Origin of the sequence: Nitrosomonas supralitoralis (genome assembly GCF_003011925.2) — a bacterium.
In the GTDB taxonomy this organism is placed as follows: domain Bacteria; phylum Pseudomonadota; class Gammaproteobacteria; order Burkholderiales; family Nitrosomonadaceae; genus Nitrosomonas; species Nitrosomonas supralitoralis.
Genome location: NZ_PXXU01000029.1, coordinates 1 through 43113 on the forward strand (window position 1 = coordinate 1; position 43113 = coordinate 43113).

40 protein-coding genes and 3 pseudogenes are annotated in these 43113 nt (G+C 43.9%); 25 read left to right on the forward strand and 18 right to left on the reverse strand.

What is annotated here, in order from left to right; all coding sequences use genetic code 11:
• Nucleotides 1-192 precede the first annotated feature (192 nt).
• Both C7H79_RS10245 and C7H79_RS10250 read left to right on the forward strand, forming a co-directional pair.
• Nucleotides 193-795 (forward strand): peroxiredoxin, encoded by a 603-nt coding sequence (locus C7H79_RS10245; RefSeq protein ID WP_106707178.1) that lies wholly within the window; start codon nt 193-195, stop codon nt 793-795.
• A gap of 53 nt (nt 796-848) precedes the next feature.
• Nucleotides 849-1315 (forward strand): annotated as a pseudogene (locus tag C7H79_RS10250) (ferritin-like domain-containing protein).
• Nucleotides 1316-1352: 37 nt separating this feature from the next.
• Here the strand turns inward: C7H79_RS10250 and C7H79_RS10255 are convergent.
• The 5 genes from C7H79_RS10255 to C7H79_RS18885 all read right to left on the reverse strand — a co-directional run bounded on the left by C7H79_RS10255 (nt 1353) and on the right by C7H79_RS18885 (nt 4911).
• The gene (locus C7H79_RS10255) at nt 1353-3464 is read right to left on the reverse strand and encodes an NAD(+) synthase (RefSeq protein WP_242447239.1); all 2112 of its coding nucleotides are present in this window, start codon (nt 3462-3464) and stop codon (nt 1353-1355) included.
• A 23-nt stretch (nt 3465-3487) separates the two neighbouring features.
• Entirely contained in the window at nt 3488-3862 is a 375-nt protein-coding gene (folK, locus tag C7H79_RS10260; protein ID WP_106707180.1) for a 2-amino-4-hydroxy-6-hydroxymethyldihydropteridine diphosphokinase, read from the reverse strand.
• The gene (locus C7H79_RS10265) at nt 3849-4211 is read right to left on the reverse strand and encodes a FolB domain-containing protein (RefSeq protein ID WP_106707181.1); all 363 of its coding nucleotides are present in this window, start codon (nt 4209-4211) and stop codon (nt 3849-3851) included. Before C7H79_RS10265 ends, folK begins: the two co-directional genes overlap by 14 nt.
• A gap of 2 nt (nt 4212-4213) precedes the next feature.
• The gene (locus C7H79_RS18880) at nt 4214-4696 is read right to left on the reverse strand and encodes a type 2 periplasmic-binding domain-containing protein (RefSeq protein WP_242447240.1); all 483 of its coding nucleotides are present in this window, start codon (nt 4694-4696) and stop codon (nt 4214-4216) included.
• Between the two features lie 74 nt (nt 4697-4770).
• Nucleotides 4771-4911 carry a LysR family transcriptional regulator gene (locus tag C7H79_RS18885; RefSeq protein ID WP_242447241.1) on the reverse strand — a complete coding sequence of 47 codons (141 nt, stop codon included), beginning with the start codon at nt 4909-4911 and terminating at the stop codon, nt 4771-4773.
• A gap of 332 nt (nt 4912-5243) precedes the next feature.
• Between C7H79_RS18885 and C7H79_RS10275 the strand changes: the two genes are divergently transcribed.
• Complete coding sequence (locus C7H79_RS10275) at nt 5244-5444, forward strand: hypothetical protein (protein WP_106707182.1); 201 nt, start codon at nt 5244-5246, stop codon at nt 5442-5444.
• A gap of 944 nt (nt 5445-6388) precedes the next feature.
• Here the strand turns inward: C7H79_RS10275 and C7H79_RS10280 are convergent.
• Nucleotides 6389-6919 carry a CBS domain-containing protein gene (locus C7H79_RS10280; protein ID WP_309477325.1) on the reverse strand — a complete coding sequence of 177 codons (531 nt, stop codon included), beginning with the start codon at nt 6917-6919 and terminating at the stop codon, nt 6389-6391.
• 198 nt (nt 6920-7117) lie between these two features.
• Here C7H79_RS10280 and C7H79_RS10285 point away from each other — a divergent pair, with 198 nt between their 5' ends.
• The 13 genes from C7H79_RS10285 (at nt 7118) to C7H79_RS10345 (ending at nt 21047) form a co-directional block, all read left to right on the forward strand.
• Entirely contained in the window at nt 7118-7504 is a 387-nt protein-coding gene (locus C7H79_RS10285; RefSeq protein WP_106707183.1) for an NADH-quinone oxidoreductase subunit A, read from the forward strand.
• Entirely contained in the window at nt 7471-7968 is a 498-nt protein-coding gene (locus C7H79_RS10290) for an NADH-quinone oxidoreductase subunit B (RefSeq protein ID WP_258577633.1), read from the forward strand. Before C7H79_RS10285 ends, C7H79_RS10290 begins: the two co-directional genes overlap by 34 nt.
• Nucleotides 7969-7971: 3 nt before the next feature.
• Nucleotides 7972-9684 (forward strand): NADH dehydrogenase (quinone) subunit D, encoded by a 1713-nt coding sequence (gene nuoD / locus C7H79_RS10295; RefSeq protein WP_106707185.1) that lies wholly within the window; start codon nt 7972-7974, stop codon nt 9682-9684.
• Between the two features lie 13 nt (nt 9685-9697).
• Nucleotides 9698-10177, forward strand: coding sequence for an NAD(P)H-dependent oxidoreductase subunit E (locus tag C7H79_RS10300; RefSeq protein WP_172592409.1), 480 nt, complete (start codon nt 9698-9700; stop codon nt 10175-10177).
• Between the two features lie 6 nt (nt 10178-10183).
• Entirely contained in the window at nt 10184-11464 is a 1281-nt protein-coding gene (locus tag C7H79_RS10305) for a complex I 51 kDa subunit family protein (protein WP_106707186.1), read from the forward strand.
• 2 nt (nt 11465-11466) lie between these two features.
• The gene (gene nuoG / locus C7H79_RS10310) at nt 11467-13776 is read left to right on the forward strand and encodes an NADH-quinone oxidoreductase subunit NuoG (RefSeq protein WP_106707187.1); all 2310 of its coding nucleotides are present in this window, start codon (nt 11467-11469) and stop codon (nt 13774-13776) included.
• A complete protein-coding gene (gene nuoH, locus C7H79_RS10315) occupies nt 13773-14735 on the forward strand; it encodes an NADH-quinone oxidoreductase subunit NuoH (protein WP_106707188.1) in 963 nt (320 codons plus the stop codon). The genes nuoG and nuoH overlap by 4 nt, the downstream gene beginning before the upstream one ends.
• Nucleotides 14736-14740: 5 nt before the next feature.
• The gene (gene nuoI, locus C7H79_RS10320) at nt 14741-15295 is read left to right on the forward strand and encodes an NADH-quinone oxidoreductase subunit NuoI (RefSeq protein ID WP_197714621.1); all 555 of its coding nucleotides are present in this window, start codon (nt 14741-14743) and stop codon (nt 15293-15295) included.
• Nucleotides 15296-15404: 109 nt separating this feature from the next.
• The gene (locus C7H79_RS10325; protein WP_106707189.1) at nt 15405-15896 is read left to right on the forward strand and encodes an NADH-quinone oxidoreductase subunit J family protein; all 492 of its coding nucleotides are present in this window, start codon (nt 15405-15407) and stop codon (nt 15894-15896) included.
• Nucleotides 15893-16216 carry an NADH-quinone oxidoreductase subunit NuoK gene (gene nuoK, locus C7H79_RS10330; protein ID WP_106707190.1) on the forward strand — a complete coding sequence of 108 codons (324 nt, stop codon included), beginning with the start codon at nt 15893-15895 and terminating at the stop codon, nt 16214-16216. The genes C7H79_RS10325 and nuoK overlap by 4 nt, the downstream gene beginning before the upstream one ends.
• Nucleotides 16213-18150 carry an NADH-quinone oxidoreductase subunit L gene (gene nuoL / locus C7H79_RS10335; protein WP_106707191.1) on the forward strand — a complete coding sequence of 646 codons (1938 nt, stop codon included), beginning with the start codon at nt 16213-16215 and terminating at the stop codon, nt 18148-18150. Before nuoK ends, nuoL begins: the two co-directional genes overlap by 4 nt.
• A 7-nt stretch (nt 18151-18157) precedes the next feature.
• Nucleotides 18158-19666, forward strand: coding sequence for a complex I subunit 4 family protein (locus tag C7H79_RS10340; protein ID WP_106707192.1), 1509 nt, complete (start codon nt 18158-18160; stop codon nt 19664-19666).
• A complete protein-coding gene (locus tag C7H79_RS10345; RefSeq protein ID WP_106707211.1) occupies nt 19644-21047 on the forward strand; it encodes an NADH-quinone oxidoreductase subunit N in 1404 nt (467 codons plus the stop codon). Before C7H79_RS10340 ends, C7H79_RS10345 begins: the two co-directional genes overlap by 23 nt.
• 16 nt (nt 21048-21063) lie before the next feature.
• Here C7H79_RS10345 and C7H79_RS10350 read toward each other — a convergent pair whose 3' ends face one another.
• Both C7H79_RS10350 and C7H79_RS18440 read right to left on the reverse strand, forming a co-directional pair.
• Nucleotides 21064-21441, reverse strand: a complete 378-nt coding sequence (locus C7H79_RS10350; RefSeq protein WP_106707193.1) for a hypothetical protein — start codon at nt 21439-21441, stop codon at nt 21064-21066.
• A 447-nt stretch (nt 21442-21888) separates the two neighbouring features.
• Nucleotides 21889-23238, reverse strand: coding sequence for a hypothetical protein (locus tag C7H79_RS18440; RefSeq protein WP_106707194.1), 1350 nt, complete (start codon nt 23236-23238; stop codon nt 21889-21891).
• Nucleotides 23239-23493: 255 nt separating this feature from the next.
• On the opposite strand from C7H79_RS18440, the gene sucC reads away from it, so the two are divergent.
• The 5 genes from sucC (at nt 23494) to C7H79_RS10380 (ending at nt 28101) form a co-directional block, all read left to right on the forward strand.
• Nucleotides 23494-24654, forward strand: coding sequence for an ADP-forming succinate--CoA ligase subunit beta (gene sucC, locus C7H79_RS10360; protein ID WP_106707195.1), 1161 nt, complete (start codon nt 23494-23496; stop codon nt 24652-24654).
• A gap of 47 nt (nt 24655-24701) precedes the next feature.
• The gene (gene sucD, locus C7H79_RS10365; protein ID WP_106707196.1) at nt 24702-25577 is read left to right on the forward strand and encodes a succinate--CoA ligase subunit alpha; all 876 of its coding nucleotides are present in this window, start codon (nt 24702-24704) and stop codon (nt 25575-25577) included.
• Nucleotides 25578-25606: 29 nt separating this feature from the next.
• On the forward strand, nt 25607-25915 hold the full coding sequence (locus C7H79_RS10370; RefSeq protein WP_106707197.1) for a hypothetical protein: 309 nt from the start codon (nt 25607-25609) through the stop codon (nt 25913-25915).
• Nucleotides 25916-25938: 23 nt separating this feature from the next.
• On the forward strand, nt 25939-27381 hold the full coding sequence (gene dacB / locus C7H79_RS10375) for a D-alanyl-D-alanine carboxypeptidase/D-alanyl-D-alanine endopeptidase (protein WP_106707198.1): 1443 nt from the start codon (nt 25939-25941) through the stop codon (nt 27379-27381).
• Between the two features lie 129 nt (nt 27382-27510).
• Nucleotides 27511-28101, forward strand: coding sequence for a CBS domain-containing protein (locus tag C7H79_RS10380; protein WP_106707199.1), 591 nt, complete (start codon nt 27511-27513; stop codon nt 28099-28101).
• A 57-nt stretch (nt 28102-28158) separates the two neighbouring features.
• On the opposite strand, the gene C7H79_RS10385 is transcribed toward C7H79_RS10380, so the two are convergent.
• The 10 genes from C7H79_RS10385 to C7H79_RS10425 all read right to left on the reverse strand — a co-directional run bounded on the left by C7H79_RS10385 (nt 28159) and on the right by C7H79_RS10425 (nt 39105).
• Nucleotides 28159-29070, reverse strand: coding sequence for a sulfotransferase domain-containing protein (locus C7H79_RS10385; protein WP_172592410.1), 912 nt, complete (start codon nt 29068-29070; stop codon nt 28159-28161).
• Between the two features lie 46 nt (nt 29071-29116).
• The gene (locus tag C7H79_RS10390; RefSeq protein WP_106707201.1) at nt 29117-29920 is read right to left on the reverse strand and encodes a WecB/TagA/CpsF family glycosyltransferase; all 804 of its coding nucleotides are present in this window, start codon (nt 29918-29920) and stop codon (nt 29117-29119) included.
• Nucleotides 29921-29969: 49 nt separating this feature from the next.
• On the reverse strand, nt 29970-31085 hold the full coding sequence (locus tag C7H79_RS10395) for a glycosyltransferase (RefSeq protein ID WP_242447242.1): 1116 nt from the start codon (nt 31083-31085) through the stop codon (nt 29970-29972).
• A gap of 159 nt (nt 31086-31244) precedes the next feature.
• Nucleotides 31245-32768, reverse strand: coding sequence for a lipopolysaccharide biosynthesis protein (locus C7H79_RS10400; protein WP_106707202.1), 1524 nt, complete (start codon nt 32766-32768; stop codon nt 31245-31247).
• Nucleotides 32765-33016: a glycosyltransferase gene (locus C7H79_RS18895; RefSeq protein WP_242447243.1), complete on the reverse strand. Its 252-nt coding sequence runs from the start codon at nt 33014-33016 to the stop codon at nt 32765-32767. The genes C7H79_RS10400 and C7H79_RS18895 overlap by 4 nt, the downstream gene beginning before the upstream one ends.
• A gap of 10 nt (nt 33017-33026) precedes the next feature.
• Complete coding sequence (locus C7H79_RS10405; protein ID WP_242447244.1) at nt 33027-33977, reverse strand: glycosyltransferase; 951 nt, start codon at nt 33975-33977, stop codon at nt 33027-33029.
• Nucleotides 33978-34553: 576 nt separating this feature from the next.
• On the reverse strand, nt 34554-35429 hold the full coding sequence (locus tag C7H79_RS10410) for a sulfotransferase (RefSeq protein WP_106707203.1): 876 nt from the start codon (nt 35427-35429) through the stop codon (nt 34554-34556).
• A 212-nt stretch (nt 35430-35641) separates the two neighbouring features.
• The gene (locus C7H79_RS10415; RefSeq protein WP_242447245.1) at nt 35642-36829 is read right to left on the reverse strand and encodes a glycoside hydrolase; all 1188 of its coding nucleotides are present in this window, start codon (nt 36827-36829) and stop codon (nt 35642-35644) included.
• Nucleotides 36830-37348: 519 nt separating this feature from the next.
• Complete coding sequence (locus C7H79_RS10420; RefSeq protein ID WP_106707204.1) at nt 37349-38218, reverse strand: sulfotransferase family protein; 870 nt, start codon at nt 38216-38218, stop codon at nt 37349-37351.
• Between the two features lie 167 nt (nt 38219-38385).
• Nucleotides 38386-39105 (reverse strand): sulfotransferase family 2 domain-containing protein, encoded by a 720-nt coding sequence (locus C7H79_RS10425; RefSeq protein ID WP_106707205.1) that lies wholly within the window; start codon nt 39103-39105, stop codon nt 38386-38388.
• 687 nt (nt 39106-39792) lie between these two features.
• On the opposite strand from C7H79_RS10425, the gene C7H79_RS10430 reads away from it, so the two are divergent.
• The 4 genes and pseudogenes from C7H79_RS10430 to C7H79_RS10445 all read left to right on the forward strand — a co-directional run bounded on the left by C7H79_RS10430 (nt 39793) and on the right by C7H79_RS10445 (nt 43001).
• The gene (locus C7H79_RS10430; protein ID WP_106707206.1) at nt 39793-40560 is read left to right on the forward strand and encodes a polysaccharide deacetylase family protein; all 768 of its coding nucleotides are present in this window, start codon (nt 39793-39795) and stop codon (nt 40558-40560) included.
• A 37-nt stretch (nt 40561-40597) separates the two neighbouring features.
• Nucleotides 40598-41329, forward strand: a pseudogene (locus C7H79_RS10435) (IS1595 family transposase); the annotation flags it as partial.
• A gap of 268 nt (nt 41330-41597) precedes the next feature.
• A pseudogene (locus tag C7H79_RS19450) lies at nt 41598-41750 on the forward strand (IS3 family transposase); the annotation flags it as partial.
• A 36-nt stretch (nt 41751-41786) separates the two neighbouring features.
• Nucleotides 41787-43001, forward strand: coding sequence for a glycosyltransferase (locus C7H79_RS10445; RefSeq protein WP_106707207.1), 1215 nt, complete (start codon nt 41787-41789; stop codon nt 42999-43001).
• Nucleotides 43002-43113 lie beyond the last annotated feature (112 nt).

The window sequence follows — 43113 nt, forward strand, 5'->3', positions numbered from 1 at the left end:
TAAATTAATTCGACGTTGACGGTTATGTGCAGCAATCTGTAGGCACCTCACAAATACAGACTTGAATAGGATCTATGCATGAGAAATCTGTTTTAAATTGTTATAGATCCTTTATACAAAAAGATTGTCAAATTTTTTATGTTGCTGTCGGACTGATTCAACGATACCTTAACTAACTAGAAAGGAGAAACAATGACTACCCTCGTCACTCAACTAGCTCCCGATTTTACTAAGCCTGCTGTTCTACCAGATGGTAGCTTTGATGACAATTTTAATTTACATGCGCATATTCGAGACAAATATGCAGTGTTGTTTTTTTACCCCCTGGACTTCACTTTCGTCTGTCCATCGGAAATCATCGCACATTCTCATCGTGCCAAAGATTTTCAAAAACGTAATGTTGAAGTTATCGGCGTATCTGTAGATTCTCATTTCACACATTATGCTTGGCGTAATACGCCAATAACTCAAGGTGGCATCGGTCCGATTGATATTACATTGGTATCGGATCTGGGCGGCGAAGTGATGAATGCTTATGGGGTAAATCACCCAAATCATGTTGCCTTGAGAGGTTCGTTCTTGATCGACAGGAAAGGTATGGTGCGTCATCAAGTGGTTAATGATCTGCCCCTTGGGCGTGATGTCGATGAAATGTTACGGATGGTTGATGCGCTGCAGTTCTTTGAAGAAAACGGCGAGCTATGTCCGGCGGGCTGGAAAAGCGGCGAGCCCGGCATGAAAGCAAGTCCTGAAGGGGTGGCGGAGTATCTCAGCAGTCACGCAGAAAAGTTGTAGATGCAAAACAATTACTTCATGGATGCCTATCAACAAAGCAAAAGGAGAAAATCATGGACTTGGATAAAAGTAAAGCAGTTGTATTGCTGAATCAAATCATGGAGCTTGAGCTTGCCGGCGTGGTTCGTTATACACACTACGCCTTGATGGTGTACGGTTATAGTCGCATTCCTATTGTCGAATGGTTGAACCAGCAAGCCGAGGAAGGATATTGCATGCTCGCAGAGCAGGGGAACTGGTTACACTGCTGAAAGGACATCCATCGCTTGCCATTGGTCCTTTACTTGAAACGCATCAGCATGATGACAACTCGGTCTGCGCGGTTCCTGTTGGCGATATTCTTCGAGAATCCCTTGCCCATGAAAACGAAGCATTAAAAGCCTATTATCAATTATTGGAATTGGCCCCAGGGAAATCGGTAGTATTGGAAGAATATGCACGCGGTTTGATAATGGAAGAGGAACTGCATGCCGATGTAATCAGAAAGATGCTGAAACAGCCCTGCACAACGGGAAAATAGCGCACGATTCAAAAGTTTTCTCGTTACACCAATTATCCTAACGGATTTGATCTGGAATGCGCTTAATGTTATCAAGCCACACTGTGGCTTCACTGTCGCTTGGTGCGCGATAATCTCCGCGCGGTGAAAGTGAGCCACCAGAGCCCACTTTGGGTGAGTTAGAAATACAGCTACGTTTGAATTGACTGATCTGGAAAAATCGGTAGACAAAAACTTGCAGCCAGTGCTTGATTTCACCAATTGTATATTGGTGTCTCCTGCTTTCTATGATGTTGGGCCAGCAACCTTGCATCCGATCATGCCAGCTGCAATAGGCAAGAAAAGCTATTTTAGTCGGTAAGTAGCCAAATCGAGTTGTGTAATACAAATTAAAGTCCTGTAATTCATAAGGACCGATAATTGCCTCTGTTCGTTGAGCAGGGTAATTACTGTCCATTTTTCCGGGAATCAACTCGGGGCTGATTTCCGTATTTAGGATTGCATAAAGCACACTCCTTGCATCTTGACAGAGCTGCTGTGTATCAGCTACCCAGCGAATGAGAAATTGGATCAGTGTTTTTGGTATACTGGCATTGATGGCATAGTGTGACATATGATCTCCAACGCCATAGGTACACCAGCCCAAAGCTAATTCGCTTAGGTCACCGGTGCCCAGCACCAAGGCATTATGATAGTTCGCGAAGCGGAAAAGATGATTGGTCCGTTCACCTGCCTGTACATTCTCAAATGTAACGTCATAAACCGCCTTGCCATGAATGAATGGGTGGTTGAGATCTCGAAGCATTTGTTCACAGCTTGGTCGGATATCAACTTCATGTGCAGCACATCCTATGACTTGCATCAGAACTCTGGCGTTGGCCAAAGTATAATCGCTGGTGGCAAACCCTGGCATAGTATAAGCAAGAATTTGCTTGCGTGGCAGCTGAAGCACATCCATCGCCCGAGCAGCCACGATCAGCGCGTGAGTCGAATCCAATCCTCCTGAAATACCGATAACGATCTTTTTGATGTTTGCATGTTTGAGGCGCTTGACTAAGCCCTGGGTCTGAATTTTCAAGATTTCGTCGCAATGAATATCACGTAAAGCAGGATCAGAGGGAACATAAGGAAAGCGATCATATTGTCGCTGACAGAGTATTCGTTCAGTATTAGGGAAGTTGATATCGAAGGGAATTTCACGAAATTGACGTATTTCTTCCTGGAAGTGCTGCACACTCTGACTAAAGCTATTTTGTCGCATACGTTCCTGGGTCAAGCGATCCAGATCAAGATCAGCAAATAATAACTGCGAACCATAAGGAAATCGAGTGGATTCTGATACTAACGTACCATTCTCATAGATCATGGCATGTCCATCCCAGGCAAGATCGGTAGTCGATTCACCGGTGCCGGCAGCAGTATAGAGATAAGCTGCAAGACAGCGTGCTGATTGATTGGCTATCAAGCTATGGCGGTATTCATGTTTTCCAATCGTGATATTAGAAGCGGAAAGATTCAGAAGTAGCGTAGCACCAGCCAGGGCACCATGACATGATGGCGGTATGGGCACCCAAAGATCCTCGCAGATTTCTACAAAGAAACTGAATTGCGGCTTGTTTTGTGCTCGAAACAATAACTTTCCGCCAAATGGAATTCCACTTTGACCACATAATGTGATGCTGCTTTTATTGGCTACAACGGCTGGCGAAAACTGCCGCAACTCGTAGTATTCCCGATAATTAGGCAAATAAGTTTTTGGAACGACACCGATAATACGTCCATGATAGACAATTGCGGCACAATTAAATAGCAAGTGATCAACTTGTACAGGTAAGCCTACAACTATAATAAGATCAAGTCGCGCTGAAGCTGTGAGCACCTTCTCGAGAGCATCGATAGCACTTTCGAGAAGTGCCTGCTGATGGAATAAATCTTCACATGAGTATGCAGTTAATCCCAATTCCGGAAAAAGAACAAGGCTCGCACGTTTTTCAACCGCTTGCTTCATCAGCGAAATGGTTGTAGAAACATTAAATTCAGGATCAGCGACACGAATGTCGGGCACGCCCACGGCAACACGAACAAAACCGTGGTTGTATAAATTGAAGAATTCAGTGTCGGTTTGCATCGCCAATGTCCCGTAGAGAAAAATTCGAGAGGGATTGTCCACTGACTCAGCTTCGTCAGAAACAGTTACTTTAATTCATCAATGGCATTTCTGACAAAATCCCTTGTATAGTAATCGTTATCAACTATTTCATCGTTCCAGACAATGATGTCGAAATCAATCATTCTTGGACCATATTTTGGCAGAGTACGATCTCGGCCAATTCCATCTTCCAATCCTTTCAGGTAATGGATTAATTCTTCCATAGACATGGTTGTACGGATTTTAACAGCGCCATTCATAAAATCATCCTGTTCGATGATGCCTAATGGTTTGATTTTTGTCCATGACGATGTTTTCATTACTTCAACTTTCTGTGCCAACATCGTTAATGAAGTCTTGATATTGTTTTCAGGATTGATATTGGACCCTATGCCGATGATGCATTCATTCTCGTTCATTCCTTGAAGCCTCCAGTTCAATCGAAACCGATGCGGCAAAGCGTAGCGCATGGGGCTTGTCCACTTCCACTCTGGCTAAACGAACCTTTTTGTTCTTCATGATTTCATCAAGCACGGATTGGGTCAATGTTTCAAGCATTTTAAAATTTTTCTCTTCTATAAGAGCAATGATGTTTTTGGTAATAACTTTGTAATCATAGGATCCATCAATGTCGTCATTTTTTATTGCATGACTCAAGTCAACATCTATGATCATATTTATGAGTACATCCTGTAGTTTATTGATTTCTTCCTCTTTAAAACCAATATACGTTCTGAGCAACAGATCTTTAATTCGGATTATGGCCATCGCTATAAGCAATCAGGGTATTCAACATTGATTTTCGTGATTAAAAGTATATTTAATAAAATAAGCACTGACTTCTTTTTACTATAATTTGGAGAATTCAACAACGACAATATTTGCCACGGGAATAACCTCAAATATTTGGACAATATGGCAAATATCGATAAAAATATGGAACGAACATCTAATATTTCAAACGGCTTCTGAATGTCGAACTTAGGACCCTTATCACGTATCTGATTGTCAGATGTCTCTGCTTTGAAAGTTAACGGGACAGTAGTGACAGCATACCCTTCTTCTATCAAATCACCCGGATGATCGCTAATGGTCAGGTCAATTTTGATCTTAGAATAACGATCAGGAAAACACGGAAGTGCCGGAGCGACATGACGCGTTCCGAAAGAGCTCGATACACTCACTTTGAGGGTGCCGCGCGGCTCAGCATGAAGGCTGTTGACTACTCGTTCGGCATATTCAGCTTCTTCCAAGATGCAAGTTGCGTGTTCTTAAAGCGCGACACTTGTCTCAGTCAAACTAAGATGACGAGTACTGCGTAGAAATATCACGTACTGAGATCCTTCTCAAGCTTGGCTATGGCCTTACTCACCGCTGCACGAGAGATGTCCATACACCGCGCCGCTTCCGAGAAACTTCCTGCTTCGACAACACGGGCAAAGATTATTAAAAAATTGAAATCTTGCATAAGGCAATTGTATCTTTATTAGATACAATGTGTATCATTTTTATGTACTTCTGTTCGTTATTGTGAATCTGTAACATTGATCTCAAGGTTAGATATTTAAGTTTCACCCACGTGATTATCATGGTTGTTATTGTAATTAAGTGAAAAATATATGTCTATCCTTAATGAATGCGCTCACGATCATTTAAAATGATGTGCTTTCGGTTGTTATGTTTATAATTTTATTGTCAACCTGAAAGAGCGTATTGTAAATGGGGCTATTTTGTCAGTCATTCACGCACTCGCATGACTAGCAAAGCTAGCCAATCAATATACTAAAAGGAGTAAAACCAATGGAAACTAAAGAATTAATCAAAGCACCTCAGTTAGTTGTGGTTTATGCAATTGCTATTCTTTATACGATCACTTTCAGTTTAGCGGCGGTTGTGACGCATCCTACCGATAAAGCAGGGGTGAATCCAATAAATATAGAACAGATTGCTAAGATAGAAACTAAGCATCTCAAAGTGGTGGGTAGTAGTAGTTCGGGTTAAATTTCATATGAATAGTGCCCCCGTGTTTATAATCAAGAGTAAATTGTGGTGGGAGAATAAAGGAGCCTCAGCGGGGGCATTTGAATAGAAATATGAGGTTTTTACAACCACGAATAATTTGCCAATGTAGAAAAAATAGCGAATGGTGGATACTGCTTTCTTGTTACCATTTTTTCCTCCAGTTAAGACTATTTTCTCTTAACTGGGTTGTCCGAGTCTATTAGACCATGTCACTTCTGCTTGGCTCAAAAATACGCTCATAAAACTACCCACCTGCCTAATAGGCGAATTGACGAGTTACTACCGTTGTCACCTGATTACATTGAATTGCTAAAGCAAAATAATTGATAGAGATAGGATAGATATGGCGGCGTTGGACGCTTACATTATTCCTGACAGCTTGCCTGAAATAATTGTTGTTCGATACTTTTTCAGCGTGGCTAACTAAATCTCAATCTATTTGAAAAACGTGACCTGATGGCTTGATTGTGAGGGGAACAGCCTATCCTTAATCAAGTATCGGATAGTCAGATGTCTCTGCTTTGAAAGTTAACTAGGCAGAAGTGATTTCAGATTCGTGTGTGGATGCGTATGGTAAGGTATTGTCGCGCAAACTTTCGCGGCGGCGTGAGATAACGAAGTTTTCCTCCAGTCCGAAGAAACCTTACCTAATTAGAATAAAAGCATACAGTAGTTCAACATCATTAAAAAATAAATCTGCGAGAATTTGGGCATATCGTCAGGCTCATGTCTCCCCTCTTTCTGAAAATCGGTCAACCACAAAGATTAAGTTACGCTATAACTATTATCTATCTTCAAACAAAAGCAGCTTAACGCTTTAGCTTATCATGCGTTAACGCGGCGAATACAAAAGATTAACAGCACATTCTCGTACCGGAAAATATTCCATTACTAATTGAATAGCAATATATTGCGATACTGTGTCATTCCGGTGTACTGTATATATAACGCTCAAGTTGATGTATTATAAACTGATGTTCTGATATCGTATCCTTAACCAGATCGCCAATGGATATTAATCCTATCACACGGTCATCCTCTAAAACGGGCAAATGACGAACCCGCATCTCGGTGACCAATGCCATACAGTCCTCATTCGTATAATCCGGACTGACATACGCCACTTGGCGAGTCATAAGTTCATTGACACGCACATCCCTCAGAGGTTTGTCCAGTAGATATGATTTTCGGGAAAAATCTCTTTCAGTCAAGATACCCACCAGTTTGCTATCCTCCATTACCAACAATGCACCAATGTTGTTGGCGGACATCTGCTGCATCGCATCGATGAGGGAAGCTTCAGGAGAGACAATTTTAACATCATGTCCTTTTTCTTCCAGTAACTGTCTTACGGTTTTCATGGCAACACCTCCTTTTTCCTGCAAATCAATCTGGTTTCTTTCATTCATACTGATTGACAATTCTAGCATAGCATCCAGTTTCAGCGAACTCATCGCCTATAAGGAATGACAACAATTCTTTCACTTGACAAGCGATTAAACTTGCCGTAGCTTTTCTATGAAATAGTTTTTCCTGAACGTTGTCGCATCTTCAACTGCTCCGGTGCTTCTGACTGCAGAAATTAACAGACATGAACGAAGCAGCTGCAGACAAGTCCGAAAACTGTTCATAAAGTCATAGGGGATGCCACAATGCAAAACCTGCCACCGACTACCGTCATTGGTCTTTTTGCGCTGCTTGTATTATTCGCGCTGTCAAGTTTGTTATGGCTTTCTCACTGGTTGGGAGGTTACCGTTCACAATGGGACAAGGAACAACCTTATGAATGCGGCATACCCCCAACGGGTGATGCACGTGCCCGTATGCCAGTACGTTTCTATATAGTCGCCGTCTCGTTCCTGATATTCGATATTGAAGCAGCCTTCCTGTTTATCTGGGCTGTAACATACTGGGAACTGGGCGTACAAGGCGTAATTGGCGCGTGTGTATTTATTATCATTCTGCTGTTCGGTTTAATTTATGAATGGCGCAAAGGAGGTTTGGAATGGACTCCGGACAAAACAACCAAGGGCCTTTGACAGCCATCTTCGGCAAACTGGAAGAAGCAGTTTCTTGGGGACGAAAGTATTCCTTATGGCCGTTCAATTTCGGCCTTTCATGCTGTTTTGTCGAGATGATGGCAGCATTCACGCCACGTCACGACATAGCCCGTTTCGGCGCCGAAGTAATGCGTGGTTCACCACGGCAGGCCGACCTTTTAATTGTTTCGGGAACGGTGTTCATCAAAATGGCGCCCATGATCCTGCGACTCTATCATCAGATGCTCGAACCCAAATGGGTTATTTCCATGGGATCATGCGCCAATTCTGGCGGCATGTACGATATCTACAGCGTTGTTCAGGGAATAGACAAGATTCTGCCGGTGGATGTTTATGTGCCGGGCTGCCCTCCACGACCTGAAGCATTATTACAGGGATTAGTCTTATTGCAGGAATCAATTGGCAATGAACGCCGACCGTTTGGTCTGAGAATCGAGGAATAATTGATGACTGATGGAGAAATGGCGCTTATCTCGCAACTAGAATCGCGCTTTAATGCGGTTTCCAGCGAATTGCCCTGTGACGGCATTAACACCTTGTCAGTGCTGCCGGAACGCATTACCGAGACGCTCCAATTTCTCAAGCATGAAGCAACTCCCCACTTTGAGATGCTTTTTGATTTGTCTGCAATAGACGAAACAAAAAGAAGTGGCGGCTTGACCGTATTCTATCAATTGTTATCCCTATCCGGAAATGCTGATTTACGCATAAAAGTCAATCTGCCTGCAGAAGACCCAGTATTGCCCAGCATCTGTACTGTCTGGAGTGCCGCCAACTGGTATGAACGTGAACTCTATGACATGTTCGGGATCCACGTTAACGATCACCCCAATCTGCAACGGATTCTAATGCCAGAATATTGGGAAGGCCATCCTCTGCGTAAAGAACATCCTAATCGTGCCACAGAAATGCCACCCTACCAGCTGCCCGAGGCACGTTATCGTGAGATTATGGAAAGTTATCGCGCCGAGGATTATCACGAACCGGCAAATAGTACTGAAGAAATGACTCTCAATATCGGCCCCACGCATCCCGGCACGCATGGTTTGCTACGTCTGATCGTGCGGTTGGAAGGCGAAGAGATCCGCGATGTACGTCCTGACATTGGATTTCATCACCGTGGGGCCGAAAAAATGGCCGAGCGCCAGACCTATCACAGCTACATTCCTTATACTGACCGCATAGATTATCTATCCGGTGTACAAAATGAACTACCCTACCTACTGGCAGTAGAGCAACTTGCGGGCATCACGGTTCCGAAACGCGCGCAGGTAATCCGTGTGCTGCTTTGTGAATTATTTCGTATTTCCAGCCATCTGGTCTGGTTGGCCAGTTATTCTCATGATTTGGGTGCATTGGCACCTCCATTCTATGCGTTCCGAGATCGTGAGTATCTGTTCGATGTGATCGAATTGATTACGGGGGGACGTATGCATCCGGCTTTCTTTCGCATTGGCGGCGTGGCAATGGATTTGCCCAACGGCTGGTACGAAGCATTGCAGGAATTTCTGGAACGCATGCCTGCTGCGATAGATGAATACCAGGCACTACTCACGAGCAACCCCATAATGCGTCTTCGTACTCGCGGCATTGGCATTCTGACCACTGCGCAAGCGATTGACTGGGGATTCAGCGGGCCTAATCTTCGGGCCTGTGGATTGGCATGGGATTTACGCAAACGTCGCCCCTACAGCGGTTACGAGCAATATGATTTCGAAGTGCCTACCGCTACTGAAGGCGATTCCCTGGCCCGCACCGAAGTACGTCTGGAAGAAATCCGTCAAAGCCTTCACATCGTTGAACAAGCCATGCAAAACATGCCTGACGGTCCGGTTCTTTCCGACCAGGCACGTTATGCCTTTGCACGCAAGGAGGCAACGTTGCAAGATATTGAAACACTAATTCACCATTTCATTACTGTGGGGCGAGGAATGACCTTTCCAGCCGGAGAAAGCCTATGTATGACCGAAGCTCCCAAGGGGATGAACGGCTATTTTGTCGTCAGCGACGGCACGGAATGTCCATACCGACTGCGCATTCGCACACCTTCATTCCCGCACATGCAGGCTCTTGCATCACTTGCAACAGGACATCTCCTGGCAGATCTGATTGCTATACTCGGGTCTATCGACTATGTCCTGGCCGACATTGATCGCTAGAGGAATTACAAACATGAATAACAGCTTGAAAGAATTGCAAGAAAATCTGCTCCACCTGCCACCCACCGACCCGAAGCGGCGGGCGGCGGCAATACCGGCAATGCAGGCACTGCAGGCCGAATTGGGTTGCCTCGACGATGCAGCAATTGAAAGAATCGCACAAATTACCGGTCTGTCCACAACCGAAGCAGAGGAATTGGCTACATTCTACAGCCTAATTTATCGTCGCCCTGTAGGTCGTCACATTGTTCGGATCTGTGACAGCGTCTGCTGCAGTATGCGTGGGGCAGATCAGTTACTGATAGCAGCCGAAAAATATATCCGTACGCCTTTAGGTACGGTTACTCCGAATGGAGCCCTTACTGTCTTACCCGGCATTTGTCTGGGTCTATGCGACAAGGCACCCGCGGCACTTGTTGACGGAGAAGCGCTGGGACCATTAAACAATGTGTCCTTGGAAGCCCTTTTGCAACGCATACTGCAAGAGAATTAGCGCGCCATGGAAGCGTTACTGACTCGTTATCTTGATCCAGTCGCGCCGCTGAACTTGGTCGCTTATCAGGCGACAGGCGGCTATCGCGGTCTGACTGCAGCTTTTGATCTCAAACCTGAGAAAATTATTGACATCGTTGAAGCCGCTAATCTGCGCGGTCGCGGTGGAGCAGGTTTTCCGTGCGGCCTGAAGTGGCGTCTGCGAGGTGCAGATGCACCATCGCCGCGCTATCTGATCTGCAATCTGGATGAATCCGAGCCTGGCACTTTCAAAGACCGTTATTTGCTGTATGGCAGTCCTCATCAGATCATTGAAGCAATCATTGTTTCCGCTTTTGCGCTGCAGGTCGAACGTGCTTTTATATTTGTCAGGGGCGAGTACGCCAAAGGCGGGAATGCTTTGAATCAAGCTATTCAGGAAGCAGAAACAGCCGGATTGTTGGGAACAAATATCGGGGGTAGCGGCTTTAATCTGCAGATCGAAGCGCATCTGAGCGGCGGACGCTATATCTGTGGTGAAGAAACCGCACAGATTAACGCCATCGAAGGCAGGCGCCCAAACCCACGCCCCAAGATACCGCGACCCAGCACGCATGGGCTATGGGGTCAGCCCACTACATCAAATAACGTCGAAACACTGATTAATGTGCCGCACATTCTGCTCAATGGCGCGGACTGGTTTCGTGACCTTGGTGTCAATGGCGGTTGCGGTTCTAAATTATTTTGTGTCAGCGGCAAAGTGCAGCACCCAGGCTTGTTTGAACTGCCTTGCGGCACGCCAGCACGAGAACTAATCTTCGAATATGCTGGCGGCCTTGATGAAGGCAGAACATTGCTCGGTTTCCTGCCGGGTGGTGCTTCGACAGCCTTTTTATTGCCTGAACATCTTGATGTACCAATGGATTTTGATCCTATGGCAGAAGCAGGATCACGGCTTGGCACAGGTAGTATCATTGTTCTGGATGACGCCACTTGCCCGGTTAAAGTCACGCTGAATCTGATGCGCTTCTTTGCGCGCGAATCATGTGGTTTCTGCACACCCTGCCGTGACGGATTGCCTTATCTGGTGCAGATTCTGACTTCCATCAGTTCCGGCGAAGGTCAGGCTGATGATCTGGAGCTTCTGGATGAACTGTCCACCACCATTGCCTCACAATCTTTTTGCGCCTTTGCGCCAGGCGCCGTGATGCCGCTTGTCAGCAGTCTCAAATGCTTTCACGAACATTACGAACACCATGTCACAGCAGGTCATTGCCGGTTTGACAAAACCGTTAAGGATAAGACTTAGCCATGGGCACGTTTCTGATTGATGGCCATGTTATTCCGTTCAAACCCGGGGATAACATTCTTCGTGCAGCCTTGGAAGCTAATATTCAAATCCCTCATTTCTGTTACCATGCTGCGCTGGGTAGTCTCGGCGCCTGCCGGCTCTGCGCTGTGGAAATCAACTCCAAAGATTCCGGCAAAGCTCCACGAGTAGCAATGGCTTGCCTAGAACCCTCCGAAGACGGTCTTGAAGTCTCTGTTTCTGCCATTGCAGCGCAGCAGATAAGGCAGCATGTGATCGAATTTTTGATGATTAATCATCCTCATGACTGCCCAATCTGTGACGAAGGTGGAGAATGTCATTTGCAGGATATGACTGTCGCCTGTGGTCCACCCTATCGTCGCTACCGCGGCCGCAAACGTACTTTCTTGAATCAGGATTTAGGCCCCTTGATTCATCATGAGATGAATCGTTGCATTACCTGCTATCGCTGCACCCGTTTTTACCAGGACTACGCACTAGGGAATGATCTCGGCGCAATGCGCCTGCGCAATGAAGTTTATTTTGGTCGCTTTCAGGATGGCCCACTGGAGAATCCATTCGCTGGCAATTTAGTTGAGGTTTGCCCGACCGGGGTCTTTACCGATGCCATATTCCGACAACGCTTTGCTCGGGTCTGGGACTTGAAAACCGCACCTTCCATCTGTCCACATTGCAGCGTCGGCTGCAATACCCTGCCCGGCGCAAGAGATGGGACATTGCGCCGCGTGCGCAATCGTGCGCATCCTGAACTCAATCGGTGGTTTATCTGTGATCGTGGCCGTTACGGACATCAATACAGCGAACACAGCACCCGGCCGCTAGCACCGCGTGTTTCAGGTGCAGATACTAGTTATCATGATGCGCTTACCGCCGCTGCATTACAGATCAAATTGGCTCAAAATCGCATCGGAGGATTCGGATCGGCACGAGAGGATATGGAAGGTAACGCAATGCTGCAGGCCTTGCTGAACAAACTGGGCGGTGTCTTTACCGCATTCTGTGATCCCGAACTAGAAACAGCAACAATCGCAGCCGTCAGTGCACTTCAAAACATAGGTAACGCACCGTCTCTTGCGGATATAGAACAAATAGACGCAGCATTAATCATTGGCGATCTAACCGCCCACGCGCCTATGATCGATCTGGCTCTGCGCCAGGCTTACCGTAAAGGCGCCAAACTAGCATTACTTCACAGCAGTCCCACGCTGCTGGCGCAATTCGCAACTACCGCAATATCCGTATCACCACGGGAGGTGTACACCAGATTATCGCGGTTGTGTGAACTGGTAAATATTGAATCTATAGCAAATGATATGACTGAAGCACCAATGGCAGATATCGTAGCTTCCCTGATGGGAGCCCGGAACTCACTATTGATCGGTGCTATCGAAACTTTGACTGCCTATGAAGTATTTGCACTTGAGAAACTGGCCACTACACTTGGATCAGACACCAGGCTCGCATACGCATTTCCTGGAGCAAATGCCTACGGAGCTGCTTTACTCTCATCTGCAGGCAATGCATCGACAATGCTTGAAGCAGTTGAAAATGGGAAGATCCGGATCCTGATTGTTGCTGGCAATGATCCACTCGGAGACTCACGCTTTGGTTCGCGCTGGCGAGCAGCCTGCCACAACCTAAGCGCTCTTATCGTTCTCGATTGCATTTCGACCGTTACTGCAAAGGCTGCAGATATTCTGTTTCCAGTTGCTGCCTGGACAGAGCGTAGCGGCACCTTCATCAATTATGAAGGTCGCTCTCAAGGCTTTTCGTCCGTCTTTCACCGCTCGGAATACCTTCCCAGTGTAGCTGAAGTAATTACAAATCTGGGGCAGTATCTCGGCCGCTCCCTACCGGATGCCGAATCTGTACTATGTGATATCTTTTCCGACTTTCAAACACCCAAACCCGGCACAACGGGATCACTGATAACCGTTCCCGCCTTGACCATGCCTATCACTGCATCCATACATTCAATTCAAAAATCCTGCAATAGTACGTGGCAAGCCGCTTTAGCAAGCTGGTATGGTGATGAAGCACTTGCCAGCTTTGCATCGGGTCTAATGGCACTCACACCTGAAACTGTCGCGCTGATCGAACCGACATCAGCCGTTAATGCAGGCCTGGAGAATGGTTCACAAGTAAAGCTTCATGGCCCTGCCGGCTCAATGGTTCTACCTGTACGGCTTAATCAGGGTGTGGCAACCGGCACAATTGCCATTGCACGCAACGTGCTCGTTCAATTAGGTGTCGGACACGGCGACTCTCTTGAACTGGAGCAGGTTTTATGAACTTCACCCAATGGCTGCTCACGCTTTCCGCCCTAGGATTAGTGCTGTTGGGATTGTTGTTTATTGCTGCTCTGATGGTATATGGTGAGCGCCGGATACTCGCCCTGCTGCAAGATCGCCTCGGCCCCAATCGCGCTGGTCCTTTTGGCTTGCTGCAACCCGTTGCCGACTTTCTCAAACTGTTAACCAAAGAGCATTTCGTACCACCTTTTGCCGATCGGAACATCTATCTTATAGCCCCAATTATCGTACCTTTCACCGCACTGCTTAGCTTTGTTGTCGTACCAGTGAACGAGGATTGGTGGTTGGCGGATCTCAATATTGCACTGTTATTTGTACTGGCGCTCTCCTCTCTGCGGGTTTACGGCATCATGCTCGGTGGATGGGCATCCAACAGCAAGTATCCACTGTTCGGCGGCCTACGCTCCGCCGCACAAATGATCAGTTATGAACTACCTATGGGACTTGCTCTCATGGGTGTCGTTATATTAAGCGGATCCTTCAGTCTGGTGGATATCGTCGCGGCCCAGACAATGCCGTTCATTATTTTACAACCCATTGGATTCATTATTTTTCTTGTATGTGGCATTGCCGAGACTAATCGTTTGCCATTCGATCTTCCTGAAGCAGAAAACGAACTGGCATCCGGCTACAACACCGAATATGGCGACATCAAATTCGCTTTCTATTATCTGGGTGAGTATATTGGCGTACTGCTCATTGCGGCGTTGATAACTATTTTGTTTCTAGGCGGCTGGCATGGTCCTTGGTTACCCGGGATCTTCTGGTTTATGTTAAAGACACTGGCATTAATTTTCCTATTTTTCTGGTTACGCACCAGCCTGCCCCGACTGCGTTACGATCAACTCATGAACTGTGGCTGGAAGTTACTATTGCCGGCAGCCTTGATTAATCTTTTGGTCACAGCCTTATTGGGACTGTTCTGGATGGAAGGTTAATAATCATGAAAAAAGAACCGACAAACAATTATGTATTAACACTGATTCACGGGCTGGGACGCTCACTATGGGCTGTTCTGCGCCATGCCTTTGTAAAGCGTGAGACAGTATCTTATCCCGACATCAAGCGAACATTGCCTTCACGTTGGCGTGGACGCATTGTGCTTACACGTGACCCTGACGGCGAGGAACGATGTGTAGCCTGTTACTTATGCTCGGCTGTCTGTCCGGTAGATTGCATCCATCTCCAGTCCCGTCAGAATGACGATGGCCGCCGCTACCCGGAAACCTTTTCTATTGATTTCAGCCGCTGTATTTTTTGCGGTTTTTGCGAAGAGGCCTGTCCAACACTGGCGATTCAGCTTACACCGGATTTTGAAATGTGTGAGCGACATCATGAAAGCTTGGTTTACGAGAAAAACCAATTGCTGATTGACGGTCAGGGAAAACATCCCGGCTATAATTTTTATCGACATGCTGGCGTGGCAATATCCGGTAAAGCCATCGGCGAAGCCGAAAGTGACACGCCGCCTGTAGATCGAGATAATAATTTGCCATGACAAAGGAATAATTGACTTGCAGTACCGGATGGTACAAGCAAGTAACTCCGAACTGAACGGAATAAGTAGAAATCATGACAGCAACCATTAATCTAATGAGAGTAAGCTTATGTATGAAATTATTTTTTATCTCACTGCCGCCATCGCGGTACTTGCTGCCGGCGCGATATTGAAAGTACATCATCCAGTACATGCCGCGCTTTATCTCGTCATCTCTTTACTGGCATTGGCACTGATATTTTTTCTCCTCGGCGCACCACTACTGGCGGTACTCCAAGTCATGATTTACGCAGGTGCAATCATGGTGTTGTTTCTTTTTCTGATTATGGTGATGAACCTGCGTTCCGAACGAAACCAGTCACTGCCTCTACCCACTGGCTGGAAAGGACCTGCATTCCTGGCACTGATTCTATGGCTGGAACTTCTGCTATTACTCAACAAATATTCGTCAGAAGGAACAAAGGAAATTATAGTAATCGAACCCAAAACAGTAGGGCACGCATTGTTCGGCCCATACCTATTGTTAGTAGAAGCCGCCGCTGTTCTATTACTGGCAACAATTGTTGCCGCTCTTTATCTTAGCCGCAAAGGGCGTTCATGATTCCGCTTACTCATAGTCTTATTATTGCAGCGCTGTTGTTCACCCTGGGGCTCCTGATCATACTGTTGCGACGCGAACTGCTCTTCATATTGATGGGATTGGAAGTCATGTTCAACGGAGCGGCTTTGACAGCTATAGCGGCTGGCCAATACTGGAACAATGCTGATGGCCAGGTATTGACCATATTCCTGATGGTAGTAACTGCTGCTGAGTTGGCCGTAGCGCTGATTCTGGTATGGCTGGCCTATGAACACTTCAAAGTAACACAAGTAGATATGCTTACCCAACTCAAGGATGATACTCAAGGTGAACCGCCATGAATCAGTTTCTGTGGTTGATTCCTGGCGCACCCCTGCTGAGCGCTTTGATAATTGCCTTGTTGGGAGGGCTACTGCAACGAAGGCATCTCGCCATCTTGGCGACTTGTGCCGCAGCCATTGCTTTTCTTGTAGTACTGCTGACATGGCTGACCGGTGCCGCTACCAGCCAGCCATTACAACAAACGCTTTACACCTGGATAGCGGTGGGTAACTGGAGACCAACGATAGGATTTATCCTGGATCGTCTTGCTCTGGTAATGGTGAGTGTGGTTAGCGGTGTCGGCTTACTGATTCATATTTACTCGATAACTTTTATGTCCGAAGACAGCGATCAACGCCGCTACTATTTTTTCCTCAACTTGTTTCTCGCAGGCATGCTCATTCTAGTACTGGCCGATAATCTGCTGCTTCTCTATCTTGGATGGGAACTGGTCGGACTCTGCTCTTTTGCCCTGATCGGCTTCTGGTATCGGGAACCAATGCGGGCCAGCGCAGGACGCAAAGCATTCATCACCACTCGTATTGGCGACATGTCACTGGCAATCGGCATCTTCCTTTTGTACAATCAGTTTAATGATCTGTCACTGTCATATCTGCTCGAAAATGCCACTGCGCAGTGGGAAACAAGTTCACAACTGGCCACACTCACAGCACTCCTGATACTTGGCGGAGCTATCGGCAAATCGGCGCAGTTACCACTTCAGGTCTGGTTACCGGACGCCATGGCTGGTCCCAGTCCGGTTTCTGCATTGATTCACGCCGCCACCATGGTCACAGCCGGAGTCTATTTAATTGCCCGCACTTATCCTTTATTCGAACTTGCGCCTCATGTTCAGTGGTCAGTGGCAGCCATTGGTACGTTAACTATTGTCTATGGAGCCAGCGCTGCTCTGGCGCAAAACGATTTCAAACGGGTATTGGCATACTCCACTATCAGTCAGGTCGGTTATATGTTTCTAGCGCTGGGTTGTGGCGCCTATGCACTGGCACTGTTCCATCTGGTTACACATGCCTTTTTTAAATCATTGTTATTCTTGGTCGCTGGAACAGTGATTCACACCAACGGAAATGAACACAATATTCATAATCTGGGCAAACTTGGTAATCACCCACCGCTGGTTCACTGGACTTTTCTGATTGGCGCTGCTTCGTTAGCAGGATTCCCCTTAATTACCGCTGGTTTTTATAGTAAAGAAGCCATTCTTACCGCTTCATGGTCGGCACCTGCAGGTCCTTTATTATGGACTTTTGCAGCTTTTGGCGTGCTGTTGACTTCAGTTTATATCTTTCGTGTTTATTTTCTTGTTTTCCAGGGTTCCCGATCCAGCGCTTCAAAGCCATCAATTTCCAGCTCAATGACATGGCCATTGCTTATCTTAGCCCTGCTCAGCCTTATTGGCGGACTTGTTGAGTTTCCAGTAGGTTGGCCGGCTTCTCACCAGTGGAGCGCATGGTTGGAAGATGAATTCAGGTTAGCAGTGCATCCTCCGCTTGGAATTGCTTACAGCCTGCAATTCATCACCAGTCTGCTGTCATTAATCGGAATCGGACTGGCCCTTGTGCTAGTGCGCCGTGAACAGGCGGGTCATTCCCTGACCAAAATAATTTTTTTACGTACCGGTTGGGGTTTCGATGCTCTATACCAAACCATGTTGATACATCCATATTTCAGCTTGGCCCGCTTCTTAAAAGCCACAGATGCCCTTTTAGTTGAGGGAATACTGCATAAAATGACACAGGCATGCCTGAGCCTTGCCTCTGCCTGCCGCAGTAGTGTAGAACACGGTGTTCTGGATAAGAGCATCAATGGGCTATTAGCAGGATTCCGATTCGGATATGCGCGGCTCAGCGCCACACAAAACGGCTTGTTAAGTCGCTATGCTCTGATGATCAGCACTGGAGCCGTCTTCTTGTTGAGCTATTGGTTATGGTGAGAATACTATGTATTGGTTAAGTGTTTTAATATTTCTGCCTTTGTCAGGAGCGCTCATAATTGCGCTAACAGGCCGCTTTTCTGTAATCTGTGTTCGCTGGCTCGCACTGGCCATTACGGTTACCGAACTATTGATTGCACTGAGTCTTTGGTGGATCGCAGACTCTGATTCAAATGGCTACATGCACATAGTCCAGGTCCCTTGGATTCCGATAATGGGCATTCAGTTTCTGCTTGGCATGGATGGCCTCAGCCTGTTACTGGTACTACTAACCGCTCTACTTGTTCCGATAGCGATACTTGTGTCATGGAACTCAATTCGCCATAACTGGTCTACTTTCGCCGCACTACTACTCGCCACCCAGGCCGGCATCATGGGCGTCTTTTTGGCATTAGACCTAATATTGTTCTATGTATTCTGGGAGCTCATGCTGGTGCCGATGTATTTTCTGATCGGATTATGGGGCCATGAACGACGACTTTACGCTGCTTACAAATTCTTTCTTTTTACGGTTACCGGATCTCTGCTGATGCTGGTGGCTATTCTGGGATTGTATTTTATTCACGGCGAACAAACCGGTATTTACACATTCAATTACTTTGAACTACTGCACACCAACCTATCTGGCAATACCGAAATGTGGTTAATGCTGGGATTTTTCGTAGCATTCGCTGTTAAGATTCCACTTTTCCCCATCCACAGTTGGCTTCCTGATGCCCATACAGAAGCTCCAACAGCAGGCAGCATCATTCTCGCTGGCCTGTTACTGAAAACAGGTGCCTATGGCCTGTTACGTTTCTGTTTGCCTCTTTTCCCGGGAGCCTCTGTAGATTTTGCGCCATTTGCTATGGGCCTGGGTGTTATTGGCATTCTCTACGGCGCCTTACTTGCCCTGGTACAAGAAGATATGAAACGGCTGATCGCCTACTCTTCTATCAGTCACCTCGGTTTTGTCGTATTTGGCATCTATGCCTGGAATCAGGAAGGCTTGCATGGAGCAATGCTTCTGATGCTTGCTCACGGCGTAACAACAAGCGCATTGTTTGCCATTGTCGGCATGCTGGAAGAACGAATCGGTACCCGCTCATTGCCCCGCATGGGGGGGCTGCTATCACCCATGCCACGCCTAGGCGCCATGCTGCTGCTCTTTACACTCTCAGCCATGGGCATGCCAGGATTGGCCAATTTTGTCGGCGAATTTCTGGTTCTTGCCGGTGTATATCAGGTCTCAGCTGGACTTGCCATAGCGGGTGCCATAGGTATTGTTGCAAGCGCTATTTATCTGCTATGGATGTACCAGCGCGCCATGCTGGGTGAAGTAAGCAGCGACCACGTATGGTCCGACCTTGACCACCGAGAAACTCTGATACTGGGATTACTGGCAATCACTGTGCTTTGGCTGGGACTATACCCAGCTCCTTTCCTGGATTATCTGCAAATTCCGGCAACCGTTATTATCGAATCGAATACTGCAACATTGGCAGGAACAGAAGATGCATTCCGCAGATCTGATTAGCCTGGCGCCTTTCATTGTACTCATATTGGGTGGGCTGACGGTACTGGTTCTAGGCGTCTGGCCGCAGCATGTCTCTACACGAACCTTGGCAACCGTTTCGTCAATGTTTCTATTGCTCGGGACTGCGACCACTGTGCTCTGGGAAACACCGCACATAGTGAACGACATGCTAATCATCGACAATTTAGGACGGCTATTTTCTCAGTTTTTTATGTTAGGCGCTATAGCCATCATAATTCTATCTTTTAATTATGCACCCACCAAGAATGAAGTACGAGAAGAGTATTTGAGTCTGATCCTATTTGCAACTTTGGGAATGACTTTGCTCGTGACCTCACATAACCTTGTTACGGCATTTATTGGACTCGAAATCCTGGCTGTGCCACTTTTCGCATTCGTCGCTTGGAAGCCTATGAGAAATGGTGCAATTGAGGGTGGCGTAAAATATGCCATACTCGCTGGTTTTGCAGCTGCTTTTTTTCTATATGGAATCACTTTAGCTTATGCCAGTACCGGCACACTGAATCTGACAGCGCTGAGTTCGATAACAACCGACAATTATTTACTTATAGTCGCTGTAACCCTGATACTGGTTGGCGTAGGATTCAAACTGGCGCTGGTGCCTTTTCATATGTGGGCACCTGATATTTATCAGGCTGCACCCGCTCCGATAACGGCACTATTCGCTAGCATTGCAAAGGCAGCAGTACTGGTGTTTTTGATCCGGTTATTGTGCCTGCAACTACAGTATATCTGGGAAGCTTTACTTCCATTATTAGGGATTCTTGCCATAATTACTATGGTAGCTGGTAATTTATTAGCACTGTATCAGCAGAATTTGAAAAGACTACTAGCCTATTCGTCCATCGCCCATCTGGGCTATATTCTGGTCGCGCTGGCGGCAGGGAATTCCCTGGGCCGTGACGCTGCCATATACTATGCTCTAACCTACGCACTGATGAATCTGGGTGTATTCGCTGTTGTGGCTGCATTTACTCGCCCCGAGCAGGATCGCCAGAATCTGGAAGAATATCGTGGACTAGGACGACGTTACCCTGCACTGGGAATAGCCATATGGATATATTTTCTGGCTCTCGCAGGCCTTCCTCCAACGGCAGGATTTGTTGCCAAATTACTCGCCTTTGGTGCCGCCATCAAGGCCGGTCATATGATACTTGCGATCATAGCGGTGATCAACACGGCACTTGCTTTTTATTATTACTTACGCATTTTAATCGTATTTTATGGGGAAGAGTCTACCAAACAGAATGACGTGCACATTTCCCAAGGAACAATATCCATCGTGATTATTACCAGTTTACTTATCATCGGATTGGGTGTTTTTCCCGAGTGGATACTGGACTTTATTAAGACTCTTTGACTGAGTTGTGCTTCGATTATTTCTGCCACAGCAAATTAATCGACAAAACAATAACCATAAAACAAATAATCCAAAAAACAATAGGCGCCGCGCCTCCCTTGAATTTAAGGCCTCCTATTTCAAATTCAATCGGTCCTGTCGATATTCGCAAAATCAGCGTGACAAAAAGCGCGCCTAAACCGGCCATAGGCAATCCAATTAATACCGGGAATTGCTCTTTAACCATGTTTTTCCAATAATCCCCTGGTGTATTATGAAAATTGGTCAGCTGATACAGCATGAATGTTCCAAAACAGGTCAAAATGATTACCACAACCCAACTGATAATGGCTCGCAATCGTACACTGTGTGATTCATCCGTGGTAACTTCGAAGGTTTTTTGTTCTTCGCTCATATATTTATCCAGATTTTATCTTTTTTAGCCAAACTGTAATTTTATATGATCATAGCGAAATACCTGATTTGATTCCATCGAATACAGATGTCGCAGTTCAAATCAAATAGTTATCCGTTTTAGATAGACAGGTGCCTGTCAGTTTAGATTGGAGCTAAATTCGTTAAAAAACTATCTGCGTTGCTGCTATGGCGTTAAAAGCAGGTTCAGAATGTTCATTTGTTAAGCACAAACTACGCTTTTTGCCTGTTTTTGCCTTGTATCAACTGCCTCGAAAACGTTTTTCAACAAACTGTTAGCTAATGCCGTTTCGTCAAGCAGCAATTTTTACTTGAAAGAAATGCACTTAAAACATAATCTTCTTGATGAGTCCTGATTGTTCTAATACTTAACCATATGTTCAGTCCATTTTGTAACTTCATGACTACTTACAATTCTATTCTGATTTCAGGATGGCTGAGGAGGCACTTTTATCCACTCACCGGAACATTGCTTTACATAAGGATAATATCCTTCCGGATTGCGACAATAGTACCAATAATTATTTCTTTGCACAGTGGTTGGCCGTGGCGCAGGATTTTGTTGAATATACGTCGGTCGCTGCATGATTGGAGCAGTGACAACACCTACAGGATAACCGCCTAAAGGATAGTAGCTTTGAAAGCGACGATAAGGACCAAATGCATAATTATTATAAAAACCGACTCCTCCCCAGTTACTATAGAAGCCAAAACTGTTAAAAGGTGCAAAACCAGCATAACCAAATCCCCAACCGGGCCCCCAACCCCATACTGGACCGAATCCCCAACCCAACCCCAGGCCCAGACCAAGTCCTAAACCAAACCCATCTAAATGATGATGATGATGTCCGTGATGATTTTGATGATGATTAGAATTATTATAGTTTGCAGTATTTTGATCCATATGCACGTTGTGTGGAGGATTAACGTTCTGCGTGTTTGAACCATCCTGAACTGTTCCATCGACTTGAGCTGCCTGGTCGGTACCCGTTGAATCTGTATTCTCAGAAACGTGGTTATCTTGAGTCTCGATATTTTGTGCCGCGGGACTGTCTTGAACTATTTCCTTATCCTGAGCCGATAAATCTGCTTCAACGGATTGATTGCCCGGCGTTGCTAAATCCTGCTGAGCTGATTCTTGTGTGTTCAGGTTAGAGACATCAGAATTAATTTCATTGTTTGCGTTCTGATCAGCAGCATCAGCTTGAGAAACGTCATTACCTTGAATGGATGACCCAATTTCGCTTGATTCGCTACTGGGAGTTGCCAAGTTTTCCTGGAAAGATTCTGGTGCAATCTCTGTACCTTGTGCGGCGTCCATATTTAAGTCAGCGTCATTGTTATCTCCACGATTATCCGATTGGTTAAATTCACCGGCTTGATTAAAGTCATTTTCCGAATTTAAATCATCAGCAAAGTCGACGCTTTCTTGCTGATCCGATGTGTTATCTGGATAAAACGCATCGCCTTGTTCAAAGCCGCTGTGATCATAGTGATCTTCGAAACCACTATTCTGGTCATAATAACCCCCAGTATCAGAACCAACCTCATCATAATTATTGTCATACCCACCGCTATCGTAACTATCGTATCCACCTCCATCAAAACCACCGTCATCGTAACCACCGTCGAAGCCTCCCCCATCAAAGCCGCCATCAAATCCACCTCCGTCAAAATCACCGCCATCGAAGCCCCCCCCATCTTCTGCTCCTACGGGGCTTACTGAAAAAACACTGCATAGCACAACTGCTATACATGCCATTTCAAATTTTTTCATATAATCCTCCGCTCATTGATCTCACATCTATTAATATATTAAGTGCGAGCGTCTGAACAGACACTGAATAAAAAGAGAGATCTTTTGCTATGGTGATTCATAATTCCAGAGTTAACAATATAATCAGTAAGTTCAAAATAAATGACATGAATTAACGCACATTATTTTTGTTATATTTTGAAATAGAATCATTTTTGGTGATTAGGTTATACTTCTAATCTTGATATTCTAAATCATTCTGATAAGGACATGCCGATGAAGATTCATGAGTACCAAGCAAAAGAAATTTTACGCAAATATCATGTGGTTACACCAAAAGGTGTTCCTTGTTTCAGTGTTAACGAAGCGGTGCAAGCAGCACAACAATTGGGCGGCGATGTATGGGTAGTAAAGGCACAGATTTATGCCGGTGGTCGTGGCAAGGGTGGTGGCGTAAAAGTAGCCAAGTCATTGGATGAGGTACGACAGCATGCAAGCGAAATTTTGAATATGCACTTGGTAACTCATCAGACTGGTCCAGAGGGGCAGATGGTGCATCGACTTTTTATCGAACAAGGAATCCAGATTGAGAAAGAATTCTATGTTGGCATGGTGGTTGACCGCAGCCATCAGCGCGTCTGTTTGATGGCGAGTTCGGAAGGTGGCATGGAAATCGAGAAAGTCGCGACTGAAACACCAGAAAAAATATATAAAGTGCTTATAGATCCAATCGAAGGTTTAAGCCAGCAACAAGCGGAACAAGTCGCACAAAAAATCGGCATTCCAAAACAAAGCCTGCCAGGAGCTGTTACTTTGCTGCAAGGATTATATCAAGCATTTGACGAGACTGATTCATCATTAGTGGAAATCAACCCATTGGCATTGACTTCAGAGCAACAAGTAATGGCTCTCGACGCCAAAATGAATTTTGATGAAAACGCGCTATTTCGTCATCCAGAGATCGTTGAACTACGGGATCTGGATGAGGAAGACCCAGTGGAAATTGAAGCATCGAAGCACGAACTGTCCTATATTCCTTTAGACGGTAATATAGGCTGCCTGGTGAATGGTGCAGGCTTGGCAATGGCGACCATGGATATTATCAAATTGTATGGCGGCAATCCCGCCAATTTTCTTGATGTTGGTGGTGGGGCGACGGCAGATAAGGTGACTGAAGCGTTTAAATTAATGTTGCGCAATCCAAATCTACAAGGAATTCTGGTTAATATTTTCGGTGGCATAATGAAATGTGATGTGATTGCGCAAGGTTTAGTAGCAGCCGCTCGCGATGTGCATCTTGCAGTTCCTTTAGTGGTGCGGCTGGAAGGTACCAATGTCGATCTTGGAAAGAAAATTCTGGCGGATTCGGGTTTAAAAATCATTTCCGCGGATAACATGGCTGATGCGGCACAAAAAGCGGTTCAAGCAGCCAACTAAGTCAACTCGTTAATCTCAATATTAGCCATATAAGGAATCCATTTGCCATGTCCATCCTGATCAATCGCAATAGCCGCGTGATGACACAAGGCATGACCGGTAAAACCGGCCAGTTTCATACTCGCATGTGCCGCGACTACGCGAACGGCAAAGCGTGCTTCGTTGCGGGTGTGAATCCACGTAAACCCGGCGAAAATTTTGAAGGTATTCCGGTCTACGCATCGGTTAAAGAAGCCAAGCAACAAACTGGTGCCAATGTTTCAGTGCTTTATGTACCTCCAGCATTTGCCGCTGCAGCAATAGATGAAGCAGTTGAAGCTGAATTGGATCTGGTCATTTGTATCACCGAAGGTATTCCCGTTCGCGACATGATTCGTACTCGCTACAAAATGCAAAACAAGAAAACCCGACTCATTGGCCCGAATTGTCCGGGAATAATTACGCCTGATGAGATTAAAATCGGGATTATGCCGGGATATATCCATAAAAAAGGCCGCATCGGAGTGGTTTCTCGTTCTGGCACACTGACTTATGAAGCAGTAGCGCAATTGATGGAGCTTGGATTGGGGCAATCAACCTGTATCGGTATTGGCGGTGATCCGGTGAATGGGTTAAAACACTTAGATGTGATGAAACTGTTCAATGATGATGACGAGACTGATGCAGTGTTGATGGTAGGTGAAATCGGCGGCACGGATGAAGAGGATTGCGCCCACTGGGTGAGAGATCATATGCGCAAGCCCGTGGTAGGATTTATTGCTGGTGTGACGGCACCACCCGGTAAGCGCATGGGTCACGCCGGTGCGATTATTTCCGGTGGTAAGGGAACGGCGCAGGAGAAGATCGAAGTGATGGAATCGTGTGGAATCAGAGTTACACATAACCCGGCTGAGATGGGCAAATTATTGAAATCTGTTTTGTAGTTTTTGGGTAATAATTGAAGGTATTTATTATGCAATATCGTTTATCATTTTTTATCATTTTGATCGCGCTGATTGTTTCTGCCTGTAGCGGGATTTCCACCAAGCAACCGTTACCGACCAGAAAACCTGAGCGGCCGGCAGGCCCTTTACCCGAGAGCGCTAAACCCAAATACAACTTGACTGGTTATCCGCTGAGTACTCAGCAGGGTTACATAGATGGTTGTGAAACCGCCAAAAGAACAAGCTGGGCTTTTAAAGACTTGAATCGCTACGACCAGGATGGACAATATCGGATGGGGTGGGATGATGGCTTTTCCATGTGCAAAGCTACGAAGTAACAGTTCTGAAGGATAAGTTCAAAATGACCAGGATTTCTTTATGTCTTGGTTCTTTAATTGGACTGATTGCTTTATCGACATCAATATTTGCTAGTGGCTTACCAGGCGAAATCAAACAAAAACTGCAACAACTTGCCATCCCAGAAACATCGATTGGTGTATATGTTCACGAAATTGGTGCAAATAATCCTGCACTTGCAATCAATGCGGATTCCGGCATGAATCCGGCTTCAGTAATGAAATTGTTAACCACATACGCAGGACTGGAACTATTAGGCCCGTCTTATACCTGGCAAACTATGCTTTATGCAAATGGTAAAATTACAGATGGCATTTTATATGGTGATTTAATCATCAAAGGCCATGGCGACCCCAAACTGGACCTGGAAAACTTCTGGTTGCTGATTAACCGTTTGCGTCAAACCGGACTACAAGAAATTAAAGGCAACCTAGTTCTGGACCATTCACATTATGAAATTCCTCTTGAAGATCCTGGAAAATTTGACGGCCAGCCCTACCGTACCTACAACGTGTTGCCAGAAGCATTATTAGTTAACTACCGCGCATCTACTCTTCATTTGTTTCCACAACCTGAAACCAATACTGTACGAGTCGTAATTGAACCAGTGCCAGAATCTTTGCAGATACAAAATAATTTAAAGCTTACCCAAGGCAAATGCGGCGCTTGGAAAAATTGGCTAACAATTGAAGCGACTGCTGATGTGAAAGATAAAAATAATTTTACGGTTGTTTTGAATGGTGATTTTCCCCTACATTGCGGAAAACAATCATATATTTTGAGCCTGCAAGACAGCACTATTTATACACGCAATTTGTTCAAGTACTTGTGGGCGCAACAGGGTGGCATATTTGATGGTGAAGTCATCTTAGGCCCGACACCGAAAAACTTGCTGCCATTGAAAGTTTATCAATCACCACCGTTGTCTGATATCGTCCGTGGTATCAATAAATTCAGCAATAATATTGCAGCACGTCAATTGTATTTAGCGTTGGGTACAAGTAATTCGACAACCAATAGCTCGCCAGCCACTTTACCAAAATCGGATGTAGCAATTAGACAATGGTTAGCCGGCAAGCAAATGAGTTTTCCGGAATTGGTGATTGAGAACGGCTCTGGATTATCACGTCAGGAACGGATCAGTGCTCGACATATGGGACAACTATTGCTCTCAGCTTTCAATAGCCCAGTGATGCCGGAATTCATTGCATCATTGCCCATTGCCGCGGTAGATGGAACTCTGAAGAATCGTTTTTCTGACACTTCAGTGAAAGGGTTGGCACATATGAAAACCGGCTCATTGAATAACGTACGTGCAATGGCGGGGTATTTGCTCGACGAAATGGGGCGACGCATTGTCGTCGTTTTTTTTATTAACCACGATCAAACCGAACAATCTCAAATTGTTATGGATGCTTTCGTACAATGGGTTCATCGTCGGAAATAGATATATCCATTATATGAATAGGACTATTGATTCAAAATTATTTTCAGCGTAGAGTAGACACGTTCAAGGTCGATAATCTATCTTGATATCAGATGATTCCCTTCAACCTTAGATTGAGGAGCGCACAAAATGATGAAAGAATATAAATCTCTTGCTGTGCAGTATCTGACAGGAATGGTACAAATCTCCAATCCCGTATCGCCCAATCCGGTAACGTATGATTCCCGAGCTTCTGAAGTTATGACTGACTTGCGTACAGTGCAAGCAGCAATCATATCGCCTAGTATTACAATGGAAATAGCCAATACATACATGATGCAACGCGGTGTACGCACATTGCTGGTTATGAATGATGACAATTCTTTGGCAGGAATTATCACGGCAACCGATATTTTGAGTGAAAAACCTATGCGTTTTATTCAGGAAAGAGGGGTAAAGCACAACGAAATTCTGGTAATGGACATGATGACGCCGCTAAATAATCTGGAAGCCATTCCATTAGACGAAGTGGTCCATGCCAAAGTCGGCAATATCGTCGCCAGTTTACGCGAGAGCGGTCGATTGCATGCGTTGGTAATCGACGATGCCACTATTGGGTTACCCAGAATATGTGGTATTTTCTCCTGGACTCAAATTGAAAAACAACTTGGTACAATTATTCCCCAAAACAATGTAGCAAAGAGTTTTGCGGAAATTGAATCGACCTTGATTACAAGCTAACAAAAAAACAAGCCAGCTTGTAGATTTCATTTCTGCTGGTTTGTTTTACGATACGGATCAAATATTCCAAGGTATATCTTTTTTCCCAATAAGCGTCTGCAGTGATTCAATACTTGGTAAGTAATACTGTTTTAACCTCTCACGACTCGCATCGGATATTTCGTCGTATCCTTCTCTTGCTTGGTTAATCTTTTTATATAAGCCTACAATAAACTGCTTTAATTCAGGTCTCTGTCGCAGAAATCGTTCAGATTTTGCATTAAAATAGACCGCAATTTTATGCAGCCATTTCAACCTGCTTTCGTAAGTAGCATTAATTCTTTGGAAATCATATTCATGGAAATAGTCAGAAGAAATTTCCAGAAATTGACACAATTCGACCATAAAACCGGCAATATCCTGATTCAAATTCTCGAAAAACATTATCTTGATTTGCTTATCTGGGAATAGCTGATAATAGTATTTCAAGTAGTCAGCATATCGACCAAAACTGATGATCTTTAAATACCACTCTTCAATATCGAGTTCAACAGATGTTCTTTGACCGGAATCATATGCAATACACTTATCAACATATTCCTCAAAGCTTAAATCAGGATCCAGATTTAATTTTCCAACATGAAAATTGAATGAAGAATACATACGATCAATTGGGTTTCTCAGAATGAACAGTAGCTTGGTATCCGGCACCAGCCTTTGTATACGAACTGCTACTTCCGCGCCATTGCCAAGATATCCCGGTGAAGCTTCCATGATAATCGAAACATCCGAAGAACAACGTTCAAAATAGCTTGCATATTTAGTGGTATCCTTTTCGTAATCACCCGAGAATAAATTACGAAAAAAATCAGTTTCCTTGATAACTGAACCACAAACCGATGGATGCGTACTTAGGTACGTAAATATGGATGTTGTACCAGCCTTCTCCGTACCCGCGATAATAAAGTTAGCCAAATTGATATTGGACATTTCTTTCATAAATTTAAAATGAACGTTATTCTGTTAAGTATATTGTTTATGAGATAGAATTATCTCGTTTACTTTGTTTCATATTAACCATCAAAGGTGTTTCTTGTAAATCTCGCTGACCCTTTAGGCGCCTCAACAATGTCCGAATAATAAACAATGGATTGCCTACGATATATCGCTTAAACATTCTCCTTGGCTCCATCAAATATCGGAATAGCCATTCCAGACCAAGCTGACGCAACCAATATGGCGCTCTTGGCATAATGCCTGAATAAAAATCAAATAATGCTCCCACTCCAAGTAATACAGGAACACGAAGTGTATTTACATTACGCGCGATCCATAACTCCTGCATAGGGACTCCCATAGCTACAAACAGAATTTCCGCACCACTATGATTAATAGCATCGATAATAGCGCCTTCATTATCTTGTTTAAAATAACCATCATGAACCCAGACAATATCCAGTTTAGGAAATTGAGTTTTCATATTCTCGGCACAATGTTCTGCAATTCCTGGGCGAGCACCCAGCAAAGCCAGTTTAACCCCATCTGCAGCAGCATCATGGCAGATTATAGAAAATAAATCGGTACCATTAACGTTGTCTTGTAGCGAGAAACCGGCTAATTTGGCAGCTAACCGCATACCGCTGCCATCCGCATATAGTGTTGATCCATCTTGTAATACAGAAAGGTAGTCTCCATTTACCGCAGCAATATTTATACAATGTGCGTTGACGAAATATATATTACGTCGTACACCTGACTTAGCATCATTGATAATACGTGCACTAGCATCAGCTAACGTCGTATCTTCTATTTTCAGTCCGAATAGAGGAATTTGATTCATGTGCTATCTTGTTCCTATGAATTGAAGTATTTTATTACCTAATTCTTTATCAATGCGCAGGATGCAGAATCTCATCATAAACACGTGCGACACCTTTAGCCATGCTGTAATCAGAAAAACTTGCCCCCTGCAACCGATACGCATTTTCTCGCATGGCACGCCAGTCGTATTTATTATCTAAAAGCTCTGCGATGACAGTAGTCAGTTGCCTTACATCACCCGCTGGCACAATTAACCCGGTTTTACCATGATCAAGTACTTCAGGAATACCCTCTACATCAGAAGCTACTACCGGCACACCAGTTGCCATTGCTTCTAGGATTACCATAGGCATACCTTCTCCAAAAAGACTCGGCAAAACAAGAATATCCATTTTTGTAAATTCAGCATTGACATCTTGAGTAAACCCAACCCAATCGATCACATCCCCCACTCCGAGTCTATCAGCCATTTCTTTAATAGTTCTCTCATATTCCATAGTCTCAAATGGGCCTACCGCACGCAACCTTATAGTTCGGCCTGTCTGGCGTAAGTTTGCTACTGCTTGAATCAGCACTTCAGTTCCTTTACGCGGTCGGAATAATGCCACACTCCCAATCATCCATTCTGGTCCAGGTACCTGTCGAATAGGAAGGTCGCCCGGTGTTACCACTCCATTAGCAACCATTGAAATACAATTTGCTGACCACCCATGCTTCTTCAAATAAAGTTCCAGACTTTTCGATACAGGAATTAATCGCTTAACTCCCATTAAACTTAATCGCTCTATGATCGAATTCATACGATTGCGCCATATACTTTCTGTATCTCGTGTCGTAGGACTATGTACATGATGCACCAATGGCACATCTGATAACCAAGCTGCTACTCTCCCAACCAATGCAGCACGAGGAGTGTGAGTATGCAACAAGGAATAATTACCTTGCTTCACAATATTTGCAATCTGCATGGCTGGTTTCAAGTCAAATTTAGACTTCATAAAGGTCTCAAATATTGGCACAGTAGAATTCCGGCAAGCGGAAAACTTTCCTGGTTTTATGCAAGCAAAACCCACTTCATAACCATAATCCGGTAGCCGCATTGCCAGTACATCCTGGACGCGTTCAGCGCCAGAGAAAAATTCCCCGTTGATGACATGCATAACCTTCGCATTTTTTTGGTTCATAGACCTATCCGACACATTAAAATTTGGAAGTTTAATAAAACAGAATTTGTATGTTTTATGCGTAATCACTCAATTAGCATATTATGAAACGGATAAAAACAATGCTACCGTTCAATTGATTTTTCAATATAAAGAATTCATGGCCTACGACTTCAATTGCTATATGCTTTTCGAAGTAAAATGCAAGAATAATCCGGCGTGACGACGTAAGCCTCGGTTAAGTAGCGCCATATCAATTTGGTTTAATGGTTTTACTATCATTAAACCAGGTATATATGCCACTAGAACAAATGCAAGTGTCCACCAGACCCCGAATTTATCTTCAATTACCCAGCCTATGGCGGCCAGAAATACCGCAACGCTAAGGCCACGCATAGTTCCAAACCAGTCTAATTGAATGCGACCCGTCTGATAGTTCAACCAAAGTAAAGACAGGCTATTCATAAACCATGCACCTAACACGATTCCACATACCACGCCCACTAACCCCCAGCTTGAACCAATTATTACCGCTAGCGGTGTTATCACAGATAATATGCTGAGATATCTCAATTGGCGTGTATATGGAAAAATCTGCATAATCATAACAACCAATTGCCCTTGACTCGTTGCACCTAAGCCAAGCAACATAATTACCATAACCATGCCGACATCCATAAAACGTCCACTACTTGCCAAAGCAATTAAATCATCACCTGCAATACTTAATGCTGCCATGCAAATGGCAATTATTAAGAAATTACTCTTCCATAACAAAGCCATGCCTTGTTTAACCACATCAATCTCTCCCGCCACATAGCGAGATATCAACATAGGTCGAATAATGTTCGCCAATAACTTGGCAGGAAGATATCGTCCGGCAATTAGCAACAATTGTTGCAAAAAAGCAAACATTCCAGCCACCTCAAGCCCTAAGGTTCTGGCCACAAGAATACGTAGCGCACCAGGATGGGCAACTGCTCGAAGTAGATTTACACCTGCCATATGCCATGCAAAATTAAAAACCTCACGCGCACTCACATAAAAATCTCCTGTACTCTGGATGTTGCGTAATTTCCGCATTAAGAGAAATTCAGCCAAAATTAAACAAACCAGTGAAACGATCAGATCCATCCACAGTAACTTTTCGAGCGACAAGTTTCCATTCAATACTAGTATTGCAACACCAGCCAAACGCCCAATTGACATCAACGAATGAATCAGTTGAGACCACCGTTGTTCTAGAAGTGATTCCAGCATTTCTGTGGCATAGCGAAAACCAATTACGGTAATGATCAGCCCTATTGCAACCAAAGTGGCATCCTGCTGAGGTACGCTGAAACCCATCCATGAAGAAATATCTGGCCAAAAAGCAGATATTAGCGCCGCCCAAATTATCATGATGGCAAAACGAATTAATGTCATCCAGCGTACAAACCATTCAAGGGCACTAGGCGCTCCTCGCATCGCCAATTCTGGCAAAAACCGTCGTACCGCCTCAAGCATTCCTAAGGAGCTCAGCGGCGCCATCATTTCCACCATGCCCCACAAAACCATGTAGGCTCCATAATCAATCGGGGATAATAAACGAACCAACCAAATTATAAAGATGAAAGAGGAAATAGCTTGTGCAGTTCGACCCAATAGATAATGTAGAATAGCTTGACGAAAACGGTTGCCGGAATAAAGACCGGAGTTATTCATGCTGTCAACCCAGGCAACTTCTTGTATTGTGACTCTACCAAATCGGCAATCACATTATAGGTGCGATGCTCTCGCAGCCAATCTGGTCCTTTTGATGCCATCATTCGCGCACGCTCAAGATCATCCAGCAGCTTACAAACTTCATCGACAAAGTATTGCCCGCCCCACGGTATGTAATGACCAATTCCACTCGATTCTATTACCTGGCATTGCTCAGGATGCTCGTTAGCAACTACACATTTAGCCATGGCCATATATTCAATGAGATTTGTAGGCGAAGTGGAAAGTAACACAGGAACGGGATAGAAAGGTGAAAGCAGATATTTGCTTGTTAACCAACTCCCAGGCTTTCTCCATAGGCATAAAACTAGTCACTGTCACAGCATCTGACAACTTCAAAAGAGATGCTTCTTCCTCTACTGCTTGACGATCGCTTGGCAACTGACCTTCACCCACATATAGCTGACGAGGGTCAGGATGGCGCAATCGCTCTTGCTGAAGCACACACACCAGCATCTCTGATTGGCGAAATTGCATAATGATCCCGAGATGCAATAGCAAGGGTAAGTGTATGTACGGGACTTTAGCATCTTCAGCTTTACCTACAAGGCCGGTATGAGTGCCCATTGGAACCACAGTCAGCTTGTCAGGAGAAATACTTTCTTGCGAAACATCTTCTTTCATCCGATCGCTTTGCACAAAAACATGATCTGCCAGTGGCAGAATTACTTTATAAAGTAAAATACGGATAATTTGTCCCTTGACCCAAACCAGTCGATGATGTGGCACAAGCTTGTTGTGAGCTTGGTACAATTTAGATTCGGCGAACGGATAGGACATCCAGTAAATAAAACGAGCGCCCGTCAAACGGGCTGCCAACCATGCAATCAAACTGGCGAAAAACTTATCGCGAACTTGAATGACATCAAATCGATTCCTGAAAGCGAGAAATGAAATTATTAAATCTCCCCACATGCCCAGCAAGTTATTCAGTATCCAGCCGAACAATCCCTGCCGTTTGCTGCGCGGAGTGAGATATACCGTATTTCCCAACCATTCTGTAGGTGACGACAAATTGAGTGCATCCGGTCCTCTTTGCGTCAACCAATCAATCTGATAACCACGATCTGGCATCTGTTTTGCAAACAACTCCACCACATCTGCTCGGAATGGAAGAAATCGATCCTCCACAAGATAAAGCATCTTCATAAAATCTTCTCGATTAACAGATTACAAGAACGCAGCATACTTACTTCCAATTCTTGATCCTTTATTTTTATTGTATAAGCAAAGAATTACAATGCTTGTCTCATTAATCAGTTTTTTCGATCATGTAAATTTTCAGCCTTAAGTTATTACTCAAAAAGCACTTTAACTAAATTTATTAGATTTTTAGTCCATTCTACTAATTATATTCGAATAGTTTGGAATGCTTTCAATTAAGATTTTTAATAAATTTGCTACGCGCGCCTTGCACCTATCCTCGCGGCAAGATCACGAGAAATTGCGAGTAAAATTACAATACAAAACAAAATCAGCGAATTAATACAGAAATTCTAATATTATACGAACCCGCTATTCTTCTAAATGTTAATCTAAGGTAAAAAATGCCAGTTATTTGTTAATTCACCTCATTCTACTTTTATTCGAAAAACCAAGTACACCTACTTCTAGCAGTAAATCAACTTTCTAGCTTGTTTGAATAGAGTCATTATTAGCCCGCAAACAGACAAAATAATGATTTCTGTAAAATACAAGAATATATATCATTATTTTGCTGAACAGCTATATTGCATGTTTTTTAGGTTCTTTCACTTCTAACCAAGAGGATAGATCAAGCTGCAGAATGTCCTGTACACGTAAAATATCGTCCTGATAATATCTCAACCATTGTTGCTGAACATCTTCCGCTAATACTTCCGCAGGTATAAGATTTCTATCCCTGATTCGTGCCAGACGATTCCTAATGAAAGGGGGGGTGTGTCGACGCAACCCCGGTATGCGCTTCAATGCACTCAAACTATGATGTAACCAAGGGAACTTAGGCATGCCTCCAGGATTGAATCTATATTCAGTATTCACCCTAAAAACAGGGTCTACACCTATGAACGTAAACAACTCTGACATCAGTGTTTGAGGATTATCAATAAGATTTTCAAATAGTACAAATTTAAGTTGATCTTGACTAAACATCTGCTGATATCTTTGTAACGCATCAGCATATAAACTAGCTTTTACCCAGAAAGCATCTTTAGAAAAGGCCTCTTTGGGTGATTTCGTTTCAATTCCACTTCGAAGTCTCATTAAATAATGCGAATAAGCTCGCCTAACCGGATTTCGTAAACAAGCGATCATTTTAATTGCCGGCACTATTTCTTTCATCCTCTGTAAAGCAATAGGACTATACAGATAGTAAGGAGAAACTTCCCCCTTAATTTGATCATCTTTAGCATCCTCAAATAAAGACTCATACTCAGCAAGACTGGATACCATTAATTGCTGACGACTCATTTCAGCATGTGTTTTATCAGTTGGGTCAAAAGAAAAATAATTCGGTTCTTTTACTTTTGTCATAAAAACATCAGGATGCTGAGCGAAGTAATGATGCATTGAAGTAGATCCCGCTTTAAATGCGCCGATTACGACAAAGTCAGGTAACATAATTAACTCTCATGTAAATGATATATAAGATACATCAAAAAAATCCGCTAACCCAAGCGTTCGATCATAAACGACCAAATTTATACCCTCATAATCCCAGCATCAATCAAATGAGATTTTACTACTCCGAGCATTGCCTCAGAAACAATCCCTTTTATTACTTAAATTACTTTTTACAAAAAACTATTCTTTCAAGTCATATTAAAGAATTGTTAATCGACACAAGACATGTACGCTTTGGGACAAATCGAGCTCAAACCACCAAAAGGGTCTTTTGCTATATCAGGTTCGTTTAGCAGCTCAAGTACTTTAGAATAATATTTCGGATTACGCGTCCAGAAAATATAATTAGATTTCAGGTTATCTCGTGCGAAAGCAAAAATCTCTGCAACAGTTGGCACACTGCCAGCTCCATCGTTGCGCGTATTCATATAATTTTTATGCATCACCTGAGGCGCTAACGGTATAATTCCTGAAAGTTCTGGATAAAAATGATAGATACCTCTTGGTGCATTCCGCATATTACGATTCAAACCCGGCTCATCTTTGAAAACATCCGGACCACTTAACGCCGTCCCGATTTCTTTGAGTCTTCCCACAAATGATGCAAGAATTGAGTGAGGGTAATTTACTTCCTGGATCGTCATAGTATTGGGGAAGTACGATCGCATTTTCTGATGTACACTAATTAAGTTATCATAGAATTTGACCCTTAGATTACCGGGTTGTGAAACGATCGGTTCCCCATACGCAGTTTCTATCATACCGATACCCTCAAAGTAGGGATGAGAGTTGTAACGCTCCCCCATCACCCTAAATAACTCAACCAAACGATCCTGTACGTGTGAATTCCATAATGCAATATTATATCCTCTCAGTTCTGTGCTGCCATGACTACTATAAGCAAACTCACCGCCATCATATTCATTTGCTTTCAAGTAATCGGGTACAAGCTTTCCAGTTGGCTTTCCTTTTGGAATAAATGATTTTGTTTGAACCTGAATGACAAGACGTTTTCCTATTGCAGCAAGTTCAGCAAGCCGTTGATCAATGGATGTGAAGTCATATTCCCCTTTTGCAGTTTCCAGTTCCGCCCAAAAATAGCGTATTTGTATCCCACGCAAGGCTGGCGTTGCTTTGAGCTCGTTATATACTTGTGACATATACTTGGGATCATTTTTACCAAGACCTAAAATTGTACAGTAATGCCCTGGATGCCATTTAACGGGGTTAGCTATCGTATTATGGCTAAATAAAAACATACTTATGGTGAAAACCAAAACGATCCCGACAGAATGTTGCTTTTGCCCAGCCGTGATTGGGAAACTAGATTTAAATGATGAGATTATGTCATTCTGAACTTTTATAAGTATTTTAAAATTTGTATATACAGATTTCATCTCAATAGTGTCCCGTTAAGAGTTGAACAAATTAAACTGGTTAGCGACACTGCTCCGTTCTGAAATATATGGAACGCCATGTTTTGGAATGTAGAACAAGACATCGGCTGAAACATTAGCAAGCGTAGCTCATAGCTTTCGCATCCTTTGCGAAAAACATATTAAAGGTCTGCACGACTCAGATTACGCAAGCCAGAATTGCCGCCACTATAAACCACAATTCTCGCAAAGTTGGTCCACAGCATATACTCCATATCTATAAGTTACGCAAACAGCATTTTGCCAAAATAAATTGATCACCTGCAGACGGCTAGTTGCTTGCAGCAACTCAAGTCATTATTTAAGAAATATAATTTCAAATCGGCATCAAAATATTCTCAATAGCCTAAGCGATTACTGAACATTACCATGGCAACAGTCAATTTAATTGCACTTTGCTTATCACATAAAGTTATTTAATATAAAAACAGCTTAACTGCTAGACGAGTACTTCATTCTAATTAATGTTAATGATCCTCATCACGATTTGTGATGCAACACCTGCCAACTCTGCCAAGGTAATTTTTCCAGATTAAGCTGACACAATAATTTACTCATATCATCAGCCAGTTCATCTTGCAAATGCTTTCGTGTATCTTCACGCATTGGTGGAACAACTTGGCGCAATTCAATTTGGTTATGATTTCGACGTAAATTGCGAATTAAATCATTTTTCTTAACAGCTTCGACAATTCTCTTTCCACCAATCGACCGGCCAATCATACCTAACTGTTTGATAAAATTATCCAACTTTGCATTTTTAATGACCACGCTTTCATTCACTTTTTTCTCTAAAAACCAGGACTGATGTTCTTCATTAATGCCTAAGAAATGATATAAATTACGTGCTTGTTTTTTGGGATCATCACGTATATCTTCTTGAAACATCACAAGCACCTGATTTTCTGGAAAGATATTTAACCATCGAGCAAGATGTTTAGCATAGCGAGACTGTTCTAAATACATTGGATTATTCTCTAATCCATCTTCAAAACTTAACTTCTCACCGGTAAAATATTCCTGTCTCACCACATGCAAATGGTTGGAGTAGGCACGCTCGATCGGATCACGCAATAACAGCACGATCCGCATTTCTGAATTGTATAAAAAAACGCGATCGGGCGTATCGCTATCAGCAAAATACGAAGGTGAAATCTCTCCTATGGCACTTACTGAACTAACACCCCCTATTTGTTTCTCGTACCACTGATAACCACGACTATAATAAGTTGAGAAGAAATCGCTTTCCTTACCTTGATATATCGCGACTTCTGGATGATCTGATAGAACACGATGTACCCACGTAGATGCACATTTCTGCGCACCAATACCTATAAAATTTATTTTCATATAATATTTATTCTGGCAAACAAGAAGGTACCTTTATGGCAAATGAAGAAGCAAGTCACAATATACTGTACATTATTGATATTCAAATTAGAGTTGTTATGACATTTACATAAATAATGAGATGTCCTATAGGAAAGCCTGCTGAATCAATGCTCAATATCGTAATATTAATGGTCGAATGAGTAATCAAAAAGCTCAATGTCACGCGAATACAGTTTAGCCACAACCTCAGCGCTAGCATCATTGTAATAGCTGCGATAATCCCCCTTCTGGCTGTGATTTATCTTTGAAAGATTAGCTGACACCCCTAATCTTTTAGCTAATATTTCAAAATCACTCTCCAAGGTTTCAAACCTCCCAATAAAATCCACATCGATTTCATTATCCTTATTAACCACATATTCGCATTGGGGAATAAAATGCAAACCGCAGTAAATATCGGAAGATGTCAATCCATGCATAACAAAGCTTTGGAAATTATCAAATTTGTCCAGATGTTCGCGTGCCCATATTTTATCCTGCTCATCCAACCCTCCTTTCTTTAGGAAAACATAAGCCGATACCAAACGATCCCAAGGATTACGCACAAAAGCAAATTTAAAATAATTTTTATAGCATTCAGCTCCAAATATCACCTGATAAGTCCGTGCAGTTAGGTGTCCACCACCTAAGCAACCAAATAATGCCTGACAAACTGAAATGCCAGCAGTTTTGGGAATATGTATAAAAATACAATGCAAGTCGTCATAAGGTTTTAAGGAATAGCCATCGCTACTGACTCGTTGTCTCAATAATTTGTATTGTTTCCACCGAGTATATCCTTTTATATCTTGGCGTATGCCGAAAGGAATAATTTTCCCATAAGCCTCTTTGAGCCAACTTTGCATCAAAAAATTCCTTGAAAATTATTATAAAAAAATTCTATTGTTCTATTTCGTAAACATAAACTTATGTATCAAATTGTAACTCAAGTTTAAACATCCAGCAATGAACGACTCCGCCCTTGTAGATAACAAAAATACTTCTAAATACCAGGATTTTTATTGCACTCTTAAGCAAAATCAGTTGTTTTCAGTTGCTTTTGAGGTCGTTCAGTTGCGTATATTTGCCTAAACATCCGGTTTGCGTATAATTAGCTTTAGAAAAAAAGCGTTTATTTTTTATATACACATTTAGCAGGAGGGCATTCGCGGTGCCTCCTTGATGCAAGAAAGAAATTTGTGTCGTTTTTTGGTTTTTTATGAAGGACATAAGTAAATTTTTACAAAAGAGAAAGTAAATGAAAGCCGAATTAATAAAGATGCTGGAGTGGATTATTTTTATAAGCGCTTTGGAATGCTCGGTACATCTATCAAGCAGATAGGAAAAGTGATTAGGCACGCTGTTTTCGACACAATAACCAGATCGACTTACGTCAAGTTATTCCGCCCATGCGTGAGGACACAAGAATGCGTTTGCAAGACATGGTGGCTGACGATATGGGTGAACTGGCATACCAGATCAGTTCGGACGGGAAGATCTGCCATAGCCAAGCTGGTTAGCGCTGTACAAGAGGTCAAGATGAGGATTGGTCAATGCCTGTAACGATGTTGATGTACCATATGATCGCAGTTCCGGAGAATGCTGCGGAGGCTCGGTTTTGTCGAACCCCAGATGCATTCCGAAAGGATTTGGAACAAATTCAACAGGCAGGTTATCAGGTTCTATCGTTTGCGACAGTACTGGATGGGGTAGCAGGCAAGGTGGAACTTCCAGATAAAGCCGTAGCAATAACATTTGATGATGGCATGGCATGCGCTTATGAGAATGCTTTGCCAATACTGCAGGAATTTTCTTATCCAGCTTCGGTTTTTGTCGTATCCGGTCTGGTGGGTGGATATAATGATTGGTGTAAGGTTTTTGGATTTCCACGCAGGCGTATGCTGACGGCCAATGAAATTCGTGCTTTGGCTGGATCCGGCGTGAATATTGGCAGTCATACTGCTAGCCATCGTTGGCTTGGCAAGATCGACAAGGTTGCTGTATCTAAGGAAGTCCGCGAGAGCAAGGCAGCACTGGAGGATATACTTGGTCAAGAAGTACCTCACTTCGCATATCCTTTCGGAAGCTGGAGCCCCGTAGCGCGGAATGCTGTTATAGAAGCTGGCTATTCGGGTGCTTGTTCGACAATATCTGGACGGAATCGGAAAGGTGCAGATCCATACCTTTTGCACCGTTCAGAAATCAAGGGGGACGATGCACCTTGGCAATTTAGATTGAAATTAAGATTTGCAACCAATGACATGCCGCCTATTTCTGATGCTCGCCGTAAGCTGCGCCAAATCCTAGAAAAATGGAAATAGTGACGCCAAGTTTGAGTGACAATTGGACCACCCGCCACTTACGGGAACGCCACTGGCACGGTTACGTCACAAGGACAAATGGTTTGAATATGAGCAAACGATGATTCAAGGATTAAGCATCCGAAAGTCAGCGGACAACTGCGGGATAGCCAAGAACACAAGCTTTAAGTGGCGCCATCGTTTTTTACAAATACCTGCAACGCGTCAACCCGACAAAATGAATGGTATTGTCGAAGCAGATGAAACCTATTTTCTGGAATCCTTTAAAGGACAGCGCCGATTACCCAGATCTGCACGCAAACGTGGTGGTAAAGCCGTCAAGAAAGGTACCTCAAAAGAACAGGTGCCCGTATTAGTGGTACGTGACCGTCATGGTGAAACTGCCAACTGTATACTGCATGGCACAAGTACGCAACAAATCGAGCCAGCGCTTATCCCTCTGTTAAATAAGGATGTAATCCTGTGCACTGATGGGTTGCCTACGTATAAACAGATTGCCCGGCAAGCCAATATTGTTCACCGCCCGGTTAATATTGCTGCTGGCCAGCGCGTTATAAACAATATCTATCATATTCAGAACGTCAATGCTTATGACAGTCGACTCAAACAATGGATGAAGAAGTTTCATGGAGTAGCAACACGTTATCTTGGGAGTTACCTCGGGTGGCACAGAATGATTGACCGTCTTGGTCAAAATATTACTCCAGCTCTATGTTTCCTATCATCTCTTGGAAAAACGAGACAGTTTCAACATCTAATTGTTACATAGCCTAACATTACCTATATTCTTACAAAAAAAGGTAGGATTGTATTTACCTGGAATAAAAAAGCTGTTTAATGATGAATTGATTGGCTACGCCATATATGAAAGGATAATTATTAGGATACGCTCCAATGGAAAGCTTCTGGAGAGCAAATAAAGCACCCAGCCACAAGTTGCGACGTATTAAAAGCATTTATGTGCTGATTTTCAACAAGTCCTCCCCCCAAGCGGCGAGGAATTAAGCCCGAAAGAGACTAAAAAACGGACGTCGCTCCATCGGAAGTTTAAAACACGAAGACAAGCCATTCAAGAGATTGCCGAATATATAGAAATCTATTATAACCGGCAGCGAAAGAGGGAAACACTAGGCCATCTGTCATTAGCAATATTTATACAGCGATACTATGCAAATATTCTCGATGCTTAACCCGAAGAAATCCAATTCCGACAGCACACCCCAGCCATGAAGATTCTTTATATTGTAGAGGACTGTTTTCCACCATTTCGAACTGATGTAGTCGAATTATTCGCCAAACAAATGCCGGCGCGAGGCCATCAGATAGATTGGTTGATGCAGAGAGGACCAGATGCACTTAATATATTGTCACCTACAAATTGGATGGGTAATATTGTGCACCTTACACTGCGTAACAAACACAAAGGATTATTAGGCCGAATATTGAATAACCTGCTGGGTATGTGGGGCGATTTCATGATTATACCTCTGGCATTCAATGGTCGATATGACGTAATCCAAGTGCGTGATAAATTTTTTGCCAGCTTAATTGCTTGGCTAGCTGCTCGGCTGACAGGTGCTCGTTTTGTCTACTGGATGTCCTACCCATTCGCAGAATCTAAGCTATATCAAGCACGCAACCGACTCGTGCCTCATCACTACCTGGTCTGGTTCAAGGGGCAGATCATTCGTAACCTGCTTTACAAAATTATCTTGCCACTGGCTGATCATATCTTTGTGCAGAGCCAACGTATGAAGGAGGATGTGGCGCAGCAAGGCATTCCTCTCGCCAAGATGACTCCGGTACCTATGGGTATCCGCGCCGACCGTGTTGGAAACGCTGAAGATGCTATAGCTCCAAACACTCGTACTCCCTTGTTACTCCATCTAGGAGTCATTATGCAGTTACGTCAGTCAGAGATGATGGTGCGCGTACTACAGCGAGTGCGCATTCGCTACCCATACGCTCGTCTGTTGTATGTAGGAGAGGGGCAGATATCCAGTGATCGTCAAGCGGTAGAGGAAGAAGCAGCTCGGTTGGGATTGTCGGCTGCCGTGACCATAACTGGTTTTCTGCCCATGGAAGAAGCTTGGGAGCACGTGAAATCTGCGGATATCTGTTTGTCTGCAATAGCCCCAATTCCTGTTTTTTTGGTTTCATCCCCAACTAAACTGATTGAATATATGGCCATGGCCAAATGTATTGTTGCAAATGAGCTTCCAGAGCAATGTCAGGTAATGGAAGCAAGTGGCATCGGTTGGTGCATCCCATGGGATGAGCAAGCTTTTGCCAACGAGATCTGCAGCTTGCTAGGAAATCCCGAGCGTGCACGGAAGCTGGCTGCAAAGGGGCCTGATTGGGTACGAAAAAACCGCACATATAACGTGATTGCTGACTTGGTAGAATTACAATACAAGAAATTATCCCAGATTTCCCATTAGGTTTGATTTCTAATGAAAGCCATTAGAATAAGCTGTTATAAATAAGCATATTTTGGTAAATTAAAGTTATTTTCTAGATGTATATTTTTCTTCCGGGAGGTTTTGATAGAAT

Bases quoted from the DNA above. Each gene is read 5' to 3' on its own strand.
- C7H79_RS10390 (WP_106707201.1), bottom strand. From the start codon at position 29,920: ATGAATCAAATTCCTCTATTCGGACTGAAAATAGAAGATACGACGTTA.
- C7H79_RS10325 (WP_106707189.1), top strand. From the start codon at position 15,405: ATGTATGAAATTATTTTTTATCTCACTGCCGCCATCGCGGTACTTGCT.
- C7H79_RS10300 (WP_172592409.1), top strand. From the start codon at position 9,698: ATGAATAACAGCTTGAAAGAATTGCAAGAAAATCTGCTCCACCTGCCA.
- C7H79_RS10275 (WP_106707182.1), top strand. From the start codon at position 5,244: ATGGAAACTAAAGAATTAATCAAAGCACCTCAGTTAGTTGTGGTTTAT.
- C7H79_RS10305 (WP_106707186.1), top strand. From the start codon at position 10,184: ATGGAAGCGTTACTGACTCGTTATCTTGATCCAGTCGCGCCGCTGAAC.
- C7H79_RS10350 (WP_106707193.1), bottom strand. From the start codon at position 21,441: ATGAGCGAAGAACAAAAAACCTTCGAAGTTACCACGGATGAATCACAC.
- C7H79_RS10395 (WP_242447242.1), bottom strand. From the start codon at position 31,085: ATGAACCAAAAAAATGCGAAGGTTATGCATGTCATCAACGGGGAATTT.
- sucC (WP_106707195.1), top strand. From the start codon at position 23,494: ATGAAGATTCATGAGTACCAAGCAAAAGAAATTTTACGCAAATATCAT.
- C7H79_RS10290 (WP_258577633.1), top strand. From the start codon at position 7,471: ATGGACTCCGGACAAAACAACCAAGGGCCTTTGACAGCCATCTTCGGC.
- C7H79_RS10430 (WP_106707206.1), top strand. From the start codon at position 39,793: ATGCCTGTAACGATGTTGATGTACCATATGATCGCAGTTCCGGAGAAT.
- C7H79_RS10340 (WP_106707192.1), top strand. From the start codon at position 18,158: ATGTATTGGTTAAGTGTTTTAATATTTCTGCCTTTGTCAGGAGCGCTC.
- C7H79_RS10285 (WP_106707183.1), top strand. From the start codon at position 7,118: ATGCAAAACCTGCCACCGACTACCGTCATTGGTCTTTTTGCGCTGCTT.
- sucD (WP_106707196.1), top strand. From the start codon at position 24,702: ATGTCCATCCTGATCAATCGCAATAGCCGCGTGATGACACAAGGCATG.
- folK (WP_106707180.1), bottom strand. From the start codon at position 3,862: ATGAACGAGAATGAATGCATCATCGGCATAGGGTCCAATATCAATCCT.
- C7H79_RS10280 (WP_309477325.1), bottom strand. From the start codon at position 6,919: ATGAGTTCGCTGAAACTGGATGCTATGCTAGAATTGTCAATCAGTATG.
- nuoL (WP_106707191.1), top strand. From the start codon at position 16,213: ATGAATCAGTTTCTGTGGTTGATTCCTGGCGCACCCCTGCTGAGCGCT.
- C7H79_RS10345 (WP_106707211.1), top strand. From the start codon at position 19,644: ATGCATTCCGCAGATCTGATTAGCCTGGCGCCTTTCATTGTACTCATA.
- C7H79_RS10445 (WP_106707207.1), top strand. From the start codon at position 41,787: ATGAAGATTCTTTATATTGTAGAGGACTGTTTTCCACCATTTCGAACT.
- nuoI (WP_197714621.1), top strand. From the start codon at position 14,741: ATGAAAAAAGAACCGACAAACAATTATGTATTAACACTGATTCACGGG.
- C7H79_RS18885 (WP_242447241.1), bottom strand. From the start codon at position 4,911: ATGCAAGATTTCAATTTTTTAATAATCTTTGCCCGTGTTGTCGAAGCA.
- C7H79_RS10265 (WP_106707181.1), bottom strand. From the start codon at position 4,211: ATGGCCATAATCCGAATTAAAGATCTGTTGCTCAGAACGTATATTGGT.
- nuoH (WP_106707188.1), top strand. From the start codon at position 13,773: ATGAACTTCACCCAATGGCTGCTCACGCTTTCCGCCCTAGGATTAGTG.
- C7H79_RS10385 (WP_172592410.1), bottom strand. From the start codon at position 29,070: ATGTCCAATATCAATTTGGCTAACTTTATTATCGCGGGTACGGAGAAG.
- C7H79_RS10425 (WP_106707205.1), bottom strand. From the start codon at position 39,105: ATGCAAAGTTGGCTCAAAGAGGCTTATGGGAAAATTATTCCTTTCGGC.
- nuoD (WP_106707185.1), top strand. From the start codon at position 7,972: ATGACTGATGGAGAAATGGCGCTTATCTCGCAACTAGAATCGCGCTTT.
- C7H79_RS10410 (WP_106707203.1), bottom strand. From the start codon at position 35,429: ATGTTACCTGACTTTGTCGTAATCGGCGCATTTAAAGCGGGATCTACT.
- C7H79_RS10380 (WP_106707199.1), top strand. From the start codon at position 27,511: ATGATGAAAGAATATAAATCTCTTGCTGTGCAGTATCTGACAGGAATG.
- C7H79_RS10415 (WP_242447245.1), bottom strand. From the start codon at position 36,829: ATGAAATCTGTATATACAAATTTTAAAATACTTATAAAAGTTCAGAAT.
- C7H79_RS10370 (WP_106707197.1), top strand. From the start codon at position 25,607: ATGCAATATCGTTTATCATTTTTTATCATTTTGATCGCGCTGATTGTT.
- C7H79_RS10405 (WP_242447244.1), bottom strand. From the start codon at position 33,977: ATGAAGATGCTTTATCTTGTGGAGGATCGATTTCTTCCATTCCGAGCA.
- C7H79_RS10420 (WP_106707204.1), bottom strand. From the start codon at position 38,218: ATGAAAATAAATTTTATAGGTATTGGTGCGCAGAAATGTGCATCTACG.
- C7H79_RS18440 (WP_106707194.1), bottom strand. From the start codon at position 23,238: ATGAAAAAATTTGAAATGGCATGTATAGCAGTTGTGCTATGCAGTGTT.
- nuoK (WP_106707190.1), top strand. From the start codon at position 15,893: ATGATTCCGCTTACTCATAGTCTTATTATTGCAGCGCTGTTGTTCACC.
- nuoG (WP_106707187.1), top strand. From the start codon at position 11,467: ATGGGCACGTTTCTGATTGATGGCCATGTTATTCCGTTCAAACCCGGG.
- C7H79_RS18895 (WP_242447243.1), bottom strand. From the start codon at position 33,016: ATGGCTAAATGTGTAGTTGCTAACGAGCATCCTGAGCAATGCCAGGTA.
- C7H79_RS10245 (WP_106707178.1), top strand. From the start codon at position 193: ATGACTACCCTCGTCACTCAACTAGCTCCCGATTTTACTAAGCCTGCT.
- dacB (WP_106707198.1), top strand. From the start codon at position 25,939: ATGACCAGGATTTCTTTATGTCTTGGTTCTTTAATTGGACTGATTGCT.
- C7H79_RS10400 (WP_106707202.1), bottom strand. From the start codon at position 32,768: ATGAATAACTCCGGTCTTTATTCCGGCAACCGTTTTCGTCAAGCTATT.